The sequence below is a fragment of the Brachybacterium aquaticum genome, assembly GCF_014204755.1.
Classification (GTDB): domain Bacteria; phylum Actinomycetota; class Actinomycetes; order Actinomycetales; family Dermabacteraceae; genus Brachybacterium; species Brachybacterium aquaticum.
This window is the reverse complement of sequence record NZ_JACHLZ010000001.1, coordinates 1-57671: the sequence shown is the minus strand read 5'-3', so window position 1 is coordinate 57671 and position 57671 is coordinate 1. Positions and strand designations below refer to the sequence as shown.

46 protein-coding genes, 1 other RNA gene and 2 pseudogenes (1 of these 49 running past the window's edge) are annotated in these 57671 nt (G+C 72.1%); 21 read left to right on the top strand and 28 right to left on the bottom strand.

Translation table 11 applies throughout. The annotated features are described in order from the left end of the window. Both HNR70_RS00250 and HNR70_RS00245 read right to left on the bottom strand, forming a co-directional pair. Positions 1-378, bottom strand: partial view of a 3-hydroxyacyl-CoA dehydrogenase family protein gene (locus tag HNR70_RS00250; RefSeq protein ID WP_184323891.1) — the beginning only. Its footprint begins 588 nt before the window's first position; only the first 378 of its 966 coding nucleotides appear in the window; it begins with the start codon at positions 376-378; its stop codon lies off the left edge, out of view. Between the two features lie 80 nt (positions 379-458). After that, positions 459-2804 carry a sigma-70 family RNA polymerase sigma factor gene (locus HNR70_RS00245; protein WP_184323890.1) on the bottom strand — a complete coding sequence of 782 codons (2346 nt, stop codon included), beginning with the start codon at positions 2802-2804 and terminating at the stop codon, positions 459-461. A gap of 282 nt (positions 2805-3086) precedes the next feature. Between HNR70_RS00245 and HNR70_RS00240 the strand changes: the two genes are divergently transcribed. Beyond that, on the top strand, positions 3087-3251 hold the full coding sequence (locus tag HNR70_RS00240; protein WP_184323889.1) for a hypothetical protein: 165 nt from the start codon (positions 3087-3089) through the stop codon (positions 3249-3251). Positions 3252-3326: 75 nt separating this feature from the next. Further along, entirely contained in the window at positions 3327-4406 is a 1080-nt protein-coding gene (locus HNR70_RS00235) for an adenosine deaminase (RefSeq protein WP_184323888.1), read from the top strand. A gap of 216 nt (positions 4407-4622) precedes the next feature. Here HNR70_RS00235 and HNR70_RS16320 read toward each other — a convergent pair whose 3' ends face one another. Both HNR70_RS16320 and HNR70_RS00225 read right to left on the bottom strand, forming a co-directional pair. Next, entirely contained in the window at positions 4623-5276 is a 654-nt protein-coding gene (locus HNR70_RS16320) for a TetR/AcrR family transcriptional regulator (RefSeq protein WP_221421056.1), read from the bottom strand. Next, a complete protein-coding gene (locus tag HNR70_RS00225; RefSeq protein ID WP_184323887.1) occupies positions 5273-6928 on the bottom strand; it encodes an MFS transporter in 1656 nt (551 codons plus the stop codon). The genes HNR70_RS16320 and HNR70_RS00225 overlap by 4 nt, the downstream gene beginning before the upstream one ends. Before the next feature lie 282 nt (positions 6929-7210). Between HNR70_RS00225 and HNR70_RS00220 the strand changes: the two genes are divergently transcribed. Further along, on the top strand, positions 7211-9436 hold the full coding sequence (locus HNR70_RS00220; RefSeq protein ID WP_312857520.1) for a potassium transporter Kup: 2226 nt from the start codon (positions 7211-7213) through the stop codon (positions 9434-9436). Between the two features lie 3 nt (positions 9437-9439). Here the strand turns inward: HNR70_RS00220 and HNR70_RS00215 are convergent, their stop codons facing one another. The 5 genes from HNR70_RS00215 to HNR70_RS00195 form a co-directional block, all read right to left on the bottom strand. Then, on the bottom strand, positions 9440-11125 hold the full coding sequence (locus HNR70_RS00215) for a glycosyltransferase family 4 protein (RefSeq protein WP_246375099.1): 1686 nt from the start codon (positions 11123-11125) through the stop codon (positions 9440-9442). Continuing rightward, the gene (locus HNR70_RS00210; protein WP_184323885.1) at positions 11122-11784 is read right to left on the bottom strand and encodes a hypothetical protein; all 663 of its coding nucleotides are present in this window, start codon (positions 11782-11784) and stop codon (positions 11122-11124) included. Before HNR70_RS00210 ends, HNR70_RS00215 begins: the two co-directional genes overlap by 4 nt. A gap of 310 nt (positions 11785-12094) precedes the next feature. After that, a complete protein-coding gene (locus tag HNR70_RS00205; RefSeq protein ID WP_184323884.1) occupies positions 12095-12934 on the bottom strand; it encodes a TetR/AcrR family transcriptional regulator in 840 nt (279 codons plus the stop codon). 35 nt (positions 12935-12969) lie between these two features. Then, positions 12970-14130 (bottom strand): aspartate-semialdehyde dehydrogenase, encoded by a 1161-nt coding sequence (locus tag HNR70_RS00200; protein ID WP_221421055.1) that lies wholly within the window; start codon positions 14128-14130, stop codon positions 12970-12972. Beyond that, positions 14127-15494 (bottom strand): aspartate kinase, encoded by a 1368-nt coding sequence (locus HNR70_RS00195; protein ID WP_184323883.1) that lies wholly within the window; start codon positions 15492-15494, stop codon positions 14127-14129. The genes HNR70_RS00200 and HNR70_RS00195 overlap by 4 nt, the downstream gene beginning before the upstream one ends. 1064 nt (positions 15495-16558) lie before the next feature. On the opposite strand from HNR70_RS00195, the gene HNR70_RS00190 reads away from it, so the two are divergent. The 4 genes from HNR70_RS00190 to HNR70_RS00175 all read left to right on the top strand — a co-directional run bounded on the left by HNR70_RS00190 (position 16559) and on the right by HNR70_RS00175 (position 18727). Further along, entirely contained in the window at positions 16559-17536 is a 978-nt protein-coding gene (locus tag HNR70_RS00190; RefSeq protein WP_184323882.1) for a putative endonuclease domain-containing protein, read from the top strand. A gap of 61 nt (positions 17537-17597) precedes the next feature. Continuing rightward, positions 17598-17879, top strand: a complete 282-nt coding sequence (locus HNR70_RS00185) for a type II toxin-antitoxin system RelE/ParE family toxin (RefSeq protein ID WP_184323881.1) — start codon at positions 17598-17600, stop codon at positions 17877-17879. Positions 17880-17888: 9 nt separating this feature from the next. Continuing rightward, a complete protein-coding gene (locus HNR70_RS00180) occupies positions 17889-18188 on the top strand; it encodes a HigA family addiction module antitoxin (protein WP_184323880.1) in 300 nt (99 codons plus the stop codon). After that, positions 18185-18727, top strand: coding sequence for a GNAT family N-acetyltransferase (locus tag HNR70_RS00175; protein ID WP_184323879.1), 543 nt, complete (start codon positions 18185-18187; stop codon positions 18725-18727). Before HNR70_RS00180 ends, HNR70_RS00175 begins: the two co-directional genes overlap by 4 nt. Before the next feature lie 164 nt (positions 18728-18891). On the opposite strand, the gene HNR70_RS00170 is transcribed toward HNR70_RS00175, so the two are convergent. Beyond that, positions 18892-19611, bottom strand: a complete 720-nt coding sequence (locus HNR70_RS00170; protein ID WP_184323878.1) for a DedA family protein — start codon at positions 19609-19611, stop codon at positions 18892-18894. A gap of 540 nt (positions 19612-20151) precedes the next feature. Further along, positions 20152-22434: an NAD(+) synthase gene (locus HNR70_RS00165; RefSeq protein WP_184323877.1), complete on the bottom strand. Its 2283-nt coding sequence runs from the start codon at positions 22432-22434 to the stop codon at positions 20152-20154. A gap of 149 nt (positions 22435-22583) precedes the next feature. On the opposite strand from HNR70_RS00165, the gene HNR70_RS00160 reads away from it, so the two are divergent. The 5 genes from HNR70_RS00160 (at position 22584) to HNR70_RS00140 (ending at position 28510) form a co-directional block, all read left to right on the top strand. After that, positions 22584-23447 carry a carbohydrate ABC transporter permease gene (locus tag HNR70_RS00160; protein WP_221421054.1) on the top strand — a complete coding sequence of 288 codons (864 nt, stop codon included), beginning with the start codon at positions 22584-22586 and terminating at the stop codon, positions 23445-23447. A 13-nt stretch (positions 23448-23460) separates the two neighbouring features. Beyond that, positions 23461-24447 carry a carbohydrate ABC transporter permease gene (locus HNR70_RS00155; protein WP_246375097.1) on the top strand — a complete coding sequence of 329 codons (987 nt, stop codon included), beginning with the start codon at positions 23461-23463 and terminating at the stop codon, positions 24445-24447. Positions 24448-24613: 166 nt separating this feature from the next. Then, positions 24614-25981 (top strand): extracellular solute-binding protein, encoded by a 1368-nt coding sequence (locus HNR70_RS00150; protein WP_184323876.1) that lies wholly within the window; start codon positions 24614-24616, stop codon positions 25979-25981. 223 nt (positions 25982-26204) lie between these two features. Continuing rightward, positions 26205-27212, top strand: coding sequence for an ABC transporter ATP-binding protein (locus HNR70_RS00145; RefSeq protein WP_184323875.1), 1008 nt, complete (start codon positions 26205-26207; stop codon positions 27210-27212). Then, positions 27212-28510, top strand: coding sequence for an ABC transporter permease (locus HNR70_RS00140; RefSeq protein ID WP_184323874.1), 1299 nt, complete (start codon positions 27212-27214; stop codon positions 28508-28510). Before HNR70_RS00145 ends, HNR70_RS00140 begins: the two co-directional genes overlap by 1 nt. A 119-nt stretch (positions 28511-28629) precedes the next feature. On the opposite strand, the gene HNR70_RS00135 is transcribed toward HNR70_RS00140, so the two are convergent. Both HNR70_RS00135 and recR read right to left on the bottom strand, forming a co-directional pair. Then, on the bottom strand, positions 28630-30354 hold the full coding sequence (locus HNR70_RS00135) for a hypothetical protein (protein ID WP_184323873.1): 1725 nt from the start codon (positions 30352-30354) through the stop codon (positions 28630-28632). A 70-nt stretch (positions 30355-30424) separates the two neighbouring features. Continuing rightward, on the bottom strand, positions 30425-31018 hold the full coding sequence (recR, locus tag HNR70_RS00130; RefSeq protein ID WP_184323872.1) for a recombination mediator RecR: 594 nt from the start codon (positions 31016-31018) through the stop codon (positions 30425-30427). A 442-nt stretch (positions 31019-31460) separates the two neighbouring features. Here recR and HNR70_RS00125 point away from each other — a divergent pair, with 442 nt between their 5' ends. Further along, on the top strand, positions 31461-31991 hold the full coding sequence (locus HNR70_RS00125) for a GyrI-like domain-containing protein (protein ID WP_184323871.1): 531 nt from the start codon (positions 31461-31463) through the stop codon (positions 31989-31991). A gap of 3 nt (positions 31992-31994) precedes the next feature. Here HNR70_RS00125 and HNR70_RS00120 read toward each other — a convergent pair whose 3' ends face one another. Both HNR70_RS00120 and HNR70_RS00115 read right to left on the bottom strand, forming a co-directional pair. Beyond that, positions 31995-32609, bottom strand: a complete 615-nt coding sequence (locus tag HNR70_RS00120) for a GNAT family N-acetyltransferase (RefSeq protein ID WP_221421053.1) — start codon at positions 32607-32609, stop codon at positions 31995-31997. Then, the gene (locus HNR70_RS00115; RefSeq protein WP_184323870.1) at positions 32606-36208 is read right to left on the bottom strand and encodes a DNA polymerase III subunit gamma and tau; all 3603 of its coding nucleotides are present in this window, start codon (positions 36206-36208) and stop codon (positions 32606-32608) included. The genes HNR70_RS00120 and HNR70_RS00115 overlap by 4 nt, the downstream gene beginning before the upstream one ends. 143 nt (positions 36209-36351) lie before the next feature. Here HNR70_RS00115 and HNR70_RS16435 point away from each other — a divergent pair. The 4 genes and pseudogenes from HNR70_RS16435 to HNR70_RS00090 all read left to right on the top strand — a co-directional run bounded on the left by HNR70_RS16435 (position 36352) and on the right by HNR70_RS00090 (position 40820). Then, positions 36352-36986, top strand: a pseudogene (locus tag HNR70_RS16435) (SDR family NAD(P)-dependent oxidoreductase). Positions 36987-37219: 233 nt separating this feature from the next. Beyond that, positions 37220-38719, top strand: coding sequence for a dicarboxylate/amino acid:cation symporter (locus tag HNR70_RS00100; RefSeq protein ID WP_184323868.1), 1500 nt, complete (start codon positions 37220-37222; stop codon positions 38717-38719). Between the two features lie 375 nt (positions 38720-39094). After that, positions 39095-39286, top strand: coding sequence for a PIN domain-containing protein (locus HNR70_RS00095; protein WP_184323867.1), 192 nt, complete (start codon positions 39095-39097; stop codon positions 39284-39286). 193 nt (positions 39287-39479) lie between these two features. Next, on the top strand, positions 39480-40820 hold the full coding sequence (locus HNR70_RS00090; protein ID WP_184323866.1) for an MFS transporter: 1341 nt from the start codon (positions 39480-39482) through the stop codon (positions 40818-40820). A gap of 39 nt (positions 40821-40859) precedes the next feature. Here the strand turns inward: HNR70_RS00090 and HNR70_RS00085 are convergent, their stop codons facing one another. From HNR70_RS00085 to ffs, 10 genes are all read right to left on the bottom strand, one after another. Beyond that, on the bottom strand, positions 40860-42233 hold the full coding sequence (locus HNR70_RS00085) for a TIGR01777 family oxidoreductase (RefSeq protein ID WP_184323865.1): 1374 nt from the start codon (positions 42231-42233) through the stop codon (positions 40860-40862). Between the two features lie 8 nt (positions 42234-42241). After that, positions 42242-43063 (bottom strand): SDR family NAD(P)-dependent oxidoreductase, encoded by an 822-nt coding sequence (locus HNR70_RS00080; RefSeq protein WP_312857700.1) that lies wholly within the window; start codon positions 43061-43063, stop codon positions 42242-42244. Positions 43064-43192: 129 nt separating this feature from the next. After that, on the bottom strand, positions 43193-43921 hold the full coding sequence (locus tag HNR70_RS00075; protein ID WP_184323864.1) for a hypothetical protein: 729 nt from the start codon (positions 43919-43921) through the stop codon (positions 43193-43195). A gap of 87 nt (positions 43922-44008) precedes the next feature. Beyond that, positions 44009-44188, bottom strand: a complete 180-nt coding sequence (locus HNR70_RS00070; RefSeq protein WP_184323863.1) for a hypothetical protein — start codon at positions 44186-44188, stop codon at positions 44009-44011. Beyond that, the gene (locus HNR70_RS00065; RefSeq protein WP_184323862.1) at positions 44188-44631 is read right to left on the bottom strand and encodes a hypothetical protein; all 444 of its coding nucleotides are present in this window, start codon (positions 44629-44631) and stop codon (positions 44188-44190) included. The genes HNR70_RS00070 and HNR70_RS00065 overlap by 1 nt, the downstream gene beginning before the upstream one ends. Beyond that, a complete protein-coding gene (locus HNR70_RS00060; protein WP_184323861.1) occupies positions 44631-44966 on the bottom strand; it encodes a hypothetical protein in 336 nt (111 codons plus the stop codon). Before HNR70_RS00060 ends, HNR70_RS00065 begins: the two co-directional genes overlap by 1 nt. Beyond that, positions 44963-45829: a slipin family protein gene (locus tag HNR70_RS00055; RefSeq protein WP_184323860.1), complete on the bottom strand. Its 867-nt coding sequence runs from the start codon at positions 45827-45829 to the stop codon at positions 44963-44965. The genes HNR70_RS00060 and HNR70_RS00055 overlap by 4 nt, the downstream gene beginning before the upstream one ends. Before the next feature lies 1 nt (position 45830). Then, complete coding sequence (locus HNR70_RS00050) at positions 45831-46544, bottom strand: hypothetical protein (protein WP_312857518.1); 714 nt, start codon at positions 46542-46544, stop codon at positions 45831-45833. After that, positions 46541-48988 carry a nitric-oxide reductase large subunit gene (locus HNR70_RS00045; RefSeq protein ID WP_184323859.1) on the bottom strand — a complete coding sequence of 816 codons (2448 nt, stop codon included), beginning with the start codon at positions 48986-48988 and terminating at the stop codon, positions 46541-46543. Before HNR70_RS00045 ends, HNR70_RS00050 begins: the two co-directional genes overlap by 4 nt. 703 nt (positions 48989-49691) lie before the next feature. Continuing rightward, an RNA gene (gene ffs / locus HNR70_RS00040) (signal recognition particle sRNA small type) lies at positions 49692-49788 on the bottom strand. Between the two features lie 303 nt (positions 49789-50091). Here ffs and HNR70_RS00035 point away from each other — a divergent pair. Beyond that, positions 50092-51663, top strand: coding sequence for an alanine/glycine:cation symporter family protein (locus HNR70_RS00035; protein ID WP_184323858.1), 1572 nt, complete (start codon positions 50092-50094; stop codon positions 51661-51663). A gap of 95 nt (positions 51664-51758) precedes the next feature. Here HNR70_RS00035 and HNR70_RS00030 read toward each other — a convergent pair. Then, positions 51759-52763: pseudogene (locus HNR70_RS00030) on the bottom strand (aldo/keto reductase family protein). Positions 52764-53053: 290 nt separating this feature from the next. Between HNR70_RS00030 and HNR70_RS00025 the strand changes: the two are divergent. Both HNR70_RS00025 and HNR70_RS00020 read left to right on the top strand, forming a co-directional pair. Continuing rightward, entirely contained in the window at positions 53054-53431 is a 378-nt protein-coding gene (locus HNR70_RS00025) for a DUF779 domain-containing protein (RefSeq protein ID WP_184326450.1), read from the top strand. 321 nt (positions 53432-53752) lie between these two features. Continuing rightward, positions 53753-54322 (top strand): dihydrofolate reductase family protein, encoded by a 570-nt coding sequence (locus HNR70_RS00020; protein ID WP_184323857.1) that lies wholly within the window; start codon positions 53753-53755, stop codon positions 54320-54322. Between the two features lie 111 nt (positions 54323-54433). Here HNR70_RS00020 and HNR70_RS15670 read toward each other — a convergent pair whose 3' ends face one another. Then, the gene (locus HNR70_RS15670) at positions 54434-55276 is read right to left on the bottom strand and encodes a MerR family transcriptional regulator (protein WP_184323856.1); all 843 of its coding nucleotides are present in this window, start codon (positions 55274-55276) and stop codon (positions 54434-54436) included. Positions 55277-55512: 236 nt separating this feature from the next. On the opposite strand from HNR70_RS15670, the gene HNR70_RS00010 reads away from it, so the two are divergent. Then, complete coding sequence (locus tag HNR70_RS00010) at positions 55513-56133, top strand: DUF4188 domain-containing protein (protein ID WP_246375095.1); 621 nt, start codon at positions 55513-55515, stop codon at positions 56131-56133. A gap of 27 nt (positions 56134-56160) precedes the next feature. Here the strand turns inward: HNR70_RS00010 and HNR70_RS00005 are convergent. Beyond that, positions 56161-57671: ABC transporter permease (locus HNR70_RS00005; RefSeq protein ID WP_221421052.1), on the bottom strand; the 1511-nt coding region annotated here is incomplete at its 5' end.

The following is a 57671-nucleotide window of genomic DNA, read 5'->3' as shown; positions in this document are numbered from 1 at the left end:
CTCCTTCACCGGGATGGTGGAGGTGTTGGTGGCGATGATCGCGTCCGCGCGGGCGTGCTGCGAGATGGTGGCGAGCACGTCGTGCTTGACGTCCACGCGCTCGAACACGGCCTCGACGATGAAGTCCGCGTCCTGGACCGAGTCAGGGATCGACTCGGCGGCCGTGACATGTCGGCCGACGAGGTCTGCGCTGCCCTCGGGGAACAGGCCCTGCGCCTCGAACTCCCCCGCCTCCCACACGAGCTGCTCGAGCGCGTCGCCCGCGGCCTCGGGACTGACGTCGGCGATGGTCACGTCCAGTCCGGCGAGCGCGAACACCTGGGCGATCCCGGCGCCCATCCGTCCGGCACCGACGACGGTCACGGTGGAGAGGGTCATGGGCGGGCTCCTTCGAGGTCACGGCATCGTGTCGCGCTCGACCCTACCGGGGTGACCCGGGCCCGGACCTCGACGAGGGCTCAGCCGGCCTCGTCGACCTGCTGGTCGCCCTGCTCGTCGTCGACCTTCTGCTCGCCCTCGCCGCCGGGAACGCCGATCCCTCCGACCGGCTCCTCGGACTCCTCCGGCGCGGTCTCCTCGGGTGCGGTCTTCTCCGGCGCGATCCCGCCCTCGGACCGGGGCTCGTCGCCGTGCTCGAGCTCCACGGTGCTGCGGGGGTCGGCTGACTCGGGCTGCTCGTCCTTCCCGGGCTGCTCGTCCTTCGTGGTCGAGTCGTCCTGCTCCGTGGAGTCGTCCTTCCCGGTCGGCTCCCCCGGGGAGATCCCGTCCTCGGGATCAGGCGTCCTCGGCGGGGTGACCTGGGGCGGATCGCTCGGCACGGGCGGCCTGCTGCCCAAGGGAGCTCCGGGATGCTGGAGCGGCGGGTTCCCGGGTTCGGGCCGGGGTCCCTTGCCCCCGCCGGAGCCGTCGGACTCGTCGCCGGTCTCGGAGGTCGACGTGTCGCCCGGGGTCGAGGTGTCCCCGGGAGCCGTGATGCCACCGGGGGTCGAGCCGCTGGGCGTCGAGGTGTCGCCCGGCCTCGAGGTGTCACCGTCGGTCGAGGTGTCGCCAGGGGTCGAGGTGTCGCCAGGGGTCGAGGTGTCGCCAGGGGTCGAGCTGTCGCCGGGGGTCTGCCGGGGGACCGTGGGCCCGAAGGGCTGCGTCCCGGCCTGCTGACCGGCCGACGGGTCCGCGGGCGTCTCGGCGGACGGCGGGGTGCCGGTCTCCTCCGACGGCGCCGGCGTGGAGGTGATGACGAGCGGACCGGTGCCGCTCTCGTCGACCAGACCCGAGGGAACCCCGGAGGCCGTGCTGCCGGCACCAGCCGCCCCGCCCGCGGCGATCCCGTCCGCGCCCTCGAGGCCCGTGCCGGCGCCACCCGCCGACGTGCCGCCCGCCGCGGTGCCGTCGGCGGAGGTGCCGTCGGCGGCAGTGCCCTGCGCCGTGCTCCTCGCGCCGGTGGTCGAGCCCGAGGTGGACCCACCGCTCGTCCCTGCCGGGGTCCGGGGGTCGCGGGAGCGCGTGGGCTCCTCGCGGGGTCGTCCCGTCGAAGCGCCCTGGGAGGTCCCCGTCAGGCCGACCGACGGCAGGGCCACCGGACGGTGCGGGGTCGCGGGCCCGTCGGCCGCGTCGAGCTGCTCCGCGGCTGCGGCCGCCCCCCCGACAGACTGGCCGACCTCCGGCGACTCGACCGACGAGCGCGGCAGCAGCGCGTACCCGCCGACGGCGAGCGCGCAGGTCGCACCGATCAGGGCCAGCGACCCGCCGTGGGCGGAGAGGCTCGCGGCGAAGGCGCGCACGGGCCCGGTCGACACCGGCGCCGACGGCACCGGGGCAGACGCCGCCACGGACCCCGAGCCCCCGTCGGCCGTACCGGAGCCGGCCGCACCGGAACCCGCCGAGCCCGAGCCGGCCGAGCCCACCGCGGCGCTCCCTGGCTCCCCGGTGCCGAGCGCGAGCTGCGCGGCGAGCGCGGCGCGGGCGGGGGCGATGCTGCGCAGCAGCTCGGGCGAGGCGAGGACCAGCGGCAGCAGCACCGAGCGCATCCGCACCGAGAGCAGGCGGAGGTCCTCGAGCGCCTCCCGGCAGTGCGCGCAGTGCTCGAGGTGCGCCTCGACCTTGCGGGCTCGACCGGCCGGAAGGGCGCCCTGCTCATAGGCGCCGAGATCCTCGACCAGGCCCTCGCAGGCCTCCGGCGCGGAGGCGAAGTCTACGTGCGCCTGCAGCCAGGCGACCCGCAGGCCTACGCGGGCGCGGCGCGAGAGCTGGGCGACGGCGGTGGCGCTGCGTCCCAGCTGCGGGGCGAGGGTGCGCGGGGACTCGCCCTCCACCTCGGTGGCCCACAGGATCTGCCGCCACTGCCCCGGCAGCGCCTCCATCGCGGTGGCCATCAGGTCCCGCTCGCCCATCCCGTCGGCCGCATCCGGGGAGGTGAATCCCTCCTGGTCGTAGACCTCCACGTCCTCGACGGGGACCTCGTGGGTGCGGCGGTGGCGGTCCATCGCCTCGTTGTGGACCGTGCGCAGCAGGTAGGCGACGAAGCCCTCGCGCGGACCGCCGCCGTCCCTCACCACGCGCAGGATCTTCGCGAAGGCCTCATGGGCGATGTCATGCGGGTCGTGGCCGCCGCCGAGCCGACGGGCCTGGGCGAGCGCCTCGTCGAGGTGACGGTCGTAGAGCACGGAGAACGCCCCCACGTCCCCGTCGCGCACGGCGGTGAGCAACGCGTCGTCCGAGGCGCCCTCGTAGCGGGACTCCTCCTCGCGCAGCTGGGAGGAGGGGGTCGCGAGCGCGCCCCCTGCGTCGAGCCGTCCGTGTGCTTCCATCGCGGTGCCGATTCCCTTCCTGTGCGCCCCCTCCCCCCGAAGGAAGCGCCCTGCGCGCCCGCCCCCGCGAGCGCCCCGGTCGCCCACCGGGACCGCAGAGGCTCCGCCGGGCGACCCCACAAGTATTCCCCAGGGATGCCCGAATCTCAGCCCCTACCCGCCGGAAATTTACGCACGCCTAAAAAGGTTCGCGGAACCGCGTCATGATCCGGGACCTTCGGCGTGGAACAGGTAGACGGCCACCACGGCGACCCCGCCCCGGCCGCATCAGGACGGAGAACCATGAACAGCATCGAGCTCACCGACACCGATGGCGACGCGCTGACGATCTTCACCCGCGACGGCGCCACGTGGATCACGTGCACCAGCGGACCCGACGAGGTCACCGTCGGCCCCATCCCCAGCCACCTGGTGCAGTCCTTCGTGGACAGCGACCTCGCGGCCTGACGCCCCGGGCGCGCACCGGCCGCGCATGGGCCGCGCACCGGCTGAAGCACCCCCTCCCCCGCGTATCCTGCACGGATGCGCCTCTCGCCCGACGTCCTGCGGACCCTCCCCCTCGTCGCCCTGCACGACCACCTCGACGGCGGTGTGCGCCCCGCGACCGTGCTCGAGCTCAGCGATGAGCTCGGCATCGACCCGCCCGCCGCCGACGCCGACGCGATCGCCGACTGGTTCCACGCCGCCGCCGACTCCGGCTCCCTGCCCGCCTACCTCTCCACCTTCGACCGCACCCTCGCGCTCATGCAGCGCCCCGGCGACCTGCGCCGCATCGCGCGCGAGTTCGTCGAGGACATGGCGGCCGACGGGGTGGTGTACGCGGAAACCCGCTGGGCCCCTCACCAGCACACCCGCGCCGGACTCACCCTGGACAAGGCCGTCCAGGCGGTCCAGGACGGCCTGGACGAGGGTGTCGCCGCAGCCGAGCAGGCCGGGCACCGCATCGTGGTGGGCCAGCTGCTGTGCTACCTGCGCCACCTCGAGCCGAGCGACGACCTGGTCGAGATCGCGACCGCGCGCCGCGGCACGGGCGTGCTGGGCCTGGACCTCGCCGGCCCCGAGAAGGGCTTCCCCGCCTCCCGCTTCGCGGAGGTCTTCGCCGCGGCCGGCGCCGCGGGGCTCCGCGTGACCATCCACGCCGGGGAGGCCGACGGGCCCGCCTCGATCGCCGCCGCCCTGGACGCGGGCGCCGAGCGGCTCGGGCACGGGGTGCACCTGGTCGAGGACATCGCGGAGTCCGGTGCACTGGGGCCGGTCGCCGCGCGCGTGCACCGCGAGCGGATCGTCCTGGAGGTGTGCCCGAGCTCGAACCTGCAGACCGGCGTCGCGGACTCCATCGCGGACCACCCCGTCGGCCTGCTCCACAGTCACGGGATGGCGATCGCCCTGTCCAGCGACAACCGCCTCATGTCCCGCACCGGCACCGCCCGGGAGCTGGCGCTGGTGGTCGAGGCGCTGGATTGGGGCCTGGACGAGGTCGAGGCCGTGGTCCTCACCGGGCTCGAGGCCGGCTTCGCCCCGGCCGCCGAGAGGGAGGCCCTGCGCGACGAGGTCGTGCTGCCCGCCTTCCGCGCCGCCCGCGAGGCACTGGCCGGGGCCTAAGCCCAGCCGAGGCGGGCACAGGCCCCGTCGGCCGCCGCCGCGCGCCCTACGCACTCCGCCCCTCGGCCGAATGCGCGCACCCCGTGTGCCCGGCCCCGAGTTGTGCGCGCTGACGGTCGATGTCAGCCCGCACATCGACCGTGAGCGCGCACAGGTTCGTCGGCCTCCCAGCCCGGGCGCCCGCGACCGCGGCCCGACGGTCCGGGGCCGCACCGCTCAGGCGGGCTCGGTCAGCGCCAGCAGCCGCTCGCGGGCGAGGTCCAGCTCGCGGTCGGTGAGGTAGGGGCTGCCAAGGCTGGAGGCGACGCCCTCGGCGCCGAGCCGGACCACGACGACGGTGGCCTCGTCGAGCCCGTCGGCCGAGAGCGCCTCGCGCCAGCGCCGGGCGTCCTCCTGCATCGACGCCTCGACGAAGGGGCGGCTGCCCAGCTGGAGCAGCAGCGAAGAGGGCGAGAAGATCTCGCGAGCGGCGGCGCTGTCCGAGGCGAGGGTGCGCACGTAGGCGCGCAGCAGCTTGCCGGGGCGGTTCTCGGTGAGGTCCACGTGCGCGAGCACCTCGGCGCGGAAGCGGTCGTTGACGTCGTGGACCAGCGCCTCCTCGAGCGCGTTGCGGGAGCGGAAGTGGTGGGTGAGCGCGCCCTTGGAGACCCCGGCGTCCTCCGCGATCGCGGCGAGGCTCACCCCGGTGCCGTGCTCGGCCATCATCCGCAGCGCCGCCTCAAGTATCGCCGCGCGCGTGCGCTCCTTGTCGCGCTGGAGCGCGTGATCGGCAGCGCGCTGAGGCGCGGGGCCGTCGGCGCGCTGGGGCGCGTGATCGGCAGCGCGCTGGGGCGCGGGGTCGTCGGCCGACGGGGTCGTCGTGGGGTTCACGAGGTGCTCCTGGTGTCCGAGGGGATCAGGCGCCACGCCACCGCCGCCGCGAGGGCGAGGATCACGGCGGCCACGTAGGCGGTGACCTGCGTGCCGTGGGTGAAGGCGTCCTGCGCGAGGGCGAGCAGCGCGGTGTTCTGCCCGTCCGTGATGGCAGTGGCGCCGGCGAGGGAGTCCTGCATGGCGGCGGCGACGTCGGCGGGGGTGCCGGCGGGGATCGTGAGGTAGGCGCGGTAGATCGCGGTGTGGAGGGAGCCGAGCACGGCGATGCCGAGGGCGACGCCGAGCTCGAAGCCGGTCTCGGAGATGGAGGAGGCGGCGCCGGCGCGCTCGGGCGGGGCGGCGGCGACGACCGCGTCGGTCGACAGCGTCATCGCCAGGCCGGTGCCGAGGCCGATCACCGCGAGGGCGATGCCGATGCCGAGGTAGCCGGGCAGCCCCTCGGCGACGCCGAGGAAGGCGAGGCCCGCCGCGCCGACGCCGAGGCCCACGGCGATCGCGCGTCCGCGGCCGAGCCGTGCGAGCGCCACGCCCACCACGGCGACGACCACGAGGGAGGCGAGGGTCGCGGGCATCTCGGCGAGCCCGGCGAAGAACGGCGAGTAGCCGCGCACCAGCTGGAGGTACTGGGAGAAGAAGTAGAGCATGCCCATGAACGCGAAGACCGACAGGGTGCTCGCGGCGACGGCGCCGGTGAACGCCGAGATGCGGAAGAGGTTCACGTCGATGAGCGGCACGGTGAGCCGCTTCTGCCGGCGGAGGAAGACTGCGCCCGCGGCGAGGCCCAGCACGGCGGCGAGCGCTGCGGCGGGGAGCTCCCCGCCGCCGACGACCTGCTTGATCGCGAAGACGAGCGGGACGATCGCGGCCACGGACAGCGCGGCGGAGAGGAGGTCGATCGGGCCGGAGCGGGGGTTTTTCGACTCGGGCAGCAGCCACGGGCCGAGGATCAGGATCAGCGCGATGACCGGGACGTTGATGAGGAACACCGATCCCCACCAGAAGAACTCCAGCAGCGCTCCGCCCACGAGCGGGCCGACGGCGCTGCCCGCCATGGTCCCGGCCGACCACAGCGCGATCGCGCGGGTGCGCTGGGCGGGGTCGTGGAACATGTTGCGGATGATCGACAGGGTCGAGGGCATGATCGTCGCACCCGCGAGGCCGAGCAGGGCCCGGGCGAGGATCAGCATCCCGGCGCTCGGCGCGAAGGCCGCGATCATCGAGGCGACACCGAAGGCCGCGGCACCGATCAGCAGCAGGCGCTTGCGGCCGATGCGGTCGGCGACGTTGCCCATCGTGACCAGCAGACCGGCCAGGACGAAGGAGTAGATGTCCCCGATCCACAGGATCTGCGTGGCGGTCGGGGCGAGGTCCGCGGTGAGCGAGGGGACGGCGAGGTAGAGGACGGTGCCGTCCACCGCGAGGAGCGTGACCGCGAGGATCAGCACCACGAGCGCCGCCCACTCGCGCCGCCCGGGGAGGGGCGGGGTGGGGGCGGTCGCGGCGGGGGTGGTGCCGGCACGGGAGGCGCCGGTGGGAGAGGCGCCGGTGGGAGAGGCACCGCCGACGGGCGCGGGTCCGCCGACGGGCGCGGGTCCGCCGACGGGCGCGGGTCCGCCGGGGGGCGCGGCGGAGTCCTGGGAGTTCGTCATGCCCCCGAGATTAACGAACCGTTTGGTTCGTTACCAGATCTGGACGGTTCGCTGTGACGGAGGTCAGGAGGGCTGGGTCGGGGCGGACCGACGGCCCGGCCCGTCGGCCACCCCCCCTCCCCGACTTGTGCGCGCTCACGGTCGATGTCGCCCCACACATCGACCGTGAGCGCGCGCAAGTCCGCCGGCAGCGACCCATGGAACGCGGTCTGTGACGCACGGAGCGAAACCCGTGCCCCCGGAGTGGGGACGTGGAGCCCTGGTGGTGGCAGGATTCGCTCCGTGCCCGAGAACCCCTCGCGCTCGCCCCGCTCCGACGAGCCCTCGTCCCCGCATCCGGAGCCCTCCCCGTCGGCCGCAGTCCCTGCCGCGGCCCCCTCCCCCGCTGTGTCCGGTCGGCCCCCGTCGGCCGACGCAATACCCGCCGACGCCGAGGCGACGGAGCCCCCGTCGGCCGCGACCCCGTCGGCCGACCCCGGCCCGCACGACCCCGCCGGCACCCCCGGCCCGCACGCCGGCGCCCACCACCACAGCCACCACCACCTCGACCACCGCGGCCTGCCGCGGGCCCGCACGCCGCTGGCCGTCGCGGCGCTCGGCGCGCTCGGCGTCGTGTTCGGCGACATCGGCACGAGCCCGCTGTACGCGCTGCAGACCGTGTTCGCCCTGCACCACAACGCCGTCGCGCCGACCGAGTCGGACGTGCTCGGGGTGGTCTCGATGGTCACGTGGTGCCTGCTGACCATCGTGACGTTCACGTACCTGGGGCTGATCATGCGGGCCGACAACCAGGGCGAGGGCGGGATCCTCGCGCTCACCGCGCTCGTGCTGCGCAAGCTCCGCGGCGCAGGCGGCGTCGGACCGCGCGAGGCCGCGGTCGCGCTCGTGCTCGGCGTGCTCGGGGCGGCGCTGTTCTTCGGCGACTCCGTGATCACCCCCGCCATCTCCGTGCTCTCCGCCTTCGAGGGGATCGAGGTGGCCGGCTCCGTGCCGAACTCCGTGATCCTGCCCGGCGCGCTGATCGTGCTCACCGCGCTGTTCGCGGTGCAGCGCCGCGGCACGGCCCGGATCGGGAGGCTGTTCGGGCCGGTGATGATCGTGTGGTTCGTGGTGCTGGCGGCAATGGGTCTGCCGCACCTGCTCGCGAACCCCTCGATCCTGCGCGCCCTCTCCCCGCACTACGCGCTGCTGTTCCTCGTGGACCGGCCCGGCGTCGCGTTCATCGCGCTCGGCGCGGTGGTCCTCGCGATCACCGGCGCGGAGGCGCTGTACGCGGACATGGGCCATTTCGGGAGGCGCCCCATCGCCCTGGCCTGGGGCGCGCTCGTGCTGCCCGCACTGCTGCTGAACTACTACGGCCAGGGCGCGCTGATCCTCGCCGACCCGCGCACCGTCGTGAACCCGTTCTTCTCGATGGTGCCGGACGCCCTGCGGGTGCCGCTCGTGGCCCTCGCCGCGCTCGCCACCGTCATCGCCTCCCAGGCCGTGATCTCCGGAGCGTTCTCCGTCGCCCGCCAGGCCACGCGCCTGTCCCTGCTGCCGCGCCTGAAGGTCACCCAGACCTCCGAGGCGCACGGCGGACAGATCTACATCGGCACCATCAACACCCTGCTCTTCGCCGGGGTGCTGGTGCTCGTGCTCGTCTTCCGACGCTCCGAGGCGCTAGCCGCCGCCTACGGCCTCGCCGTCACCGCCACGATCATCCTGGTCCTGGCGCTGTTCCTGCTGTACGCCAGGCGGATCCTCAGCTGGCCGCTGTGGCAGGTGGTGCCGCTCGCGGTGGTGGTCGGCGGGCTGGAGCTCGTGCTGCTGGCCGCGAACGTCGTGAAGATCCCCGCCGGCGGTTGGATCCCCCTGGTCATCGCCGCGGCCCTGACCACGATCATGCTGGTGTGGAAGCGTGGCTCGCGGATCCTCTTCGACCGCCGACGCGACATGGAGGGGCCGCTCGCGGAGTTCATCGCGGAGATCAGCCCGGGCGGCAGCCGCGAAGTCCCGCGCGTGCCGGGCCTGGTCGTCTACCCCCACGGCAACGAGGCCACCGTCCCGCTCGCGCTGCGCACCGGGGTCGCGATGAACCGGGTGCTGCACGAGCACGTGGTCCTCCTGACCATGAAGCACCTCGGCGTCCCCCACGCCCGCGCCGAGGACCGCTCCTCCGCCCGGGTGCTCGGCCCCGGGATCGTGCAGCTCACCCACCTGGTCGGGTTCCACGACTCGCAGGACGTCCCTGCCGCGCTCGCCGAGGCGGTGGAGCGGCTCGGCCGGGAGCACGGGCCGGAGTGCGATGCGGGGTGCGTCGAGCACGTGCCGGAGCTGGCGCTGGCGGGGATGGAACCGATGTACGTGCTGTCCGTGTTCCGCATCGAGCCAGGTCAGGACCCGGCGATGCCGCGCTGGCAGCGGGGCCTGTTCCGCACCCTCGAGCGCGCGGGCGCGAACCGCACCCAGGTGCTGCAGCTGCCCACCACGCGCACCGTGGTGATGGGGGCGGAGACGGAGCTGTAGGGGCTACCGGGTGGGGTTCGCGACGACGCGGCCGAGGATCTCGAGGTAGGCCCGGGCCAGCTGGTCGTCGTCGGCGTGCTCGGCGACCCACGCCCTGCCCGACGTGCGCACCGCCGTGCGGGAGCGGTCCGCGGCGAGCTCGCGCCACAGCTCCACCAGGGCGTCCTCGTCCTCGGGCGGCAGCACGTCCCCCGCCTCGGCGTCGCGGACCACGTCCGCCGCCTCGCCCTCGAGCAGCGCGGTGATGTGTCGGCCGGTCGCAAGGATCTCGTACAGCTTCGAGGGGACCGTCCAGGCGAAGGGCTGCCACGAGCGCAGGGAGACGATCACCGTGTCCGCCCACGCGTACTGCTCCCCCACCTCGCGGTGCGGGATCCGGGGCAGCACCGTGACCGGGGCGTCGAGCTCGCGGGCGAGATCTGCGAGGGCCTGGGCCTCCACGCCGTGGCCGACAAGCCTGAGCTGGATCTTCATGCCCTCGCGGGCCAGGCGCGCGGCGGCCCGGACCGTTGTGTCCAGACCCTGCGAGCGACCCATGTTGCCCAAGTACAGGCAGCGCAGCTCCTCGTGGTCGCCGGGCAGGTGATCGCGCTGCGGCGGGATCCGCGACAGGTCCGTGCCGTTGCGGACCACGCGCACCGGGTCGATGCCCCGCGTGCGCAGCACCTCCGCGAAGCGCCCGGTGGTGGTCACCACCGCGCGTGCCCCCGCCTGCCAGTCGGTGACCTGGTGGTGGACAGCGCCCTTCGCGACCGCGACGCAGCGGCCGAGGAGGCGGCGGTGCAGCGGCAGGGCGACGGGCAGCTCGACCGGGAAAGAGGTGGCGGACGCCGCGACCAGCGCCTCGACGGCGAGGGTGTCCGGGTCGAGGGGAGTGATGGGATCCGGGGTGGCGGGGGCGGCACTGGGGGTGGCGGGGTCGGCACTGGGGGTGGCGGGGTTCCCCTCCACCTCGGGTGCGCGGGGAGAAGTTGCGGGAATGGACCCCTCATTCCGACCACTGTTCCCCGCGGGCGGGGCGGAAGGGGTCGCTGGCCCGGCATCGGGCAGCCGCTGAGCATCGACCTCGGGTACGCGGGGAGAAGTTGCGGGAATGGACCCCTCATTCCGACCACTGTTCCCCGCGGACGGGGCCTGGACGGTCGTTGAGGAAGCGTGGGGGCTCGCGGACGGGGCCGCGGCGGTCGTTGACGGGGTCGCGCCTGCCGCATCCGGGCCCGCGCCGCCGACCTGGGTGACGAGGTCCGGCCAGGCGTCCCGCATCTCGACCACCAGCGGCACCTCCCACAGCGCGGCGAGGATCTTGCCCAGCAGCAGCGTGGGGATCGCAGGAGCGGTGGCGACGATGACATTGGGGCGGTCCGCGGGACGCGCGAAGCGCCTGCTGAGGCGAAGCAGCGCATCCCCCGCGGCGACCAGGTGATCCGCGGTGCGGGTGGCGATGTCCCCGCGATGGGGGAGGTAGGCGGTGCGCAGCACGGTCTCGCCGTGCATGCCCCGTTCGACGGCACCCACGGGGTGCTCGCGTCGCTGCTCGGCGGACGGCCGGCCCATGGGGTAGTGCGGCACGGGCGCCGCGACAGTCACCTGGTGCCCGGCGGCGAGGAAGCGCCCGACCAGCGCCGACCAGCGGCGCTGCGGTGCCCCGAACTCGGGCGCGTAGTAGTGGGTGAGCAGCAGGATCCTCATCCGGCCGCCGGTCGCTCGGGGGTGGCGGACCCGCCCGCCGCGTCGGCGTGGGCGGACCCGCCCGCCGCATCGCCGTGGTCGGGCCTGCTGGCCGCGTCGGCGTGGTCGGGCCTGCTCGTCCCGGACTCGGCAGCGGAATCCGGATCGAGGCTGGCCGTTCCGCCATCGGGGTCGAGGAGGCGGGTGCCGTCATCGGGATCCAGGCCGAGAGCTTCGGCGGCGTCGCGGAGGTCCTGCGGGGTGAGGTGCCCGGTGTCCGGCGGACGCTTCCCGGCCTTCGCGGTCGCGGTGTCCACCAGCAGGTGGATCGCCTCGCCCTTGCCCTTCTCGCGACTCTCCTCACCCGGGGTGGGCAGCGAGGCGATGGCCGCGACGGGGATGAGCACCGCGCGGGAGCTCAGCTGTCGCGGCACCACGCTCAGCGCGGCGAGGTCGTCGCCGGCGTCGCGCTGGTAGATGTCGCGGACGCGTCCGACGGGCTTCTCGTCGCTGCCGCGCACGGTGATCCCGGCCAGGGCCTGGAGGCGGCGGCGCGGGGCGTGATGCTCGGCGTCGGGTCCGTCCGCGCCCGGCGCGGCATCGGCGTCCGGCGCGTCGTCCGGCTCCGGCCCACCGGTCAGGCCGGAGGTCCGGTCCTCGGGCACCGAGCCGTGACTCATCGGGAACTTCCGCGCAGGTTCACGATCGATGAGTCTACCGATCGGTGGGACCCCAGGTCAGCGACGCCTGTCCAGCTGCCCCGCAGGTGCGGCGTGTTCAGGCTCGGGAACGAGCTCGTGACCCACCGCGGCCAGACTCGCCACCCACGGCCCACCCACTGCCCACCCACGGCGGCGACTTGTGCGCGCTCACGGTCGATGCCGGGCCGTGGATCGACCGTGAGCGCGCACAAGTCGGGCCGACAGGTGAGGGGCGGAGATAGCAGGCAGCCCGTACGGCGCAGCCGGCCCGTAGAGCACAGCCCGCCCCTCACTCCCCCCGGCAGCAGAGCTGCACGAACTCCTGGACGTCGGTGATGGGGTCGCCATCGGCGCGCTTCTGCAGCTCGCGCACGGTGTGCTCGCGCACGGTGAGGCTCAGCAGGAGCGAGAACAGCGAGCGGGCGAGGAACTTGGGGTTCGCGCCGTCGATGAGGTGCCCGCGCTCCTGCAGACCGAGGAACACCTGCTCCAGCACGTGCTCGTGGACGAGGCGCAGGCGGGCGATGCGGAAGCGGCCCGGATGGTCGGGGTTCACGACCTCGGCGGAGAGCGTGGCCAGCAGCGCCATCGAGTGCTCCCGCGGATCCCACGGCCCGGCCAGCGCCGCGACCAGCGTGGTGGGCGAGGACTGCATGACCTCGACCGAGTCCAGCAGCCCCTGGGCGTGCGCCTCGAGCCGGTCGATCACCGCCCCGAGCAGCACCTCCTTGGAGTTGAAGTGGTGCAGCATCCCCGGGTGCGAGATGCCCACGCGGCGGGAGATGTCACGCAGGCTCGCCCCGTGGTAGCCGCGCTCGGCGAACAGCGCGGAGGCCGCGTCGAGGATCTCCTCGCGGCGGGACGAGGTGCCGGAGGCGGCTTCCCCGTCGGCCGCCGACCACGAGGTGCCCGCCTCCGCCGTCGCCGTCCCGCCGATGGCAGTGCGCAGGTCCCCGAGGCCCTGCGCCTCGGCGATCGAGTCGAGGTTGCGCAGCGCCTGCTGCAGCGGACCGACCGTCCCGGCCGATGCGCCCGGCGACTCGTCGCCGACCCGATCGGAGAACACCGTCGACAACGGGGCGGGGCCCGTCCCGGCTCCCGGGGTGCCACTGCTCGCAGCAGTCGTCATCGATGCTTCTCCTTCTCGGTCTACGTCGTCATCGCTCAGCGGGACACGATCAGCTCCGCGATCTGGATCGCGTTCAGGGCGGCGCCCTTGCGCAGATTATCGGCAACCGCGAACAGGATCAGCCCCTTGCCCTCCGGGACCGACTGGTCCTGGCGGATACGGCCGATGAACGTGCCATCCTTGCCCGCCGCCTCGAGCGGGGTGGGGAGGTCGACGACGTTCACGCCCGGCGCCGCCTCGAGCAGCTCGCGCGCCCGCTCCGGGGTGATCGGCTGATCGAACTCGGCGTGGATCGCGAGGGCGTGGCCGCTCATGACCGGCACGCGCACGCAGGTCCCGGCGACCGGCAGATCGGGGATGCCGAGGATCTTGCGCGACTCGTTGCGCAGCTTCTGCTCCTCGTCGGTCTCGCCGGTGCCGTCGTCCATCAGGTTCCCGGCGAGGGCGACGACATTGAACGCGATCGGCGCTTTATACACCCCGGGCTGTCCGAGGTCCACGGCGGACCCGTCAAGCGCCAGCTCCTCGACCCGGTCGACCCCGGCCCTGACCTGCGAGGCGAGCTCCGCGACACCGGCGACGCCGGAGCCGGAGACCGCCTGGTAGGTCGCGACCTTCAGGCGCGCCAGACCCGCCTCGTCGTGCAGCACCTTGAGGCTCGGCATCGCGGCCATGGTGGTGCAGTTGGGGTTCGCGATGATGCCGCGGGGCGGGTTCGCCACCTGCTCCGGGTTCACCTCGGAGACCACCAGCGGCACCTCGTCGTCGCGCCGCCACGCGGAGGAGTTGTCGACCACGACCGCGCCAGCCGCGGCGAAGCGGGGCGCGAGCGCCTTGGAGGTGGAGCCGCCGGCGGAGAAGATCGCGACGTCCACGCGCTGCTCCTCGGAGGTGATGTCCGCGGTCTCCGCGTCCTCCACCACGAGGTCCAGACCGGCATAGGAGACCGTCTTCCCCGCGCTGCGCGCGCTCGCGAACACCCGGATCGAGGAGTGGGTGACCGAGCGGTCGGCGAGCAGGGCGAGCATCACACGGCCCACCTGACCGGTCGCGCCCACGACGCCGAGGACGGGCCCGTCGGCCGCATATCCCGGAGTGGCGGAGAAGTCGGGGACGCCCGCCGGGGTGCCCGAGGCGCCGGAGGCGCCACCGTCGGCCGACGGGGAGTTCTGGGGCTCGCTGGTGCTGGTGCTCATCGTCCGGTCCCTCCGTAGACCACGGCCTCGGTCTGCTCGGCGTCGAGGCCGAACGCCGTATGGATCACGCGCACCGCATCGTCCAGGCGCGACTGCTCGGTGACGACCGAGATGCGGATCTCCGAGGTGGAGATCATGTCGATGTTGATGCCGGCCTCGCCGAGCGAGCGGAACAGCTTCGCCGAGACGCCCGGGTGGGAGCGCATGCCGGCGCCGACGATGCTGACCTTGCCGATCTGATCGTTGTAGCGGATTTCGCTGTAGCCGATCGACTCGCGCGCGGCCTCGATCGCGGCGAGCGCGGCGGGGGCGTCGGCCTCCGGCAGGGTCAGGGAGATCGCGACGGTGTCGTCCACCGTCGAGGAGTTCTGCACGATCATGTCGATGTTCGCGCCGGTGGAGGCGACCACGTCGAACAGCAGCGCGGCCTTGCCGGGGGCGTCGGGGACCTCGACGACCGTGATCTTCCCTTCGCTGCGATCGTGCGCGACGCCCGAGATGATCGGCGCCTCGAGGCCCGGTGCTGCGATGTCGTCCATGGGGAGCTCCTTGGTCGGGTCGGCGGCGTCGCGACGGGCGACGTCCGCGGGGCGGAGGGTGACGGTGGGGTCGATCGGGATCTCGCGCTCGAGATCGTCGGCGACGATCGTGCCGAGGCGACCCGAGTAGGAGGAGCGCACGTGCAGCGGCACCCCGTAGCGGCGCGCGTACTCGACGCTGCGGGCCATGAGGATCTTCGAGCCGTTGGCGGCCATCTCGAGCATCTCCTCGCTGGAGATGACGGGCACGCGACGGGCCGACGGGACGATCCGCGGATCCGCGGTGAACACGCCGTCGACGTCGGAGTAGATCTCGCAGACGTCGGCCTTGAGCGCCGCGGCGAGCGCGACGGCGGTGGTGTCCGAGCCGCCGCGGCCGAGGGTGGTGATGTCCTTGGTGGTCTGCGAGACGCCCTGGAAGCCGGCGACGATCGCGACCGCACCCTCGGACAGCGCCTCCTCGATGCGGCCGGGGGTCACCTTGAGGATGTGGGCGCGGCCGTGGACCTCGTCGGTGATCAGCCCCGCCTGCGAGCCGGTGTAGGCGCGGGCCTCGACGCCGGTGTCGTTCAGCGCCATCGACAGCACCGCCATCGAGATCCGCTCACCGGCCGTGACCAGCATGTCCAGCTCGCGCGGCGGCGGGTTGGGGGTGACCTGCTCGGCGAGATCGATCAGCTCGTCGGTGGTGTCCCCCATCGCGGACACGACGACGACCACCTGGTGGCCGGCCTGCGCGTACAGGGCGATGCGGCGGGCGACGCGCTTGATCGAGTCGGCGTCAGCCACGGAGGATCCTCCGAACTTCTGGACGACCAGGCTCATGGGCGGTGTTCCTTCTGGTGGTGCGGGTGTGGGGTGGTGCTGGGTGCTGCCGTTGTGCGGTGCGTGCGTGCCGCGCCGGGTGCTGCGCGGACGGAGCGGGGGGTCCGGCGCTGCGGACGGTCGGCGCGCGCCGTGGGGACGGTGCTCGCCGCGCGGGTGCCGGCGGGTGCACGGGACCGCCTGCCAGTCTACGAGGGGCCGACGGATCTGGCCCGGGACCCCACCATCTGAGACATACGGGCAGGTCACATCGGGAGGAGGACGTGGCGTGGGCGACATTGCGGGGTGTGGTGGTGGCGCGGGGAAGTGCGCCCGCGGGAGCGGTGTCTGCACCGGCGGGGGCATGGGCGCTGTGAGCGGAGCGCGGGTGCGCGCCCGCGGGGCCGAGGGCGCTACTGGCGGGGCCAACGGCGCTGTCGGCGGGGAACAATTGCTGGAATCGCCCAGGAATTCCCGCAACTGTTCCCCGCGCGTCGGTGCCGTGGCGTGGATTCGAGCATGTCTCCCCCGCTGAATGCCCTGGGACCGAGACTCGTGAGCGTTGGGGCCGTCCCGGCTCGTCGCGCGGGGAACACTTGCCGGAATTGCACGGGCGATTTGACACCTTCTCCCCGCGCGCCGTGGAGCGAGGCATGGATTCCGACTCCTCTCCCCGCGGATCACCCGTGATCGACGACGACGCCGAATGCGTTGGCTCCGGGGACCCGGGCCACGGCCCGCCGGCACCTGCGCCCGGAACTCCGCGCCGCCAGCACCTGGGTCAGGAGTCCCATGTCGCCGGCCCCCACTCCACTGCCTGGCGTCGACACCGCGAAGATGCCGGCCCCGCATTGGGGAGGAACCGTCGCTGATGCTCGTGACCTGGTGCTTGTGGAGGAGGACGGGCCCCATCACGCGCCCCGTCGGACCATGAGCGCATGGCCCGACGTTCAGCACCCCTCCCGCGATCACTGCCCTATGCCGTGTTCAGCGCATCGGAAGCACGACGGGAAGGAGTGACCGTCGGCCGTCTGCGGGCGCAGGATCTTCGCCACCTGGGCTACGGCCTGTACGCCCGGCGCACTGTGGACGTCACCGAGGTCGACGCCCTGCGAGCGGTCACTCGCAACGACCCGATGGCGGTGGCGAGGGGTCTGAGCGCCGCGCGCCTGTGGGGCATGCCGTTGCCGTTCACGAAGCAGACGTGGTCCGCTTCGCGCACGCCTGAGCCCGACCCTTGGGCAGAGCCCGACCCCTGGGCCGAGCCCGCACCGACACCTGAACCCGCGCCCGAGCCCGACCCCGACCCCGTCCACCTCACCGCCAACGGGTACCGCCGGCAGAGCAACAAGCTCCTGACGTGGAACCGCCAGCGGATCCGAAGCGAGGACATCGTGACCCACCGGGGCGTGCGCGTCACGAGCCGGGTGCGGACCTGGATCGACCTCGCGCAGGAGCTCACGCTGGACGAGTTGGTCGAGATCGCCGATCACCTGGTCAGGCAACCCCGGCCTGAATACGAGGGGCGGTTCGATCCGTACGCCACTCCTGCAGACCTCCGCGACGCGGTGCGCCAGTATCGGGGCTCCGGCCGACCCATGCTGCGCAAGGTGCTCGACCTGACCCGGGTGGGCAGCGATTCCCCGATGGAGACGCGGCTCCGCCTCGCGATCATCCGCGGCGGGCTTCCCGAGCCCGTGCTCAACCAGCGACTCGTCGTCGAGGGCAACGACCTCTACGAGCCCGACATGTGCTGGCCCGAGTGGAAGGTGTGCCTCGAGCACGACGGGGCCGGCCATCGCACCAAGAAGCAGCAGAACCTCGACATCCAGCGGCGCGAGAAGCGCGAGGCTCTCGGCTGGATCGAGGTGCAGACGGTCGCGGCCGATCTCCGCAACGGCTGCGAGCGGGCGCTGCGCAGGCTGCGGGACGTGCTCACCCGCCGGGGGTGGCATCCGCCGCTCGCTGTCAGCGGGCCGGTGATCCGTCCTCTCACGGAGAGCGGCGCACGGGCCAATGCGCCGTCCTCCGAACCGGCCAGCGCCGAGCGGAGCATCCGGTGACGCGCCAGGAATCTGACATAACGCCTGGCGTTATTGACGCCCGGCGACATACACTTCTCCCATGATCAGGTCGTTCGCCGACCGGGGCACCGAGCGCGTGTGGCGTCGCGAACCGGCGAAGAGACTTGATCCGCGCATCCACAGGACCGCGAATCGGAAGCTGCATCTGCTCGATGCCGCCACCACTCTCGAAACGCTGCGCATACCGCCGGGCAACCGCTTGGAGGCCCTCAAGGGGGGCCGGGTCGGCCAGCACAGCATTCGGGTGAACGACCAGTGGAGGATCTGCTTGACGTGGACGGATGCGGGCCCGGAGGACGTCGAGATCGTGGACTACCACTGAGGAGTGTTCATGCCGGACAAGCTCTATCCCCCGGTCCACCCCGGCGAGGTCCTGATGGAGGACTTCATCAACGGCTTCGGCATCACCCAGAACAAGCTCGCTGTCTCCATCGGAGTGCCGCCCAGGCGGATCAACGAGATCGTGCACGGCAAGCGCGCGATCACGGCGGACACTGCACTGCGCCTGGGACGCTACTTCGGGGTGGATCCGCAGTTCTGGCTCACTCTGCAGACCAGGTACGACCTGGAGATCGCGGAGGCCCGCGTCGCCGATCAGATCGACGCGATCGCACCGCTGCAGTCGGCATGACCGTCGAACCCCACGTGGCGCTGCGTCGACTGCGCGTGGCCGACGCGGCCGCGGTGCACGCGGCATTCGCCTCCGCGCCTGACATGGAACGCCAGGGAGACGTGGCGACGCTGGTGGACGCGGAGCGCTACGTCGCACGCCTCGTCTCCGAGAGCTCGCCGCACGAGGGGTGGGCCATCGCCGCGGACGACGCACTGGTCGGACTCGTGTGCGTCAGCGTCGACGAGGCCAACCTCAGTGGATGGTTCGGGTACTGGATGACGGAGTCCGCGCGCGGCCGCGGGTGGATGCGTCGCGCGGCGGCGACCGTCGCGGACTGGGCGCTCACCACCCGGGGTCTCGAACGGCTCGAGCTCGGGCACCGCGTGAACAACCCCGCCTCCGGTCGCGTGGCACGAGCAGCCGGATTCGTCAGGGAGGGAACCGAGCGCGGCAAGTTCCTCATCGATGGCGAGCGGATCGACGTCGACACCTACGGGCGGCTGCGCACCGATCCCGGTTCACAAGCCGACCCGCTCCCCATGTCCGACGCGAGATGAGCGCCGAGGGCTCCACGTCCCGGAGCTCGGCGAAGTGCCCTCCGGCATGCCGCGGCCGCCACGACCGCCGCGCCGCCGCCAGTCGGCGGGGAGGAGTTGTCGTCATCGAGCGATGAGTCCAGCACATGTCCCCCGCCGACGGGGCCGACGGGGACGACGACCCCTCAGGCCACCTCGACGGCGTCGACCTTCGCGGAGGTGGACTCTGCGGAGGTGAACTCCGCGGAGTCGGACTCCGCAGCATCAGCAGACGCGGCGTCGGACCGCGCCGGTCCCCGCAGCTTCCGGCGCTGCGCCTCGATCACCTTCGGCAGCACCGAGAGTGCGACGAGGACGAGCACGGCGATCTCGAGGTGGTCGCGGATCACGGCGACCTCGCCGAAGGCGTAGCCGAGCGTCGTGATGAGGGTGACCCACAGGGCCGCACCCACGGCGGACCAGGTCAGGAACACGCGGCGCGGCATCTGCCCGGCGCCCGCGACGACGGTGATGAAGGTGCGCACCACGGGCACGAACCGGCCGAGCACCAGGGCGCGCCGGCCGTAGCGGTCGAAGAACTCGATGGTGCGGTCGAAGTGCTTGCGCTTGAGGAAGCGGCCGTCGCGCTCGTAGAGCCTCGCGCCGACGCCGCGACCGATCTCGTATCCCGCGACGTTGCCGGCGAAGGCCGCGACCATCAGCGTCAGCAGCGAGACGATCAGCGGCACGCCGAGCTGCCCGCCGTGGGAGAACATCCCCACCGCGAACAGCAGCGAGTCGCCGGGCAAGAGCGGGAACGGCAGCCCGCACTCGATGAAGACGATGAGGTGGGCGATCCCCCAGAACGCGGTACCGAAGTGCGCGAGCAGCTGGGCGGGGTCCATCAGCATGTGGAGGAGAGACATCACGCTTCCGTTCGACGGGCCGACGACGGGGCCCGCACCGGGTCCCCGCGGACGTCCGCGAGCGGAGCGGCGAGTGCATCCTGCGCCTCGACGCGGCCCGGAGCACCACCACTGAGGTGGAGACCTCATGGAGATCGGTGAACATGCGGTGAGCTGGGGGGATATCCCCGAGGAGGGTGGCGGGGAGGGCCTGGGGGAAGCGCGTTTCCGTGCATCGGCCTCTCCTCGCCACGTCCCGCTGACCGGCAGCGGCGGCGCACTGACCCGCTGCCCCGCTGACCCGCGCCGCAGCACCCGCGCCACGCAAGCCCGCGGGGAGAAGTTGTCGCTGCCGGACCCGCATTCCAGCAAGTGCTCCCCGAGCGCTACGGCACCGAGTCCCTACGAGCCTCGTCGCCCAGACGCCTGGGCGACGCACCCCGGTCAACGGGGAGAAGTTGTCGCTACCGGAGGCGAACTCCAGAAAATGCTCCCCGCGCACAGGGAGGGGCGGCACGAAGCACACGCCACGCGCCCCGCTTCACGCCAGCTCTCCCCGCCTCACTCCCCCGGGACGTCCCGCTCGATCTCCGCGAGCCACGCGCGGCTCGTCACGTCCGAGGGCATGCGCCAGTCGCCGCGCGGGGAGACCGCGCCGCCGGCGAGGACCTTCGGGGCGTTGGGGAGGGTGGAGCGCTTGAACTGGTTGGAGAAGAAGCGCTTCGTGAACACGGTCAGCCAGTGCTTGATCTCCTCGCGCGAGTAGGCGCGCTTGTCCTCGTCGGCGTACCCGGCCGGCCACTCCCCCGCCGACGCATCGCCCCAGGCCTGGTGGGCGAGGTAGGCGATCTTGCCGGGGCCGTAGCCGCGGCGCAGCAGGTGGTAGAGGGTGAAGTCGTGCAGGGCGTAGGGGCCGATGGAGTCCTCGGTGGACTGCGCCTTCTCACCCGCCTTGGTGGGGATGAGCTCCGGGGTGATCTCGGTGTCCAGCACCGCCTGGAGCACCGTCCCGGTCGCCTCGTCGAAGATCCCCTCGGCGATGACCCAGCGGATGAGGTGCTGGATGAGGGTCTTGGGGACACCGGCGTTCACGCCGTAGTGGGACATGTGGTCGCCCACGCCGAAGGTCGCCCAGCCGAGCGCCAGCTCGGAGAGGTCGCCGGTGCCCACCACGATGCCGCCGTGGTGGTTGGCGAGGCGGAAGAGGTAGTCGTAGCGCATGCCGGCCTGGACGTTCTCGAAGGTGACGTCGTAGACCTCCTCGCCGCGGCCGAAGGGGTGGCCCATGTCCTTGAGCATCTGCGTGGAGGCGGGGCGGATGTCGATCGTCTCGAAGCTCGCGCCGATCGCCTCGGAGAGCAGCTCGGCATTCGAGCGGGTGTGCTCGGTGGTGGCGAAGCCGGGCATCGTGTAGGCGAGGATCTCGGAGCGGTCGCGCCCCAGCAGGTCCATCGCCCGGGCGCACACGATCAGGGCGTGCGTGGAGTCCAGGCCCCCGGAGACGCCGATGACGGGCTTCGTGCCGCCGGGCTTGCCGCCGCCGATCGCCTCGAGGCGCCGCACCAGGCCTGCGACCTGGATGTTGTACGCCTCGTAGCAGTCCTGGGCGAGGCGCGCGGGGTCGTCGGGCACGAAGGGGAAGCGGTCGTGGTGGCGGCGCAGCGGACCGGTCGCGGGCGGGGTGCGCAGCGGCTCGGACTCGTAGCCCTTCTCCGCGGCGCGCGCGTCGTGGCGGGCCTGCGCCGCCCGACGTCGGCCGCCGAGCAGCACCAGGTCCTCGAGCCCCTCCCCCCAGTCCTCGTCGGCACCCTCCTTCTCGACCCGGTCCCAGAAGCCGGGATCGATGTGGGGCCCGAAGAGATTCGTCGTGGAGTAGGACTCGAACTTCGCCAGCGACTCGGCGTGGGTGCGGCGGTTGTCGTCGAAGGTGTTCTGGCGGCGGCGCTCGGCGACGATGCGGTCGAGGTCCACGTCCACGATCGTGGTGCGCACCCCGCGCGGGAAGCGCTCGGACTCGCCGAGCAGGTCCCCGCACTCGTACACGAAGGTCTGCCCGTCCCAGGCGAGGTCGGTGGTGGACTCGCCCTCGCCGGCGGCGGCGTAGACGTACGCGGCCTGGCAGCGGGCCGAGGAGGAGCGGGCCAAGAGCTTGCGGTCCTCGGCACGGCCCACGGTGATCGGCGAGCCGGAGAGGTTCACGAGCACGGTGGCGCCCGCGAGCGCGGCCTCGGCCGACGGCGGCACGGGCACCCACATGTCCTCGCAGATCTCGACGAAGAGCTTCAGGCCCGGCACGTCCTCGACGGTGATGATCCCGTGCGGGGACAGGTGCTGCTCCTCACCGCCGAGCCGTACCGCGATGTCGCAGGCGTCGTCGCCGGGCGCGAACCAGCGTCGCTCGTAGAACTCGCGGTAGGTGGGGAGGTTCTGCTTGGGGGTGATGCCGAGGATCTGGCCGCGGTGGATCACGACCGCGCAGTTGTACACGCGGGAGCGGTCCTCGGCGCGCAGCGGGGCGCCGAGCACGATGATCGGCATCAGCTCCTGGCTCGCCTCGAGCACGTCGAGCACGGCCTGCTCGGCGGCGTCCAGCAGCGGCTCCTGCATGACCAGGTCGTCCAGCGAGTAGCCGGTGAGGGACAGCTCGGGGAACACGGCCAGGCCCACCTGCTGCGCGTGCAGGTCGCGCAGCACCTCGAGGTGGCGCTCGGCGTTGGTGGCCGGGTCGGCGAGCGCGACCGGCAGCGTCACCGCCGCGACGCGCACGAAGCCGTGGTCGTAGATGCTGGCGTGGGGATCCGTGGCCGCGGCCGCGGGGCCGACGGCGTCCGTCGCAGAGCTCATGGCCAGAGCGTAGTGGAGCCCGCGGCGCACGGTCCGACGACACCGGCGGACCCGCGGGCACGCCGACGGACTCGCACCCGGCCCACCTCGCCCCTGCGATACGTTGACCCGGTGATTCCGGAGCACGGCGCAGACAGGAGGTGGAGGAGTTGAACGCCCGCAGGCCCCTGATGGGCTGGCTGCTGGTCGCTCCGAGCCTGATCGGCGTGACCTGCTTCCTGATCCTGCCCGTGGTGCTCGCGTTCGTGGTCTCGCTGTTCCACTGGGACCTCTACGGCTCGCGGCGCTTCCTGGGCCTGGACAACTACCTCTCCTTGTTCAGTGACGGCACGCTCGCCAACTCCCTGCTGGTCACGGCGATCTTCACGCTGATCTCGGTGCCCGTCTCCCTCGCGATCGGCCTGGTGCTCGCCACGCAGCTGGTGCGGGCGCTGCCGGGCTCGGCGATCGTGCGCGTGATCGTGGTGATCCCGTGGGTGTGCGCACCGCTCGCCCTCGGCGTGGTGTGGAAGTGGATCTTCCAGCCGTCGGTCGGTGCGCTGAACCAGATCCTCGGCGTGCGGATCGAGTGGCTGACCGATCCGTCGCTCGCCCTGCCCGCGGTCGCCTTCGTCGCGATCTGGCAGAACGTCGGCTACATCTCGCTGTTCTTCCAGGCGGGGCTGACGCGGATCCCCGGCTCGATCTACGAGGCCGCCCGGATCGACGGCGCGAACGCCGCCCAGCAGCTGTGGTTCATGACGATCCCGCTGCTGCGGCCGACGACGTTCTTCCTCGCGGTCACGCAGGTGGTCGCGTCCTTCCAGGTGTTCGACATGGTCTACGCCCTCACGGGCGGCGGACCGCAGCACCGCACCGAGGTGGTCGCCTCGCTCATCTACAACGAGGCCTTCGGCGCGAGCCGGCTGGGCCGTGCGAGCGCGGTCGCCGTGATCCTGTTCCTCCTGCTGGTGGTGATCACGGTGATCCAGCAGCGCTGGTTCTCCAAGCGCATCACCTACGACATGAGCTGAGAGGAGGGACGCGATGACAGCGCAGGATCCGACCTTGCCCGACGGGAGATCCGTCGGCAGCACGACCCCGGCCGACGGGAGATCCGTCGGCCGCACCACCCCGGCCGACGGGCGCCCCGTCGGCCGCGGCTCCCGCCCGACTGCGCGCCGCGCCCCGCGCGCCGGCTCGCTCACCGCGCGCCGGCTCCTCGGCCACGGCGCGACCTACCTGGTGCTGATCGTCGCGGCCGTGCTCACCCTCGGGCCGTTCCTGTTCTCGGTGATGACCGCGTTCACCTCCAGCAGGCAGTTCGCGCAGGAGGGGCCGCTGTCGGTCCCCTCGCCGCCGGTGCTGGACAACTTCGTGGGGCTGTTCACCTCGCCCGACGGCTTCGTCACCCCCGTCGCCGTGACCGTCCAGATGGTCGCCGTGATCCTGGTGGGGCAGATGGTGTTCTCGGTGCTGGCCGCCTATGCCTTCGCCCAGCTCCGCTTCCCCGGCCGTGACCTGCTGTTCTGGGTGTACATCGCGACGCTGATGGTGCCGCAGGTGGTGGTCGTCGTGCCGCTGTATCTGATGCTCTCCGAGGTGGGGCTGCGCAACACCTTCTGGGCCCTCGTGCTGCCGTTCGTGCTCGGCTCGCCCTACGCGATCTTCCTGCTGCGGGAGAACTTCCGCGGCATCCCCTCCGAGCTGATGGACGCGATGCGGATCGACGGCGCCGGCACGCTGCGCCTGCTGTGGAACCTGGTGGTGCCGCTGAACCGGCCGATCATCGTCACGCTCATGCTGATCACCGTGGTCACGCACTGGAACAGCTTCATGTGGCCGATGGTGATCACCTCGGGGCCCCAGTGGCGGGTGATCACGGTGGCGACCTCGGCCCTGCAGTCGCAGTACAACAACAACTGGACCCTGGTCATGGCCGGGACCACGCTCGCGATGCTGCCGCTGGTCATCCTCATGGTCACCTTCCAGAAGCAGATCACCCGCTCCATGGGCGAGGCGACGCTGCGCTGAGGATGGGCGATGCGCCCTCGGCCGGTACCGCGCCGAGTGCCGACGCCGCGCGGCCGAAGCGAAGTGGCCCTGTGCGAGCGCCGTGGCCTCGTGTGAACTCCGTCAGCCGTCCCGGCGACGCCGTGACCATAATGGACGGGACACCACCGCCCGGAAGGACCTCACCATGCTGAACCGTCGCACCCTCCTCTCTTCGTTCGCCGCCGCCGGCCTGCTCGGCACCGCGGCGGCCTGCTCCCCGTCCGGCGAAGGCTCGGGAAGCGGCGGCTCGAGCAGCGGAGGCAGCGATGCCGGCGGCAGCACCGGCGGCGACAATGGCACGCTGACCTTCAGGCTGTGGGACGAGAACGCCGTGGCCGCCTACGAGGAGTCGTTCGCCGCGTTCACCGCGCAGTCCGGCTGGAACGTGTCGATCGACGTGGTGCCGTGGGGCGACTACTGGACCCGCCTGCCCCTGGACGTCGCCAGCGGCGACGCGGCGGACGTGTACTGGGTGAACTCCGCGAACTACATCCAGCTCAAGGACTCCGAGGCGCTGCTGGACATCAACGAGGTCATCCCCGACGGTGCCTCCCAGTGGGAGCAGGCCGTAGTGGACCTGTACACGCGCGACGGCGGGCTCTGGGGCGTGCCGCAGATCTGGGACTCGATCGCCCTGTTCTACAACAAGGGCCTGGTCGAGGAGGCGGGCGTGGACCCGTCGGCCCTCGCCTTCGACCCCACCGCCGACTCCGACGCCCTGCGCGAGGCGGGGACGCAGCTGACGCTCGACGGCGAGGGCCGCCACCCGGGCGAGGACGGCTTCGACCCCGACACCCGCGCGCAGTTCGGCTTCAACTCGCAGGCGGACCGCCAGGCGATCATCGGCCCGATGCTCGCGGCCAACGGCGCCCGCTGGGAGGAGGACGACAAGTACACGTTCGCCTCCGCGGAGGGCATCGAGGCGTTCCAGTACATGGCCGACCTCGTCAACGTCGCGCAGATCGCCCCGAGCGCCGCGGACACCAACGAGAACGGCGACTTCACCCGCGACCTGTTCACGCAAGGCAAGCTCGGCCTGTTCCAGTCCGGCCCGTACAGCCTGCCCGCGATCTCCGAGGGCGTCGCCGACTCCTTCGAGTGGGCGCTGGCGGCGCCGGTCTCCGGACCGGACGGTCCGAAGTCGCTGGTCCACGGCGTGGTCGCGGTCGGCAACGCGAAAGCCGACGACGCGCAGCAGGAGGGCATCACCGAGCTCCTGACCTGGCTCGGCTCGAAGGAGGGGCAGCTGCCGCTCGCGGAGAAGGGCGTCTCCTTCCCCGGCCACGTCGACGCGCAGCAGGCGTACATCGACTTCTGGAACGAGAAGGGCGTGGACGTCAGCGTGTTCGTCGAGGCCGCGAAGGATGCCGCCCCGGCCGACACCGGTGCGCGCGCGAACGCCGGGCTCATCGCCGCGATGCCGATCTTCCAGGAGGTCTTCATCGGCCGCCTCAGCGCCGAGGAGGGCATCCCGCAGGCACAGGAGGAGGGCAACGCCGCCATGGCGGAGTGACCCTCCGCCGGGCGGCGGGTCAGTCGCTCGCGCGGAAGCGCTCCCAGGCGGACTGGCGGGTCATCCCGAGGGTCGTGCCGTGCCTACGGCTGCCGGCCTCGGCCTGACCGTCCGCTCACCGAGGTCGAGCCCGGACACCCTCCACGACTCCCCCACGATTCGTGCCCGAACCGTGCCCGGGAACTCGCTCCCGCAACAGGTCATGGCGTGGGACTCTGTGCGCATGACCCAGACCACAGTCCCCGGCGCCTCGCCGCACCCCGCACCGCGGCCCTCCGCGGACGACCCCGGCATCGTCGCCGAGCACGTCAGCCGCGCCTTCGGCAGCGTGCAGGCGGTGGCGGACCTGAGCTTCACCGCGCCGCGCGGGGCGGTGACGGCGCTGGTCGGGCCGAACGGCTGCGGGAAGTCGACCCTGATGCTGATGCTCGCCTCGCTGCTGGCCCCCGACACGGGCCGGGTGCTCGTGGACGGCATCGACCCGGCCGAGGACTCGCCCGCGGTGCGTGCGGCGGTGGGCTGGATGCCGGACCAGTTCGGGGCGTGGGACTCGCTGCGGGTCGCCGAGGTGCTCGAGGTGATGGGCCGGGCGTACTTCCTGCCCACCGAGCGTCTGCGTCCCCGCATCGTCGAGCTGCTGCATCTGCTGGATCTCGACTCGCTCGCGCAGCAGCCCGCGCACGTGCTCTCGCGCGGCCAGAAGCAGCGCCTGGGCCTGGCACGGGCACTTGTCCACTCGCCGCGGGTGCTGATCCTGGACGAGCCGGCCTCGGGCCTGGACCCCGCCTCGCGGCGGCGGCTGATGCACGTGGTGCGGGGGCTCGCGGCCGACGGGGTCACCGTGCTCGTCTCCAGCCACATCCTCTCCGAGCTCGAGGAGATGGCCGATCACGTGGTGGTCATGGATGCGGGACGGGTCGTGGACGCCTCGAGCCTGCGGGCGCTCGCCACCCGGCCGCGGCCCTGGCGGATCGCGTCGCTGCACCACCAGGCGCTCAGAGAGGCGCTGGCGAAGGTCGGGGTGCGCCACGGCGAGGTGCTCTCCCCGGACCGCACCACCTCCGGGCATGCCGAGGTGATCGTGCACCTGCCCGACGAGGCCACCGCCGCGCGTCTGCTCGGCGACCTCACGGCGGCCGGGGCGCAGGTGGTCGGCTTCGGGCCGGCCACCGGCAGGCTCGAGGCGGCCTACCTCGCCTCGGACGCCGCCCGACGAGAAGGAGCGAAGTGATGACCACGCCCCCGTCGGCCGGGCAGGACCCGAGCCCGCAGGACCCGAGCGCACAGGACCCGCGCCCGCAGGACCCGAGCCCGCAGAGCTCCCCGTACTCGTACGGCGAGCCCCCGACCGACCAGCCCCCGTCGGCCGCCCCGCAGCCGACCACCGGGCCCGCTGCCGGCGTCCCGACCCAGACGCTCCCGCCGACGCAGACGCTCCCGCCCACCCAGGCCGCGCCCGCCCCTCGCCGCCGCGGCGGCGGGACGCTGACGCTGCGGCCGAAGGGGCTGTGGCTGGTCACCTCGCTCGAGCTGCGCCAGCGTCTGCGGTCGGGGCGCTGGTACGCGGCGCTCGCGGTGTGGACGGTGGTGCTGATCGGGATCGGCGTGCTCGGTCTTGCGCCGACGCTGACCACGACCGGCTGGGGCGAGGTCGAGCCGGTCGCCGCGGTGGTGTTCAGCCTCCAGATGATCCTGGTGCTGTTCGCGATGCTGCTGGTGGTGCCGGCGCTGACCGCGGGTTCGATCAACGGCGACCGCACCGCCGGCACGCTGGCGACGCTGCAGGCGAGCCTGCTCAGTCCCACCGAGATCGTGCTCGGCAAGCTGCTGGCCGGGTTCCTCACCGGGCTCGCGTTCCTGGTGCTCGCCCTGCCGTCGGTGGTGCCGATCGCGGTGCTCGGCGGGATCGGGGTGTTCTACTTCCTGCGCCTGGTGCTGGTGATCGCGCTTCTGACGCTGTGCGTGGCCGCGGTGGGGCTGGGCCTGTCGGCCGTGACGAACCGGCAGCTCGGCTCGGTGGTGCTCGCCTACGTGATCGTGTTCGGCGTGACCGTGGTCCTGCCGGTCGCCTGGGGCGGCACGGCCGTGTTCGTCACCGAGGAGCGGCAGGTGACGATCTACGAGCGCGAGTACACGGAGGACGGGCCCGGCGAGTGCATCCAGTACGAGCGCACCCGCGAGGTCCCGCGCATCGATCTGACCCTGCCACTGATGTGGGGGAATCCGGTGGTGCTGCTGGCCGAGGCGGCGCCGCCGATCCCCGAGGACTACTGGCAGTTCGACGACGAGAACGCCGATGCGCTGCGGCTGCTCAAGCTGGGCATGCGCAGCGCCGCGACGATCACCCACCCCAGCAACTATGTGTGGGACCAGGACTGCGCGCCCATCGTGGCCGATCGGCCCAACCGCCCCGTGTGGCCGATGGGCCTCTCGCTCTGGGCGCTCGCCGGGATCGGCGCGACCGCGGTCGCGGTGCGCACCCTCGCCGTGCCGATCTCGCGGCTCGGCAAGGGCACGCGCATCGCCTGAGCGGCCGACGGGCGCGCGGCCCCGCGAGTGGGCGGGCGGCGGCGAGGGGCGGCGCCGCGCCGGCGGATCCGTCGGCCGACGGGTCAGTCGGGGCGCGGTGGTCAGTCGCGCCGCGCTCGTCAGTCGCGTCCGACCTCGCGCAGGCCGGTCACGGAGTCGGGGATGTCGTGCAGTCGCGAGACCTCGTCGGCCCCGTCCGACGCCGGGAGCCCGCCGCCGGTGAAGGCGGAGCCCTCGGAGCCGAAGTCGGGCAGGCGGCCGCGGGCGAGGTCGGCCTTGCGCATCGCGGTGTCGGTCGCGCCGAGCTCGGCGTCGTCCACCCACAGCCGCTCCCCGGGGCCGGCCGCGTCGAGGTCGAAGATCTCCAGGGCATGATCGCCCCCGTCGGCCTGCAGGCGCTTGCGCAGCGCGGCCCGCACGGCCGGGTCCGCGGCCCGGTCGGCGCGGGTGCCGATCTCCGGTGCGACCAGCGCGTACGGGGTCTCTCGGCGCATGTGGTCACCGGCCGGTCCGTAGAGCACGTCCCGCAGTCCCGTGCGCATGGCGCGCGACGCGGCCACGCCCAGCAGCGGCACGACCACCAGGGCGCTCAGCACGATCCCGGACCAGGTCATCCCGTTGGAGGCGGAGAGCACGGCGAGCAGGAGCGCGGCGAGCACGGTCCCGGCCCACCCCCAGGCGGCGGTGATCCAGCCTGTCAGGCCCGCGACCCGCGCCTCCCACGGGTTCACGCGGGCGCGATGGGTCCAGTCGGCGTAGGTGCGCTGGTCGATGACGAGTGCGCGCTGCGACTCGGACAGGCGCACGGCGAGCGCGGGGGCGAGCGCCGCGCCGAGCACCACGAGCGCGGTGACGGGAACGGCGACCACGGCGAGGCGCCAGTTCAGCAGGGTGGTGACCTGGGTGAGGTCCATGCTGGACAGGCCCTGGATCACCGCCCAGAGGTCGGCGATCCCGAACACCATCCAGCCGAGCCCCGCGGCGGTGGGCACCACCCAGGCCAGGCTCGCGCGGAGGATGTGGAGCAGTGCCGCGGCGGCGCCGCGCGGCGTGGCGGCGCGGGAGGCCTGGGGAGTGCCGGGGTTCGGGGGCAGGTGCCGACGGTCCTGGGCGAGGACCTGCGCGGCAGCGGCGCGTCGGGCGTCCGGGTCGTGGCCGATGCGGGCGGTGGTGTGCAGGGACTCGTGGTCCTCGATCCCGAGCAGGCGCGAGGCGGGGACGGTGCGCCGCACGAGCACCCATCCCGCCTGGAGGGCGAGCACGGCGAGGCACCAGCAGGACAGCGGCCCGGCGCCGAGGCCGGTCCACGGCTGCGGCAGGCCTGCCACGACCGTGAGCGGCAGGGCGAGGACGGTGAGCACGGGCAGCGTCATGAGCGCGGCGGTGGTGCGTGCGGCGACGGTGCGCTGGAACTCGCGCTCGGAGAGGAAGCGGCGCGGCTGCAGCGGGGCGACCAGGCGCGGCACGGCGAGCGCGCCGAGCAGGCTGAGCACGGTCGCCGCAGCCGGGACCAGCAGGAACGCGATCGCCAGGCTGTCGCCTGTGAAGTTCAGGACCGCGAGGGCCTGGGGAATTGCCTGCGGCTCGGCGGCCGCGACCAGCAACGACAGCGACCAGAACGCGGGCGAGGCCCCGAACACGTACAGCCCCACCAGCACGTACCAGAGCCCGAGAAGCACGAGCCCCGGCGCCCACAGCCGGCGCAACAGGGTGGTGAGGATCGCGCGGCGGGAGTCGACCATGATCTCCCCGGGCGGCACCAGGTGCGCGTCCTCCCGCGGCAGCAGGGGCGGGGGCGGGAGATCCGTCAGCGGCGCGAGGGGGCTGGAGTGGGGGGAGGTCATCGTCGCTCCGGGGTCATCGTCGCTCCGGGATCATGGTCGCTCCGGGATCATGGTCGCTCCGGGTCGGCCCTCAGACGGCGCGGCGGCCGAGGAACGCGCGGCCCAGCGTCATCTCGTCGGCGTAGTCGAGGTCGCCGCCCACCGGCAGACCGCTGGCCAGGCGCGTGACGGTCACCTCGAGCGGGGCGAGCAGGCGCGAGAGGTAGGCGGCGGTGGCCTCGCCCTCGATGTTCGGGTCCAGCGCGAGGATGACCTCCTGGGTCTCTCCGGAGCCGAGGCGACTCATGAGCTGGGCGATGCGCAGGTCGTTCGGGCCGACGCCGCCGATCGGGTCGATCGCGCCGCCGAGCACGTGGTACCGGCCGCGGAACTCGCGGATCCGCTCGATGGCGACGATGTCCTTGGACTCCTCCACCACGCACAGCACCTCGTCGGTGCGGCGGGGGTCGGAGCAGATGCGGCACTTCTCCTCCGCGGAGACGTTCCCGCACACCTCGCAGAAGCGGACGGTGTCCTTGACATTCACCAGCACCTCGGCGAGCCGGCGCACGGCCGCGTCGTCAGCGTCCAGCAGATGGAACGCGATCCGCTGCGCCGACTTGGGGCCGATGCCCGGCAGCTTGCCGAGCTCGTCGATGAGGTCCTGGACGATGCCTTCGTACACGCCTCCCACTGTAGTTCGCGGGGCCGACACGGCGGGGCGCCCTGGCGGTGAGTGGGGACGCACGCGACATCGGGAGGAGCGTGGCGCGTGCGGGGCGTGCGGCGACGCGAACTCCCCTCCCACACACGGGGAGCACTTGTCGGAATGCGCGCGCCATTCCAGCACCTCTCCCCCGCACGCCGCGCTCCGCACTCACGGACCAAGGACACTCGGGTCCCGCTCCACGCCCGCGGGGAACACTTGTCGGAATGCGAGCGCCATTCCAGCACTTCTCCCCCGCGCGCTGCGCCCTCACGTCCCGTCTCGGCGCGACCCCACCCGCCGCACCGCGGCACGCACACCGGGGAGGCCTCCTGGCACTGCCCGGGTGCGCACGATACGGTCGGAGAGGGTCGTCACCGGATGGGACTGCCCTTCGCCGACTTCGAACAGGATTGCCCCGATGACGTCGATGCCGCACCCCTACGGTGCCGCCGAGCCCGCCACCGAGTGCCGGATCGAGCAGGCCCCCGAGGTCCCCACGGCCGTGGTCGTGCAGAAGGACTTCCCGATGTACGAGATGCCCTCCCTCATGGACGGCGCCTTCGCACACCTCGAGGAGGCCCTTGCCGAGCAGGGCATCCACCCCATCGGTCCGGCGTTCGCGCTGCACCACCGCGCCCCGGTCGCCACGGCCGACCTCGAGGTCGGCTTCCCCATCGACCGCCCCCTCGAGGGGACACTCGAGCTGCCCAGCGGCTACGAGGTCACCGGGTCGACGCTGCCCGCGGGCCGCGTCGGCTGGATCTCGCACGTGGGCGGGTACGGCGGCCTCGCGGAGAAGTGGGGCGCGTTCACCGAGGAGATCGGCGAGTCCGAGGAGCAGATGACCTACCCGTTCTGGGAGTTCTACGTCACCGAGCCCCACCCGGACATGAACCCGGCGCACCTGCGCACGGACCTGTTCACCCTGCTCGAGCCGCGCGAGGGCTGAGGTTCAGGCACTCACCTCGAGGACCAGCTCGAGCCCGTCCTCTTCGTCCCACTGCTCCCCCAACTGCACGAACCCGCAGCTCATGGCGAGGGCGAGGGACGCGGCATTGTCCGGTGCGATGCTCGCACGCACGGTGCGCACCTCCGGCTCCCGCGCGGCGACGTCGAGCAGGATCTCCAGCGACCGCCTCGCATAGCCCTGCCGGCGTCGCGCCGGGTCTACCCGGTACCCGACCTCCACCATCCCCTCCGCATCGGGAGCTCCGTGGAATCCGGCGATCCCCACGGCCTCGCGGAGCGCGGGGTCGACGATGAGCCGCGAGATCCATGGAGCATCCTGCGACGTCTCCAGGATCTGCCGACTCCGGCGCACCCACAGGCCGCGGCTTTCGGGGCCGACGAGCCAGGGCGTGAGGATCGGGTGCTCGCGGCGCATCGCGTCGAGGGCGCGCATGCCCGGGCCGGAGATCCTGCCGGTCACGCCGTTGGCGCCCGCGGCGGCCTCGTCACCGGGAGCGGTCGCGGCGAGCGCGTGCAGCACGCGCGGAGGCAGCGCCTCGAGGCGGAGTCCCGTGTCCCCCGCTCCCGGGAGCCGCCACGGCTCCGCGAGCGGGTTCACCGGTTCTGGGTCTCGTCGATGACCTCGAGCACGCGCCCGCCGAGCATCGTCTCGATGACCTCACGGCCGTTGCGGGTCGCGACCACGGCGTCCTCGTCGTCACGGGTGGCGCCGCCGGTGGGGTCGACCTCGGCCGACGGGTCCTCGGGCTCGGGCCGACGGGGCCCACGTACGCGCTGACCTGCGGTGCGGGAGGCGAGCGCCGCCTCGCGCACGAGCGCCGCACCGCTGCGGGGCGCGGCCGGGGCGGAGCGGTCGGTCGGAGCGACGGAGGCCGACGGCGCGCCTGCACTCGGTGCGTTCCCGGCACCGGCCGACGACCCGCCGGACACGGCCGCGGCCGCACCCCACGACGCCGCGGCGCGCGCGGCGGCAGAGCCGGCAGAGGTCGGCGCGGGCGCCGGCGTGGAGGGACTCTCGGAGAAGGTGCGCGAGGGGGCAGAGCCGATACCGCTCGCCTCCCCCGCAGAACTCGCATCGCCCGTGGGCATGCCCGAGGACTCGACGTCGTGCTCGACCGGCTGACCGAGACCTCCGGGCGGCGCGGGGTCCGCGGAGTCCGGCGAGGTCGTGGAGTCGTCGAGGTCCTGGGAGGCCGCGGAGCTCGCGCCGCCGTAGGCGACGCCACCGGGCGTCGGGCCTGCGCCGGGATCGTCCCCGTCGTCGGATGCTCCCCCAGCGCCCTGCACATGAGCGGCGGGGAGGGAGCGCACGACGCGCCCCTCGGCGATCGCACGACGGATCGCGTTCTGTCCGAAGGTGCGCGGCTCCCCCTCCGGCAGGTCGTCGCGACCGGCGTCCTCGACCTCGAGCACCTCGCCGTCGGACCTGCCCGAGCCGTTCGCCGGCGCCGGGCTCGCGGCAGGAGCCGGGGCAGGAGCGGAGGACGAGTACTCAGGCGACGACGTCGCCCCCGCAGTCGCGCTTGCGCCGGAGCCGTCGCGGCCGGACTCCCGACTGCCCTCCTGGAGACGGCCGCCCTCGTCGTTGCGGCTTCCCTCCTCATGACGGCCGACGGGCTCGTGACGGCCGGCGGGCTCGTACAGATCCGCGGGCGGACCGTACTCGTCGGGGTCCGGCGGGTAGGGGTCGTCGGGCTCCGGCGGGAAGTCGTCGACGGGTGCTGCGCCGTCGCCGCCCCGGTTGCCTCCGGCCGCGCGGGCGGCAGCCTGCATCGCCCGTTCGGAGGCGCGCTGACCGGCGGACTGCGCCTGCTGCGCGTCTCCGCCGCCGGGGCCCGAGGTGCCGCTCACCGGGGTCGACGCGCCGCGACCGGTGCCCTGACCGCGCTGTGCGGAGTCGCCGCCGCGCTGCATCGATGCTGCGGCGTCGCCCCACGGCGCACCGCCGTTGCGCGGGGCAGGGCGGTCACCGGTGGGACGGTCATTGGTCGGGCGACCGCTGGAAGGCTGACTGCCGGAGCTGCTGCCGCCACCGTTCCCGCCCGGGCCACCATTGCCGCCAGGACCACCGTTGCCGCCGCCCGGGCCGGGGTCCTCCCCGACCACGGGCTCGACGGTGACGTCGGCGTGCATGATGCGGCGCACGGCGTCGGCGAGGTTCTGGGCTGCGGTGCCGCGATGGAACGCGTTGACCAGGCCCTCTGTGCGGAAGCCGATCAGCAGGGTATTGCCCTGAGCGCCGTGGACGTGACCGTTCTGTGCGATCAGCGCCCAGCTGGCGCGTCGGATCTGCAGCAGCTCGTCGAGGATTGCCGACCAGTGGCCGCGCACCGTGTCGGCGTCGAGTCCGCCGACGGAACCGGCCGACGGGGCACCACTGCCCTGCGCTCCGGGGGCCGACGCAGCGGCTGCCGGTGCGGCGCCCTGCGGTGCGCGGTCCCGAGGAGCCTGCTGCCGCGGAGCCGACTGCGGGTCCTGCGACTCACGCGGGGAGTCTGACGGTGCAGGCGCACGCCCATCGCCACCCCGGTCGCTCCGGTCACCACGGTCACCGCGGCCATCGCGATCACCGCCGGGGATCATCGAGCCCCACGACGCCGCGGCCTGACGCCGGGAGTCGGGCGCAGCGTCCGCGGGACGCTGCTGCGCGGGAGAGGCATCCACGGGAGAGGCGTCCGCGGGGCGGTCCTGCGACGGAGCGGCTGCGTCGCCCTGCGACCGGTCGGTCGGGGTGGGAGCCTGCATCGCCGCGCCGGGAGCGTCGGCAGCCGAGGGTGCCGACGGCTCGGTGGGACGGGACTGTGCCTGCTGGCCCGCGCCCTGCTGGGCGCCGCCGGGCTGACCCGTCGGCCGACCTCCCCGCGCCTGACGCGCGGCTTCCGCGCGCTCCTGCGCGATTCGTCGGGCTTCCTCGCGGCCGCCACCACCGGCGGGAGCACCCCCGCCGGGCGCGCCTCCAGCACGCTCAGCACCGCCGCGACCTGCACCTCCGCGACCTGCAGGGCCACCAGCTCCGGCACCACCACCCGCCGGAGCGCCGCCGCCCCGGCCGGACGCGCCGGGAGCCGGCCCGTCGGCCGCCGCGAGCGCCGCGCGCTCATCGCGCAGCACGAGCCGTGCCGCGAGCAGCTCGAGGTGCAGGCGCGGCGACGTCGCGCCGCTCATGGTGGAGAGGGTCTCGTGGACGAGGTCGCCGCACTGGGAGAGGTCCGCCGGGGAGAACTGGGCGGCCTGCGCGCGCATGCGCTCGAGCTCGTCGGCCGGGACCTGGGGCAGCAGGTCCGCGCCCTTGTCCGGCACGGCGGCGAGCACGATCAGGTCGCGCATCCGCTCGAGCAGGTCCTCGACGAAGCGGCGCGGCTCGTGGCCGGTGGCGAGCACCTGCTCGACCGCGGAGTACAGGCCCGCCGCGTCGCGCTCGGCCACGGCGGTGATCGCCTGGTCCAGCAGCGCGGTGTCGGTGAAGCCCAGCAGCGCGATCGCGGTCTGGTGGTCCAGGCCTTCCTCGCCGGCGCCGGCCATCAGCTGATCCAGCACGCTCATGGTGTCGCGGGCGGAGCCGCCGCCGGCACGGACCACGAGCGGCAGCACCCCGTCGCCGACCTGCACACCCTCGGCCTGGCAGACCTCCTCGAGGTACGGGGTGAGCACCTGCGGCGGGATCAGGCGGAAGGGGTAGTGGTGGGTGCGGGAGCGGATGGTGCCGATGACCTTGTCCGGCTCGGTGGTCGCGAAGACGAACTTCACGTGGTCCGGCGGCTCCTCCACCAGCTTCAGCAGCGCGTTGAAGCCGGCCGACGTGACCATGTGCGCCTCGTCGATGATGAACACCTTGAACCGGTCGCGGACCGGCGCGAAGGACGCGCGCTCGCGCAGCTCGCGGGCATCGTCCACACCGCCGTGGCTGGCCGCGTCGATCTCCACCACGTCGAGCGAGCCGGCACCGCCGCGGGCCAGGTCACGGCAGGAGTCGCACTGCCCGCAGGGGGTGTCCGTCGGGCCCTCGGCGCAGTTCAGGCAGCGCGCGAGGATGCGCGCGGAGGTCGTCTTGCCGCAGCCGCGCGGGCCGGAGAACAGATAGGCATGGCCGACCCGCCCGGCACGCAGCGCACGCCGCAGGGGCGTGGTGACGTGGTCCTGGCCGATCACCTCGGCGAAGGACTCCGGGCGGTAACGACGGTACAGAGCGGTGGCCACCCGGACAGGCTAGTCGAGGGTGCCGACGGGCGCGTCCGGGACGGTGTCGGAGGTGGACGACGGGGCAGTGGGGAGGAACGGTCGCTCCAGGACCCGGCCGCCCGCGCGACGAGGGCAGAGGGCCGACGACCCGCTAGGCCGTCCTGGACACCGTCGCCGCCGCGCACGCGCACTTCGGCCGGCTCGACGTGATCGTGAACAACGCCGGCTTCGGCCAGTACGGCGCCGTCGAGGAGCTGTCCGAGCAGGCCCTGCGCCAGACCCTCGAGACCAACCTCCTGGGCTCCGTGTGGGTCGCGCAAGCAGCGCTCCCCTTCCTGCGTGCGCAGGGCTCCGGCCACATCCTGCAGGTCTCCCCACAGGCGGTGTGCTCTCCTTCCCCTACGTCGGGGCGTACAACGCCTCGAAGTGGGGCATCGAGGGGATCACCGCGGCCATGGCTGCGGAGGTCGCACCGTTCGGCATCGAGGTCACCCTCGTCGAGCCGGACTCCTTCGCCACCGACTTCGGCCCGGTCGGAGCGCGCTTCGCCGACCCGCTGCCGGCCTACGACACGCTCCGGGACGCGCTCGGCGACTTCCGTGCCACGATCTCGGGCGGCGGCGATCCGCAGGCCTCGGCCGCGGCGATCCTGGAGCTCGTCGACGCGGAGGAGCCGCCGCTGCGGCAGCTCCTCGGCACCGGGCCGCTCGCGCAGCTGGAGGCCGAGTACTCCTCCCGCCTCGCCACCTGGCAGGAGGGGCAGGACCGCGCGGTCCGCGCCTGGGGGCGCGACTGAGGGTCGGTCCCGAGCGGGGCTGCGAACTCTGCGCTCCGTGCGTGACCTCGACGGCTGTACGGCGCTGAGGTCACGCACAGAGCGCATTCTTCGCCGCCCCCGCGAAGTGCGACTCGAGCCCGCAGGGCCCCCACCGCACACCTTGCACCTCCACCCAACCCCCAAGCTCCCCTAATGTGACCGCCTACGGTTTTTGTTGATCTGGCGATAACCCCGGCGTACGGTCGAGCGCCGTGAGCACACACACGACTTCCTCCCCTGAGGCCTCGCAGCGTCGGCGCAACCCGCTGACCGCGATCGCTCGCATCCCCTTCGGCTGGCAGGTCCTGATCGGCCTGGTCCTCGGCGTGGTCCTCGGCCTCGTCGCCGCCCAGATGGGCCCGGTCCCCGCCACCGACGCGAACCCCGACGGCGACAACTGGCTGACCACCACCCTCAGCACGATCGGCGGCATCTTCGTGACGCTGCTGAAGGCGCTGGTGCCGCCGCTGATCTTCCTCGCGATCGTCACCTCGATCGCGAACCTGCGCAACGTCACCAACGCCGCGCGCCTGGCCTGGAAGACCCTGCTCTGGTTCGGCATCACCGCCCTCATCGCGGTCTCCATCGGCATCGCGCTGGGCGCCCTCACCAATCCCGGCGAGAACTCCGGCGTGAGCGCGGACGCCGCCGAGGCCTCCTCCACCCAGGGCGGCTGGCTCGACTTCCTCACCGGCCTCGTCCCCTCGAACTTCCTGGGCATCACCGGCAGCGCGAGCGATGACGGCTCCGTCTCCCTGAGCTTCAACGCCCTGCAGATCCTCGTCATCTCCATCGCCGTGGGCATCGCGGTGCTGTCGGTCGGGAAGAAGGCCGAGCCCTTCCTCAAGGTCACCGGCTCCGCCCTGGAGATCGTGCAGAAGCTGCTGTGGTGGGTGATCCGTCTGGCCCCGATCGGCACCGTCGGCCTGCTCGGCAACGCCGTCGCCTCCTACGGCTGGGAGGCCATCGGCCAGCTCGGCGTGTTCGTGGCCGACGTCTACATCGGCATGCTGATCGTCCTGCTGGTGGTCTACCCCGTGCTGCTGCGCGCCAACGGCCTCTCGATCGCCTCGTTCTTCCGCGGCGTGTGGCCGGCGACCTCGCTGGGCTTCGTCTCCCGCTCCTCGCTGGGCACCATGCCGATGACCCAGACGGTCACCGAGCGGATGGGCGTGCCGCGCCACTACGCCTCCTTCTCGGTGCCGCTGGGCGCGACCACCAAGATGGACGGCTGCGCCGCGATCTACCCCTCGCTCGCCGCGATCTTCGTCGCGAACTTCTACGGGGTGCCGCTGTCGATCACGGACTACCTTCTGATCGTGCTGGTCTCCGTGCTCGGCTCGGCCGCGACCGCCGGCATGACCGGCGCGACCGTGATGCTGACCCTGACCCTGTCCACCCTGGGCCTGCCGCTCGAGGGCGTGGGCCTGCTGCTCGCGATCGACCCGATCCTGGACATGGGCCGCACCGCCCTGAACGTCACCGGCCAGTCGCTGGTGCCCGTGATCGTCGCCAAGCGCGAGAAGATCCTGGACAAGGCCGCCTACGACGCGGTGCGCCGCACCTCCTTCCAGGTCATCCAGGCCGAGGAGAAAGCGGAGGCCGACGAGCGCGTGGAGGCCGAGGTGGCCGCCGACGCCGAGGCACAGGCGGCCGACGGAGCCTCCGGGGCGACCGGGGCCGGGCGCGAGAAGGCTCCCGTCGGCGCCTGATCCAGGCCGGGCCGGCCCGGCGCCGCGGCCGGGAGCCGGCACCAGCCCAGCGCGGCAGCCCGGCGCCGGCACCTCGCCGCAGCCTTGTGCCGGCACCAGCCCGGCGCCGGGCCCGATCCCGCAGCACCCTGCACGAACTTTCAGGTCCCTGGCGTGACCCCGACCGCTCCACAGCGCCGAGGTCGCGCCAGGGACGCGATCTTTCGCGGAACCTTCCGCCCACGAGCGGTCGAGGCGGGCGGTCCCGCCTCTCCGCGAGGGCGTCAGTCGATGACCGAAGCGGTGGCCTTGACCTCGGCGAACTGCATGCTTTCGAGACACGTCGCGGCCGGCGCTGCACGGTCGGCGATCCGGCAGGTCCCAGGATGGGGGTTCTTGCCCGACACCGGCTCCCTCGCCTCGACCACCGTGGACACCCGTGTCCTCATGGGCCACCGCCAGGTGACGGACCTCCATCTCACCGGGCTCGCCGCCGCGCACGGCACCCGTCGCGCCACCTTCGATGCAGGACTCCGCGACGCGCTGGTGCCGACGGACCGCCCTCTGGTCGAGGTGTGGAGCGGCTGACGCATCCCCTGGACAGGATCACTTCCTGCGAGCCCCGCGACTCGCGCCCCGCAGCCTTGTGACCTCACCCGCGGAGCCCTGGCATCGCCTCCGCGATGGGCGATACCCTCGCAAAGTCCCCATCCCTGCAGTGCATCTACCTCGGGTCCCCCAGGGGGATCGTCCAAGGCGGCACCACCCGTCCGGAGGATCCATGACCTCATCGCATCCGAGCCCGCACCGCCCCGCCGCGCACCAGCCGCCGAGCACCCCGTCGACCGAGGCTCCGGCCCCCAGCCTGCGCGCCGCCGCCGGGACCGGGTACTTCCCCATCGCCTTCATCGCCCGGTTCCCCTTCGCGATGATGGTGGTGGGCACGCTCACCCTGGTGGTCTCGGCCCGCGAGTCGATCGCCCTGGGCGGCCTGAACTCCGCCGTGCTGGGGCTCGGCTCCGCGCTGGTGGGCCCGCTGCTCGGCGCCGCGGCCGACAGGATCGGTCAGCGCCCCGTGATCCTGGCCTCCGGGATCCTGAACTCGCTGGCCCTGCTGACGCTGGCCTGGGTGGCGTTCAGCCCGCTGCCCGACCTCGCCGTCCTCGCCGTCGGGTTCGTGATCGGCGCGACCTCGCCGCAGATCGGCCCGTTCTCCCGCAGCCGCCTGGTGCACCTGATCCTCACGCGCCTGCCCGCCCCGCGGCGCGCCCACAGCCTGAACGCGACCATGGGCTACGAATCCGCGGCCGACGAGACCGCCTTCGTGTTCGGCCCGGTGGTGGTGGGGCTGCTGGCCACGACGATGACGCCGGCCGCGCCGATGATCGGTGCGGCCGTCCTCACCCTCGTGTTCGTCACCGCCTTCGCCCTGCATCCCACCGCCCGCGCCTCCGCCCCGACCTCCGAGGAGCCCGTGCAGCAGGCTCCCGCGCGGGAGCTGCGCGGCCTGCGGGTGCTGGTGGTGGTGGCCGGCGCGCTCGGCGTGGGGCTCTTCTTCGGCACCGTGCTCACCTCGCTCACCTCCTTCCTCGCCGACACCGGCCACGGCGACTCTGCCGGTCTGGTGTACGGGGTGATGGGGGTGGGGTCCACGATCCTGGCGCTGTCGATCGGGCTGTTCCCGCAGCGGTTCACGCTCGCGGCGCGGTGGCTGGTGTTCTCCTCGCTGATGCTCGCGGCGATGATCGGCTTCGGGTTCGCGGGCGGGCTCACCGGCGTCGTCTGGGCGATGGCGATCGCGGGCATCGGGATCGGGCCCACGATCGTGACGCTCTACAGCCTCGCCGCGGAGCGTTCCCCGCAGGGCCGCTCCGCCACCGTGATGACCATGCTGGGCTCGGCGACGATCGTCGGCCAGTCCGGGGCCTCGGCCCTCACCGGCGCGGTCGCCGAGCGTGCCGGCTCGCAGGTGGCGATGTGGCTGCCCGTCGGCGCCGCCGCCCTGGTGCTGCTGGCGGCGGTGGTCAACGCCCTGGGCCGACAGCGCGCCCTGCGCCGCGCCGCGCAGGACGTGGAGCGCGACGCGCGCCGGCTCCGGGAGCTGCCCACCGAGCATCTCTGAGCGCGCCTGCGAGCGCGGCCGGGAAGCGGGCGCGGACCCTCACCGCCACAGCAGGTGCTGCAGCGCCGGGGTGAGCTCGGCATGGGCGGGCGCGAATCCGCTCGCCTCGAGACGGGCGGAGGAGACGCGCTGGTCGGTGCGGATCAGCTCGTCGGCGGCGGCGCCGCCCAGCACGGCCCGCGGCCCGAACGGCGGCACCGGCAGCAGGGCGGGCCGGTGCAGCACCGCGCCGAGGGCGCGGGCGAACTCGAGCGCGGTCACCGGCCGCGGGGCGACGGCGTTGACCGGACCGTCGAGGTCGGCGGTGAGCGCGGCGTGGGCGAACACGCGCACCACGTCGTCCAGGGAGATCCAGGAGAGCATCGCCTCCGCGTCGGTGAGACGCCCGCCCATCCCGGCCAGGAACAGCGGCAGCTGCGGCAGCAGGGAGCCGCCCCCATCGCTGAGCGCCAGTCCGGTGCGCACGTGCGCCACCCGCACCCCGGCGCCGCGCGCGGCACGGGTGGAGCCCTCCCAGTCCCGCACCAGATCCGCGAGGAAGCCCTCGCCGCCGGGATCGTCCTCGGTGAGCAGCTCACCGGGGCGCCGCGGGCCGTACAGCCCGATCGCGGAGGCCTGCACCAGCGCCGTGGGGCCGTCGCGCATCCCCGCGAGGGTGCGGGAGAGCAGCGAGGTGCCGTTCACGCGGGAGTCGCGGATCTCGCGCCGCGCGGAGCGGGTCCAGCGGGTGCCGATCGAGCGACCGGCGAGGTTGACCACCACGTCCACGCCCTCGAGGTCGGCGGGGTCCAGCTCGCCGCTGCGCGGGTCCCAGGAGATCTCTCCCGCGCCCACGCTGTTCTCCCGCACCATCCGCCGCACGGTGTGCCCGCCCGTCTCCAGCAGCGCGGCGAGCTGGGTGCCGATCAGGCCGGAGGAGCCGGTGATCGCGACGGTGCGGCGCGGGAGGTGGGCGAACGCGGCGTGGAAGGCGAGGTCGTCGTGCAGCTGCCGGCTGCGGAACGCCAGCAGGCGGCGCATCCGCGAGGCCGCAGCCGGCTCCAGCCGCTCCAGGCGGCGCGGCATCTCGATCTCGATGCGGTCGTGCACCAGCGTGCCGGACCCGTCGGCCTCCAGCCGGTGCTCGTGCCGCCAGGTGCGCCACGGGCCGCGCGCCTGCTGGTCCACGAACCGCCCGGCCTGCGGGTCGTGCTCGGCGTGACGGAGGATCCAGTGCGGGCGGAGCAGATCCGGGAGCGCGGGCGGCCCCACCCGGGTGCCGACGAGGCGGCCGGCGCGCATCCCGCCCTCGCCCGGGGCGTCCATCGAGGCCAGCCCCGGCGGGGTGAGGCGCACCAGGGCACCGGGACGTCCGTACCAGGCCTGCACCTCGGGCTGCGGGTGCCCCACCCGGTGCGTGGTCTCGATCCTCATCGCGGCTCCTACCCTCGGGTGCTGTGCACGGCCACGCTACGCATCGGGCGAGTGGGAGGGAAGTGCCGGGCGGTCAGGGACGCGAGCGCTCTCCCGGGCGCAGCGGCGTCCCGCCGGCGAGCGTCGGCACCTCGTCGGTGCTGGCGCCGGATCGAGGTGGGGCGATCCCCCGGTCGGACCCTGCGGGCGCCCGCACCCCAGGCGTACTCGCCCCAGCGCCCCACTGGCACTCCCGAGTTCTCGATCAGCTCGGTGGTGTCGGCGCCGCCGGTCACGCCCGGGGTGAGGATGCCACCGGGTGCCAGACCGTTGATCATGATGCTGGCCTCCGCGTACTCCAGCGCGGCCATCCGCATGTAGCCGTACAGGGCGTGCTTGGAGGTGTCGTACGCGCCCAGGCCCGGGGCCGACGGATGCAGGGCGTCGATCGACAGGGTGATGACGATCTTGCCCTTCCGGCCCGACTCGACCATGTGCTTCGTGACCGGGCGCAGGAAGTTGTGGACGCCGACGACGTTGATGTCGAAGACCGTCCGCAGCATGTCGGCGTCCATGTCGGCGATCGGGGCGAAGGGGAACACGCCCGCGTTGGCGACCAGGACGTCGACGCCACCGAAGTCTTCGATCACCGAGGCCACGAGCTTCTCGGCCGCGGCGGTGTCGGTGACGTCGATGCCGACCGCGCGGGCCGAGTCCGGACCCTGCCCGTTGAGGTCGTCGGCGATCACGGCCGACTCCGCTTCCTTGAGGTCCGCGATGACGACGGTGGCGCCGGCCTCGTGGTAGCGGCGGGCGGTCGCCTCACCGATCCCCTGCGAGGCCCCGGTGATGATCGCGACCTTGCCCTCGAGCGAGATCAGGTCCTGGATGGTGCTTATGATTCCCTCCCTGGTGGCTGCTGACGGGGCGAGAAATGCCCGTTTCCAGGATCGGCGTGCGGGGCGGCGGTGAACAGCAGCTCAGGGCGTGCCGTCCAGCTGCCGTGCCCGCGACCGCGTGCGGGAGAGCGTCAGCGTGAACACCGCGAGCACCACCAGCACGGGGATGCCGACGTCGACCACCCACCCTGGCACGTCGAACGGGAGGCGCAGCGAGAGCTCCGGCACCCACCCGAGCAGCGTCTCCTGCAGCCATGCCAGTGCCCTGCCGATCGGGCTGAGCACCCCCTGGATCAGCTCGCGCACCGGCTGCAGGAACGGGGCGATCCCCTCCCTCGCCGGGCGCAGGATCCCGCTCAGCAGCGCGCCGATGCCCAGCAGCGGCACCAGGAACTTCACGGCGGCGGCCCCCGCGCTGACCAGGGCGAACCGCACCGGATGCGCCACGCGCCGCTGCTCGCGCTCCCAGGAGGCGCTGCCCTTCTCGGGCGCGAGCGGGGTGCGGGAGATGTCCGTGGGGTCCGCTCCGCCCAGCACGTCCACCTCGCCCTTGCCGCCGAACCCGGCGGTGCGAACCACGATCTGCTCGGCGTTGCGCAGCGTCCCCGTCGCATCGGGCCGGCGCACCGTGTGCACGACCTTGCCGACGGTCTCCTGGGTCTGCAGCGCCTCGGCGTCGAGCTCGATGCCGTCGATGATCACGGTGGCGCGGGTGTCGACCACCCCGTGGTGGGCCCGCACCTCGTAGTCGCGGCCCTTGACCCGGCCGCGGTACAGGGTGGGCTGCTCGGTGTGCTGTGTCGTCGTCATGCCCCCAGCATCGTCGGCCGGGCGGCGCGTGCCATCGACCGGATGGCCGACCCCCGGCCCTCGAAGGTCGAGGATCCGGCCGGCGGCTCAGAACACGATGAAGCAGCCCACTCCGAACAGGATCAGGAAGCCGAACAGCGCGAAGCTCATGAAGTTGTTCTCGGCGGCGGTGGGCTCGCGCTCCTCGGGCACCCAGCCGTCGATCGGCTGCGGGGCGGGGGCGGGGGCGCCGGCGGTCTCAGGGTTCGTGTCGTGGACGGTGCTCATCAGATCACTCCTAGTCGTCCCAGTTCGGTGATCGTCGAGATCGTGAGGATCACGAAGACCACCCCGATGAAGGCGGTGTAGGTCCAGCGGTGGCGGTGGTCGGCGCGCCAGAAGCGGCGCACGCTGATCACGCCGTTGATCGCAGCGATCACGCACAGGGCGATCCCCACCGGTGCCGCGACCCAGCCGGCCAGGCTCAGGATAGGGATCAGCACCGGGATCGCCACGTAGGTGATGACGCAGCGCAGCGCGGAGATCACCACGGAGATGCGGAACGCCGTGTGCGCGCCCTCGCCGGACCGCAGGTCACGGCCCTTGATCCCCAGCAGGCGACGCATCGCGCGGTCCGCGGCGCCGTCGGAGCGGAAGTGCGCGTCGGCCGGTGACGCGGTGGATCCGCTCGGCGCGGCGACGCCCGGTGCCTGCAGCTCGGAGGTGCTCATCAGTGCGCCTCGGCATCCTCGGCGTAGCCCTTGGCCCGCGCGTGGCGGATCAGCGCCATCGCACCGAGGCCCGCTGCCACCAGGCCCAGCGCACCGATCAGTCCGCCGATGAAGAAGCCCCAGTACAGGGGGTCCATCCGGTTGCCGCCCTCGGCAGAGCCGATGCCGCTGCCGATGAGGATGCCGAAGAACGGCGCCAGCAGCGCGACCACCACCCCGAGCAGCACCCGCCACAGGCCGGGTGGAGTGGGCTCCAGGCGGATGGGCCGCCCGGGCGGCACCGGGGCGTCGTCGTCCACGGCTCGGGGTGCGGTGGTGGGTGCGGTGTCATTCATCGTGATCGTCCTTCTGCGCGGTCGTCGACGACGGCCAGTCCGTGCGTGTCGGACTGGGTACGGGTGGGGGTGGAATCCCGGCGGGTCTCGCTCTCGTCGGGCGCGAGCTGGTTCAGGGCTCCCATCAGGGGGCCGACGATGTCCATCGGCAGCGGGAACACCACCGTGGAGTTCTGGTCCGCTCCCAGCTCGAGCAGGGTCTGCAGGTAGCGCAGCTGCAGGGAGGCGGGGGCCTCGCTGAGGGTGAGGGCCGCGTCGCGCAGCTCCTCGGAGGCCTCGAGCTCGCCGTGGGCGCTGATCACCTTGGCGCGGCGTTCACGCTCGGCCTCGGCCTGGCGGGCCATGGCGCGCTGCATCATCTCGGGGATCTCCACGTCCTTGATCTCCACCACCACCACGTCCACGCCCCACGGCACGGCCTGCTGGGCGATCGACTGGTAGAGGTCCTCGTTGAGATCGGCGCGGTGGGCGAGCAGGGTGTCCAGGTCGGCGCGACCCACCACGGAGCGCAGGGTGGTCTGGGCGAACTGGGAGGTGGCCACCGCGTGGTTCTCCACCGACATCACCGAGCGCACCGGATCGGCCACCTTGAACATCACCACGGCGTTGACGCGAGCGGTGACGTTGTCGCGGGTGATGACCTCCTGCGGCGGGATGGTCAGGGTGACCACGCGCTGGTCCACCCGCACGGAGCGATCCAGGAACGGCAGCATGATCACCAGGCCCGGGCCGAGCGGTCCGCGCAGGCGACCCAGGCGGAACACCACCAGCCGCTCGTACTCGCGCACCACCTTCAGCGAGGCGGCCAGCAGCACGAGCAGCAGGACCACCACCACGATCAGGATGATCACGTAGCCGGGCATACTAGACATTCTCTTGGGCCTTCTTCCGTTCTGAGGCGTAGCGGGTGCGTCCGAGCACCAGGGGGACGGGGGCGTCGACGTCGGACCGACGGTCCGAGGCGTAGCTGGTGCGGCGGCGCTGGAGGGCCTCAGCGGCCACCGCGCGCTCCTCGAGGTTGTCGTCGAGGGACTTGAACAGCACGCCGTCGGGATCCACCGGGGAGTGGCGCAGGTGCGACCACAGCGGCAGCCCGGCCAGGGCCACCACCACTGCGATCCCCATCAGCACCACCTGGCTGATCCAGTTCTGCACCGTGAACGCGGTGACCAGGGGGAACACGACGGCCAGGACGGAGACCGCGCAGGCGATGCCGCGATGGAACCGGGCCGACTCCGAGGAGGGCCAGGCATCGACCGTGCGGCCCACCTCGCGGCCGTCGTCGGAGGTGGTGCAGGAGTCCTTGACGGGGCACGAGTTGCACACCAGGGGGCTGCCCCGGTACCGCATCACGCGGTTGTCCGGGTCGAAGGACTGCGGCCACAGCCATTGATCCTCCGGGCACAGCCAGGCGTCGTGGTCCTCGTGGTACACGAAGCCCTGGGTCTGCTGCTCGTCGTTGGCGACGTGCGCGCGCTTGGCGAGCAGGTCGATCCCGTAGGCCACCAGCACCAGCACGACGGCGTACCCGCCGGCCAGCAGCACCGGCAGCTCGATGGCACCCATCAGCTCGTTCACGAGGCCGGCCCCTCACCGTCGTCGCGTCGACGATCCGAGGCGTACCGGGTACGGCTGGGCGGCACGTTGCCCAGCTGCCCGGCGGCGCCGGCGGTGGCCGCTGCGGCACCCACGGTGGCGTCGCCCGTACGATCCTCGCGGGCCTCCGGGTGCTCCTCGACGAACAGGGTCTCCGGCTCCATGCGGGTGACGGTGGCCCTGATGCCGTGCCGCACGCCCAGCCAGGCGATGTACACGAACGGGAGGATGCCGCCGATCAGGAACACGACGTCGCCGGGCATGCGCATCCATTCCAGCGCCAGGTTGCCGGGCTGGGTGAGGTAGCCCAGGGTGCGCGCCTCGAAGTAGCCCTGGTTGACCGACGCCCACAGCTGCAGCACGCCCAGCGGCAGCAGCGTCGCGAACATCATCCAGGCCAGGCCGATGTTGAGCGACCAGAAGGAGATCTTGGCCAGCTTCTCGGGCCACTTGCTCGGCTTGATGATGTACCGCAGCGCGAACAGGGCCAGGCCCACGGCCATCATCCCGTACACGCCCATCATCGAGCCGTGCGCATGATTGGCGGTCAGTGAGGTGCCGATCTGGTAGTAGGAGACGATCGGCAGGTTCACCAGGAAGCCGAACACGCCGGCGCCCAGGAAGTTCCAGAAGCCCACGGCCACCAGGAACATGACCGCCCAGCGGTGCGGGAACGGGGCGCTGGAGCGGGACTCCTGGCGGGCGCCGAGCTGCAGGAAGGTCCAGGCCTCGACGGTCAGGAAGGTCAGCGGGATGACCTCCAGGGCGGAGAACACCGCTCCGAGGGCCATGTGCTCCACCGGGGTGCCGGAGAAGTACAGGTGGTGCATGGTGCCGATGACGCCGCCGGCGGAGTACAGGATGACGTCCAGCAGGATGATCTGGATGGCAATGCGGCGGCGCACCACGCCCAGCATCACGAACAGGTAGGCCACCATCACGGTGGTGAACAGCTCCAGGAAGTCCTCCACCCACAGGTGCACCACCCAGAAGCGCCAGAACTCGGCGACGGTCAGGTGGGTCTCGTTGTTGGCCAGCAGGCCCACCGCGTAGAAGGCGGGGATGGCCAGCGCCGCGTAGGCGAACAGCCAGGGCATGTTGAACTTCGACTCTGTGCGCAGGCGCGAGCGGATCGCCCGGAAGATGATCAGGAACCACAGGAACAGCCCGATCACCAGCAGTATCTGGAAGAAGCGGGGCAGGTCCAGGTACTCCCACTGTTGGGAGAGGAACGGGGAGCCCTTGGCCCACTCGGGGCCGTAGATGCTGATGGCGGTGCCGCCGAACATGCCCACGACCACCAGCGCCAGAGCGCCCAGCAGGCCGTAGGACAGGTAGTGCTGCCCCTTGGGCTCACGGCCCGCGATGATCGGGGCCAGGAAGATGGCCGCGGCCAGGAACGAGGCCGCCGTCCACAGCAGGGACAGTTGCACGTGCCAGGTGCGTGCCAGGTTGAACGGGAAGATCTGCGCCAGGTCGAAGCCGAAGAAGCCCTGCAGCTCCACCCGGTAGTGCTCCACGGAGGCACCGACGGTGGCCTGGATCAGGAACAGCAGCGAGACCACCAGGAAGAACCAGGCGGTGGACTTCTGGGCCTTGGTGATGCCCACCTCGCCGGGCTGGAGGAACTTCAGGGCGGTGGTGTCGTTGCCCTTCCAGCCCAGCTTGCTGCTCCAGCGGCCGAAGATCGCGAAGAGGATGCCCAGGCCGCCCAGCAGCGCCACCAGGGAGATCGCCGACCACACCAGGATGTCGGCCGTGGGGTGGTTGTCGACCCGCGGCTCGGCCGGCCAGTTGTTGGTGTACGAGTAGTCCAGGCCGGGGCGCTCGGCGGCACTGGCCCACGCCGTCCAGGCGTAGAAGGCCGTGAGGTCGTGGATCTCCTGCTCATCGGTGATGGCGTTGGGGATCAGGCCCTGGGAGGTGGTGGGATCGCCGAAGAAGTCGCCGTAGTACTGCTTCATCTCCTCGAAGGCGCTGATCTGCTCGTCGGTGAGCACGAGGGTGCCGGTGGCCTCGTCGTACCGGTTGGTGCGCTGCATCTCGGAGGTCGCGGCGGCCGGCTCCTGCACGCCCTGCGCCTCGAGCTGCTCGTGGATGTGCTCGGTGCTCAGGCGGAGGTACTCGGCGGTGTAATCCGGGCCCAGGTACGCACCGTGGCCGACGATCGACCCGTACTGCTGGATGCCGCGTGTCAGGAAGATGTTCTGACCGCTGGTGATCTCCTCCTGGGTGTAGACCACCTCGCCGTCCTCACTGACGACCTGCTGCGGCAGGGGCATGGAATCCGTGTACGTGCGGTACGCCAGCACGCCCATCACGAAGAAGCCGAATATGAGCACGAGGGCGACGCCCTGCACCCATCCCTTGGAGATCGAGAGCTCCGCACGATTCCTCTGCTGATCACTTTTCTCAACGACACTCACACCAGTGATCCGTTCTATCGAGGTGCGACGCGGCCCGGATACCGGTCGACAGCTTTTCCGAGAGTACCCAGGATTCCCAGGGAACGTCAAGGATCTGTCCGACCAGGTGGGAGCACTTTTCGGCCAGGATCACGCGAGGGGATCGTTCGCCACGGCACCATGAGGTGGATCAACCTGGGAATGCGTCTGTGCATCCCGGCACCTCATTCAGACGACACGCGGAGCGTCGCCCCCGATGTCGCGATCGGTGTGGATTCGTGACGATTTGCGAGGGGGAATCTATTGCATTTCCGAATACCACAAAGCCCCGGCATGGCACTCAGCCATCCGGAAACGCACGAACCGCGCTCATGATGCACGGGCGACCGCCCCCGCATCCGCACTGTGTCCGCCATCACGCTACGCCTCACCGCTGCCCGCCGCGAGGCCTGGATCACCCGATGTCAGAAAAACCGGCCGAGGAACACCTCGTTGGGGCTCCCCGGGCCGGCCCGCTGGGGCCGACCGAGCCAGTGAACGCGTCGGCGGCCCACCCGGTCCATGACCTGGATCAATCAGGGGCGGGGAATCGGTGGGCGACCGCCCCGGTGCTGGCACATCGGCCGCTATCCCACCCAGCTCCACCCACGTGGCGGTCCACGGCGACCAACTGGTCACGTCGGGCGCTCAGCCCACAGGCACCCCCCGTGCCTGTGTGCGGGCATGAAAGGACCCCTCGTGCACCTGTCAGAGCTCGCCTGCCCTTGCTGCCGTCAAGCCCTGGGGGAGTTCAGCAAGATGACACCGCACGAGGGGTCGCAATAAGTATAACGGCTCTCCAGCCCCGATTTCGAGCCCCTGCTGAGCGACTCCGGTCACGACACGCCGGAAGGGGCGGCGGGATGCCCTCCCACCGACTCCCCTCGGCGCCGCACGACAGCTCCACCTGGACGAATACAAGCACCCGGAAAACGAGTTGCATAACGACCCGGCCACGGGAGGCTGAAAGAACCCTCAGAGCCCTGGGTGTCCGGTATGCTCCATCCAGCACTAAGAGGTGACTGCAGTCACCCCTGCACGTGATGCCAAGGGTGCCGTCGCTTCCCCTATTCCCAGGAGCCCTCATGATCGCCGAAATGATCAACGGCGCGAACAACCTGATCTGGTCCATCCCCCTGATCGGGCTCTGCCTTCTCGCCGGCCTCTACTTCACCATCCGCACCGGCCTCCTCCAGGTGCGGAACATCCCCGACATGCTCGCCCAGCTGAAGAAGGGCGAGACCTCCCCGGACGGCACCTCGTCGTTCCAGTCGCTGATGATGTCGCTCGCCGGCCGCGTCGGCATGGGCAATATCGGTGGCGTCGCCACCGCCATCGCCTTCGGCGGCCCCGGCGCCGTGTTCTGGATGTGGGCCTCCGCCTTCCTCGGCGCAGCCACCTCGTTCATCGAATGCACCCTCGGCCAGATCTACAAGGAGAAGGACCGCGACACCGGCGAGTACCGCGGCGGTCCGGCGTACTACTTCGAGAAGGCCTACAAGCACAAGGCCCCGGGCCTGTCGCTGTTCTACGGGATCCTGTTCTCGATCGTCACCATCCTCGCGATGAGCTTCTTCCTGCCGGGCGTGCAGGCCAACGGCATGGCTTCCGCGATCGACAACGCCTGGGGCATCCCCACCTGGGTGACCGCCATCGGTCTGGTGATCGTCCTGGGCTTCATCGTCATCGGCGGCGTCAAGCGTATCGCCCACTTCGCGGCGTTCGTGGTGCCAGCCATGGCGATCCTCTACATCATCATCGCGCTCGTGGTGCTGTTCATGAACTTCACCGAGATCCCCCGCGTGTTCGGGCTGATCTTCTCCAGCGCGTTCGGCGTCCAGCCGATCTTCGGCGCGATCGTCGGCCTCGCCATCAAGTGGGGCGTCCAGCGCGGCATCTACTCCAACGAGGCCGGCCAGGGCACCGGCCCGCACGCCGCGGCCGCCGCCGAGGTGTCCCACCCCGCCAAGCAGGGCTTCGCGCAGTCGTTCTCGGTGTACATCGACACCCTGTTCGTGTGCTCGGCGACCGCGTTCATCATCATCTCCACCGGCATGTTCAACACCTTCTCGAACGAGGAGTGGGCCGACGGCACCTCTCCGGTGATCGGCAGCGGCACCGCCGAGATGAGCACCAGCGTCGAGCCCGGCCCGGGCTTCGTGCAGAACGGCCTCGACTCGGTCTTCCCGGGCCTCGGACCGTCGTTCATCGCCGTCGCGCTGGGGTTCTTCGTGTTCACCACCATCGTGGCCTACTACTACATGGCCGAGGTGAACCTCAACTACCTCACCCGCAAGATGAAGAACCGCGTGCTCGCCCGCGGAATGCTCCGCCTGCTGCAGGCCCTGGTGCTCGTCTCCGTGGCCTACGGAGCAGTCACCAGCGCCGGTGCGGCGTGGGGCCTGGGCGATATCGGCGTGGGCTCGATGGCCTGGCTGAACATCGTCGGCATCCTGGTCATCCAGGGCCCCGCCCTGAAGGCGCTCAAGGACTACCGCGAACAGAAGAAGGCAGGCCTGGACCCGCAGTTCGATCCGCGCAAGCTCGGCATCGAGGGCGCCACGTTCTGGGAGATGCGGGCCGACGGCCACACCCTCCAGGGCAAGTCCGGCGAGGAGCTGCCGCCCGCGCAGCTGGGGATCGACACCAAGAGCTGATCCCTCGACACGCACCGCAGCGAAAGCCGAAGGGCCGGACCGTCATCGCGACGGACCGGCCCTTCGGTCATTGCACCATCGTTCCGGCCGACAGCTCAGCTCAGCCGCGCCCCGGGCGACTGGGTCAGCGCCGCGTCGGTCTCGGGGATCTCGCCGAGCACCTCGTCGATGCGGGCCTTGACGTCGGCATCGAGCGTGATCCCCGCAGCCTTGACGTTCTCGGTGACCTGCTCGGGGCGGGAGGCGCCGATGATCGCGCCGGCCACGTTGTCGTTGCTGAGCACCCACGCGACGGCCAGCTGCGCCGGGGTGAGGCCGAGCTCCTCCGCGATCGGGAGCAGCCCCTGCACCGCGGTGAGCACCTCGTCGTTCAGGAAGCGCTTGATCATGTCGGCGCCGCCCTTCTCGTCGCGGGCGCGCGAGCCCTCAGGGGCGGGGGTGCCGGGCTTGTACTTGCCCGTGAGAATGCCCTGAGCGACCGGGGACCACACGATCTGGGAGATCCCCAGCTCGCGGGAGGTGGGCACCACGCGCTCCTCGATCACACGCCACAGCATCGAGTACTGGGGCTGGTTGGAGATCAGCTGGATGCCGAGCTCGCGGGCGAGCTAATGCCCGGCGCGCAGCTGGTCCGCGTTCCACTCGGAGACGCCGATGTACAGGGCCTTGCCGGAGTGGACCACGTCGGCGAACGCCTGCATGGTCTCCTCGAGCGGGGTGGCGTCGTCGTAGCGGTGCGCCTGGTAGAGGTCCACGTAGTCCGTCTGCAGGCGGCGCAGCGAGGCGTCGATCGACTCGCGGATGTGCTTGCGGGACAGGCCGGTGTCGTTGTGCCCCTTGGGGCCGGTGGGGAAGTACACCTTGGTGAGGATCTCGAGCGATTCGCGACGCTCGCCCTTCAGCGCCTCGCCGAGCACCACCTCGGCGGCGGTGTTGGCGTAGGTGTCCGCGGTGTCGAAGGTGGAGATGCCGGAGTCGAGGGCGGCACGCACGCAGGCGCGGGCGCGGTCGTCCTCGACCTGGGAGGCGTGGGTGAGCCAGTTGCCGTAGATGATCTCACTGATCTTGAGGCCGGAGCGGCCGAGGTGGCGATGTTCCATGCTCTCCACCCTATGCCTGGCGCGCGAGGACTATCTTGGTGGCCCATGTCACACATCCGTCGCCGCGGCCCGGCGGGACCGTCACCGCCGGGAGCGCACGGAAGGAGACGATCATGACCGACACCTCCACCACCCCCGCCCCTCGGCCCGGGCGATCCGCCACGCCCGCCCCGCAGCCAGGACAGCCGCCGGCGGCGCAGCCCGGGCAGCCATCTGCACCGGCACCGCAGCCCGGCCAGCCGCCCGCGCCGCCGCTCCCGGAGCCCACCAGTGCGGACGACGTCCTGGAGATGGAGCCGACCGTCGAGGGCGAGGACTTCTCCCGCGTCGCGTTCACGCAGGCCGCCGTCGCCCAGATCCAGCGGCTCATCGACCGCAACGGTCCGCTGATGTTCCACCAGTCCGGCGGCTGCTGCGACGGCTCCTCCCCCATGTGCTACCCCGAGGGCGACCTCATCACCGGCGACGCCGACGTGCGCATGGGCCACGTCGAGGTGCCCCTGCCCGACGGCACCACCTCGCCGCTGGACTTCTGGATGAGCCGCGAGCAGTTCGCCTACTGGCGCCACACCCACCTCACCATCGACCTCGTGGACGGCCGCGGCGGCGGCTTCAGCCTCGAGTCCCCCGACGGGAAGAGGTTCCTGACCCGGTCGCGGATGCTCTGAGGGCGGGGCGCGAGCCCGGGTGCACCCGCTGCGCCCGCCCCCGCCTCGGCGCGTGGGAAGGACATGTCGGAATCACGCCTGGATTCCCGCAACTCTCCCACGCAGGCGAGCGCTCCGACCCAGGCCACCTGAGCATGCGGGAAGGACATGGCGGAATGGCACGCGAATTCCCACGAGTCTCCCCCACGCGGCAAGTCGAGGTGAGTGGACGGCCACGCGTGGCCGGAGTATTCGCGCGACACCAGCCCGGGACACCACTAGCGTCGACGGCACGAGCCACCGCGTTCCGTGCGGCGGCGTCAGCACAGCCGGGAGGCTCCCATGCGCGAGCTCGTGTACTACGTGGCGGTGCCCCTGGACGGGTACATCGCCGGGCCTGAGCACCAGATCGGGGACTTCCTCTACGAGGGCGACCACATGGACGCGCAGTTCGCGGAGTTCCCGGACGCCGTCCCCACCGCGGGCGCCGCGCAGCTCGGCCTCGACCAGCACATCGGTCGCTTCTCCACGGTGCTGATGGGCGCGAACACCCACGGGGTCGGTCTGCCGGGCGCCCCGAACCCCTACTCCCACCTCGAGCAGATCGTGTTCACCCATCGTGACCTCCCGGAGGCGGAGAACCTGCGGGTCACGGCCGAGGATCCGGTGGAGGTGGTGCGGGAGCTGCGCCACCGCGGCGGCAAGGACATCTGGCTGTGCGGCGGAGCGCAGCTGGCCACGCAGCTGCGCGGCGAGATCGACCGCCTGATCCTCAAGCGCCAGCCGCTGCTGTTCGGCAACGGCGTGCCCCTGTTCGCCCCGGGCGACTACGCCCCGATGCGCCTGGACCTCGTGCGCACGCAGAACTTCGCAAGCGGCGTCTCGCTCATGGAGTACCTCGTGCGGCGATGAATCGGCGGGGGTGAGTCAGTGTGTGGGCCGGGCAGCCCATCGGGCGAGGCATCGTGCGGCGCACCGGGCCGCGCGCGGAGTTCACGGAGCCGGTCATTCCCGCCCCGGCATCTAGGGGGTATCCGGCGACTCGGGGGCATCCGGCACCTCGGGAGCGCGGCGTGTCTCGGGCACAGCCGGCCCCCCGGGGATGCCCGGCAGCTCCGGGCCGAGCAGCTGCCAGGACACCTGGCGCTGGGCGAGCAGGCGCAGCGCAGAGAGCACCTGCTCGATCATGACGGTGCCGACGACCACGCGCCGCACCGCGTCCTCGGCCTCCCGCGGCACCGAGTCGACGTCGATGCGGGCGATCTGCTCCATCCCATCGGCGTAGGCGTGCATCATCGCCTCGTCCACGGAAATCCCGGCCTGGTCACAGGCCAGCCAGGCGCTCTCGAGCCGGGCGGCGAGGCGGTCGTCCGGCCAGGTCGCCCAGCCGTGCTCGGCGAGCCAGGCGGCGGCGCGACTGCCCGGATCGGGCGTGCCCGGCACGTCGGCCGACGGGGGCAGGCCGTGCCGGATCCGGTAGCCCGCCACCGGCTCCTGCTCCGCAGGCTCGCCCGCCTCAGCACGCCCGCGCTCCTCAGCAGGCCCACTCTTCTTAGCGGGCTCGCCCTCCGCTGGTCCGCCCTTCTCCGGCTCGCCGAGCAGCGCCTGCTGCGCGACGGCCAGCAGGTCCAGGCGCTCGGGGGCGGGTCCGTCGACCACTTCGATGACGCGGCGCACCGCGGCGAGGCCGAGCCCGCCCGTCTGGATCAGGGCCCTGACCAGGCGGATCCGCTCCACGTGCGTCTCGTCGTACTCGGCGGTGGTGCGCGAGGTGGAGCGCCCCGGCGGCACGAGACCCTCACGCAGGTAGTACTTGATCGTGCCGACGGCGACGTCCGTGCGCGCGGAGAGCTCGGAGATCCTCATAGCGCCGCGCTCCTCACCGTGGTCCTGCTCGTGCCTCGCGGTCCCGATCCGGGACCGCGCCCTCGCACGATATCCCGCGACGTCGGCCATCGTGTCCTCCGCGTCGCGCCCCGTGCGCCACCCAGCCAGGGCGGGGTATCCCCTCGCGCCATGCCGACGATGCCACAGACCGTGACACCGTCCCCCTTGACGGCCCGGCAGCCCGCATCCACTGTTGGAAAGTAACACTTTCCAGTTTGGAAGTCACCATCAGCCGGGAGGCACACGTCATGCTCCACGACGCGACCCCGCAGGACCCCCTCGACGCCTCGTCCCGCGACGCCTCGTCCGGCTCCGCCGCTGACTCTGCCCGTCGGCCCCCGAACCTCACCCACGCCCCGCTCGACGGGCTCGACGAGCTGGTCGTCTTTCAGATCGGCATGACCGTGCGCAAGCCGTGGCGGCCCGATCTGTGGGGTCCGGTCTTCACCGCGATGCCGCGGATGCTCGCCGAGCTCGGCCGGGCGAAGGCCGCCCATGAGCGCGGCGAGGGCAAGGACCTGGGCTTCCTCGGCGCCGAGGCGATGATCGGCCCATCGGGCCCGTGGGTGGTGCAGTACTGGAAGAGCACCGAGCATCTCTACGAGTACGCGCGCATGGGCTCGCTCGCGCACCTGCCGGCGTGGAAGGCGTTCAACGTCGCGGCCCGCAAGCACCCCGGCGCGGTCGGGATCTGGCACGAGACCTACGCGGTGCCGGTGGACCGGATCGAGACCTTCTACGGCAACGGCGCGGCCGTGGGCCTGGCGAAGATGGTCGGCGCGGTGCCGGTCGCCTCCCGAGGCCGCACGGCCCGCCAAAGGCTCGGGACGCGCTGAGGTCGGGCGGCCACGCGGGTCAGCCGCTCACGGGGCCGCGCACTCGGTCACGTCGTCGTTGACCCGAGCAAGCTCGAGGGAGTCGGTGGCGATCGGGATCGTCGCCGTCGAAGACTGCGTTGCCGATGCGGTCGCGTCCCAGACCCAGCCCGGACCGTCCGTCCCCTCGATCACCACGAGGGGATGGTCGGTCGCAAGCGACGTCGGCTTCCCGCTCCCCTGAGTGGTCGGCAACTCGGAGACGCACGCTCGGTACATGAAATCCGCGGTAACGGACGGGGTGGTCCCCTCTGAGAACCCGCTCAGCCATTCCCGGTACTGAATCTCCCAGGTCCTCAGACCAGCAAGGAACGCCCCCAGAAGCATCACAAAGAACAACATGCCCCCGAGCATCCCCAGAAAGTCGGGGGCAGTCCTGAACGCGGTGGAGATGCCGAAGTACTCGACCCACCCCCAGAGCGCTCCGGCGAGGATCACGCCGACGAGGAGATGAGCGAGGAGCAGGAGGCCCGCGGCCGGGCCGACCCAATCGGGCACGGCGACCATGGAGACCGGCACACCGAAATCGCTGCCTATGCCGGAGAGCATGAAGCGGGCCACGCCGAAGCTCACGGCGACGAGCGCCGTCGCGACAGACAGGCTGAGCATCACCCGGACGCGCGGGCGCAGGACAACCAGGTGAAAGATCCCCCGGGCGACTCCGAATAGAGCCACCGCGACCAGCATCTGCGTCCACGGATATCCGTCGTTCCCGAGGTACAGCGCCCAGAACACAGCCCCGACCATCACCATCGCGAGCAGCAGGAGCAGGACGGTCCCGATCTTTGCGAGCTTTCCGGAGACGTTCCTCGCGACTCCCCGTCCGGCGACGACTCCGAGAACGGTGCTCACGAGATAGAGCAGACCTCTCACCCACCAGGGCACGGTCTCGACCGGCCCCAACCCTAGGGAGACCACCACGAGAGCTGAGAGCACGACGAACAGCCAGGTCGAGTCAAGCACGCTCTTCCACCCCTGAACCTCCTCCGCCGCAGCTGGGCGGTCAGGCGGTGAGGCGACCTCGCGCAGCTCCAGCTCACCGCCCGCGTAGTGTGGGGTGAATCGAGGTTCGAGATCATCGAGAAGGCGAGGCGGCAGTTCGAACTCACCGCGGACCTCCCATACCGGGGCCGGAACCTGCCTCGGCGCCGCGCCAAATCGTGGAGGCGTGGCGAGCATCCGAGAGACGCTCTCCTTCCGCGTCCGCTTCGACCGATAGACGAATCGCGCCGACGGCGGTCGGCTCTGAGATCGCAGGGAGAGGAGTTCGAGCGTTGCCACGCTCTCTCCGAAGTCGAGGACCTTGCCGCGTGCGACGTCGAGAGCGGCGACTGCGGCGCTGTACACCGGGATGCTCACCAGGTACTTCTCTGTGGACAGCCTGTCGAAGCTCCACTCCTCTTCGCGGAAGCGGGCCTCGATGTGCTCGTAGTCACGGACCGGGTCGGTGAACTGGATCTCCGCATGCACCCGTCGGTTGCAAGCGATCTTGCGCGAAC

Excerpts from the sequence above, each read along its gene's own strand:
- HNR70_RS00245 (WP_184323890.1), bottom strand. The coding sequence starts at position 2,804 with ATGGAAGCACACGGACGGCTCGACGCAGGGGGCGCGCTCGCGACCCCC.
- HNR70_RS00240 (WP_184323889.1), top strand. The coding sequence starts at position 3,087 with ATGAACAGCATCGAGCTCACCGACACCGATGGCGACGCGCTGACGATC.
- HNR70_RS00235 (WP_184323888.1), top strand. The coding sequence starts at position 3,327 with ATGCGCCTCTCGCCCGACGTCCTGCGGACCCTCCCCCTCGTCGCCCTG.
- HNR70_RS00225 (WP_184323887.1), bottom strand. The coding sequence starts at position 6,928 with ATGACGAACTCCCAGGACTCCGCCGCGCCCCCCGGCGGACCCGCGCCC.
- HNR70_RS00215 (WP_246375099.1), bottom strand. The coding sequence starts at position 11,125 with ATGAGGATCCTGCTGCTCACCCACTACTACGCGCCCGAGTTCGGGGCA.
- HNR70_RS00210 (WP_184323885.1), bottom strand. The coding sequence starts at position 11,784 with ATGAGTCACGGCTCGGTGCCCGAGGACCGGACCTCCGGCCTGACCGGT.
- HNR70_RS00205 (WP_184323884.1), bottom strand. The coding sequence starts at position 12,934 with ATGACGACTGCTGCGAGCAGTGGCACCCCGGGAGCCGGGACGGGCCCC.
- HNR70_RS00200 (WP_221421055.1), bottom strand. The coding sequence starts at position 14,130 with ATGAGCACCAGCACCAGCGAGCCCCAGAACTCCCCGTCGGCCGACGGT.
- HNR70_RS00195 (WP_184323883.1), bottom strand. The coding sequence starts at position 15,494 with ATGAGCCTGGTCGTCCAGAAGTTCGGAGGATCCTCCGTGGCTGACGCC.
- HNR70_RS00185 (WP_184323881.1), top strand. The coding sequence starts at position 17,598 with ATGATCAGGTCGTTCGCCGACCGGGGCACCGAGCGCGTGTGGCGTCGC.
- HNR70_RS00180 (WP_184323880.1), top strand. The coding sequence starts at position 17,889 with ATGCCGGACAAGCTCTATCCCCCGGTCCACCCCGGCGAGGTCCTGATG.
- HNR70_RS00175 (WP_184323879.1), top strand. The coding sequence starts at position 18,185 with ATGACCGTCGAACCCCACGTGGCGCTGCGTCGACTGCGCGTGGCCGAC.
- HNR70_RS00170 (WP_184323878.1), bottom strand. The coding sequence starts at position 19,611 with ATGTCTCTCCTCCACATGCTGATGGACCCCGCCCAGCTGCTCGCGCAC.
- HNR70_RS00165 (WP_184323877.1), bottom strand. The coding sequence starts at position 22,434 with ATGAGCTCTGCGACGGACGCCGTCGGCCCCGCGGCCGCGGCCACGGAT.
- HNR70_RS00155 (WP_246375097.1), top strand. The coding sequence starts at position 23,461 with ATGACAGCGCAGGATCCGACCTTGCCCGACGGGAGATCCGTCGGCAGC.
- HNR70_RS00150 (WP_184323876.1), top strand. The coding sequence starts at position 24,614 with ATGCTGAACCGTCGCACCCTCCTCTCTTCGTTCGCCGCCGCCGGCCTG.
- HNR70_RS00145 (WP_184323875.1), top strand. The coding sequence starts at position 26,205 with ATGACCCAGACCACAGTCCCCGGCGCCTCGCCGCACCCCGCACCGCGG.
- HNR70_RS00140 (WP_184323874.1), top strand. The coding sequence starts at position 27,212 with ATGACCACGCCCCCGTCGGCCGGGCAGGACCCGAGCCCGCAGGACCCG.
- HNR70_RS00135 (WP_184323873.1), bottom strand. The coding sequence starts at position 30,354 with ATGACCTCCCCCCACTCCAGCCCCCTCGCGCCGCTGACGGATCTCCCG.
- HNR70_RS00125 (WP_184323871.1), top strand. The coding sequence starts at position 31,461 with ATGACGTCGATGCCGCACCCCTACGGTGCCGCCGAGCCCGCCACCGAG.
- HNR70_RS00090 (WP_184323866.1), top strand. The coding sequence starts at position 39,480 with ATGACCTCATCGCATCCGAGCCCGCACCGCCCCGCCGCGCACCAGCCG.
- HNR70_RS00085 (WP_184323865.1), bottom strand. The coding sequence starts at position 42,233 with ATGAGGATCGAGACCACGCACCGGGTGGGGCACCCGCAGCCCGAGGTG.
- HNR70_RS00075 (WP_184323864.1), bottom strand. The coding sequence starts at position 43,921 with ATGACGACGACACAGCACACCGAGCAGCCCACCCTGTACCGCGGCCGG.
- HNR70_RS00070 (WP_184323863.1), bottom strand. The coding sequence starts at position 44,188 with ATGAGCACCGTCCACGACACGAACCCTGAGACCGCCGGCGCCCCCGCC.
- HNR70_RS00065 (WP_184323862.1), bottom strand. The coding sequence starts at position 44,631 with ATGAGCACCTCCGAGCTGCAGGCACCGGGCGTCGCCGCGCCGAGCGGA.
- HNR70_RS00060 (WP_184323861.1), bottom strand. The coding sequence starts at position 44,966 with ATGAATGACACCGCACCCACCACCGCACCCCGAGCCGTGGACGACGAC.
- HNR70_RS00055 (WP_184323860.1), bottom strand. The coding sequence starts at position 45,829 with ATGCCCGGCTACGTGATCATCCTGATCGTGGTGGTGGTCCTGCTGCTC.
- HNR70_RS00035 (WP_184323858.1), top strand. The coding sequence starts at position 50,092 with ATGATCGCCGAAATGATCAACGGCGCGAACAACCTGATCTGGTCCATC.
- HNR70_RS00025 (WP_184326450.1), top strand. The coding sequence starts at position 53,054 with ATGGAGCCGACCGTCGAGGGCGAGGACTTCTCCCGCGTCGCGTTCACG.
- HNR70_RS00020 (WP_184323857.1), top strand. The coding sequence starts at position 53,753 with ATGCGCGAGCTCGTGTACTACGTGGCGGTGCCCCTGGACGGGTACATC.
- HNR70_RS15670 (WP_184323856.1), bottom strand. The coding sequence starts at position 55,276 with ATGAGGATCTCCGAGCTCTCCGCGCGCACGGACGTCGCCGTCGGCACG.